The sequence below is a fragment of the Membranihabitans marinus genome (assembly GCF_021729155.1).
In the GTDB taxonomy this organism is placed as follows: Bacteria; Bacteroidota; Bacteroidia; order Chitinophagales; family Saprospiraceae; genus Membranihabitans; species Membranihabitans marinus.
Genome location: NZ_JAJQYA010000005.1, coordinates 1 through 57,671, shown reverse-complemented (window position 1 = coordinate 57,671; position 57,671 = coordinate 1). Strand labels below are relative to the sequence as shown.

Genomic DNA, 57,671 nt, shown 5'->3' with positions numbered 1-57,671 from the left:
TGGGCCCCATCGAAAAGTATGCAGCAAATGGTGTGTATCTCCTGTACCAAAACCAGACAACATCACCGTCTTTTCGTCCGCTTTACCATCGCCATCTATATCTTTTAAAAACAGTATTTCAGTTGAATTAGCGACATAGGCACCCCCATCTCCGGGCAATACAGCAGTTGGCACTTGCAACCCATCGGCAAATACGGTGGACTTATCCACTTGACCATCGCCATCACTATCCTCCAATACATAGACCTTGCCATCTGGTCGTTCTCCCGGTTTGGGTTGAGGGTATTGCTTGCTCCCCACTACCCACAATCGACCTTCTTCATCCCAATTCATCTGTATGGGTTTTTCAACCAAGGGTTCCGCTGCGTAAAGATTGACCTCAAATCCAGGTGCTGGTTTCAGTGTATTCATCTGAAAAGAGGGATCGGGATCGGGAATACTGAGCAATTGATCTTGACTGTACAAGGCACTACTACAGCATATGGACAAAACCACACATCCAATCTTCTTTAGAGTTTTACTGAAATAAAATGAATTTTTATCCGGATTGGCCATTGCTCCACATTTATGATCTACTTTAATATATTTATTGTTGCTGTCCATTTTTGTTCTAGTTATTTTACTTTTTCCAATTCATAGAGAACACCTTCCACTTGACGAAGATTGAACATATCATTCTCTAAGCGATTAATAAACAGACTATTCCAAGCCAGTTCATAGGAATTTTGCCCCTGTTCATGAGTCCTCATCCCCACGAGATAGGTCCGGTTGAGAGGGCGATATTCCCAGAAATACAAATCATTGATTTCCACAATAGAGGTTTCAAGGGAATTTATAAGATCTCTTGACATTCCCTCCACAATGGATACCCCTTGAGCCCATTGCTTGTGGTTGGCTACTGCTATCAAATTCCCGTTCATGGATAGAGAGTAAATCCCTCTCTTCAATCCTGTAAACTTAATTTTTGGCAACATCTCTTCATTCACTGAGTAATAATTCAGCCAGGGCAATCCAATGTTTTCACCATAAAAATGAGCCATTTCTTTATTCGACTTCAAATCTTTCACACGAACCCCACTGACTTCTGTCACCTTAGACTGTAAAACGTCAATGTCCATTCGCCATTCCTCCAGGGACAAATCCAACTCAGTAGCCAAGACTTTAGCCAAATGAGTATATCCTGCCTTATTTAAATGAATTCCATTGGTCTCGTACCAATCCCCATCGATATCTACAAAGCCTTGATATATATCCACATACCGAATCCCCCTTTGGTTGGCAACTGCTGCCATGGCATCATTGTACATTTCCAATTGCTTTTTGCGTTGGGTCAAATCCACCGACAACGTTGGAACTTCCTTTTGTGGCAATGTCGACCATAAAATAGGCTCAGCCCCCATATCCACAATATGATCTAATAATTGATTTAAATCCTGACTAAACGTTTCCAAGCCTTTCATGCCGGCATATGACTCAACTCCACCATAGGCTAAAAAAACTACACTGGGTTTGGTTTTCTCAATTTGCTGCAACAACAAATCATAGGGCTTTGGCGGTTTGGAAATATAACTTCTGGCCTTGCCTTCCACCGTGTCTCCCGACCAACCCAAATTTCGAAAAGTAATTTTTCGATCCGGCCAATAAGATAAAAACATGGTCTCTATTACGCCGTATTGCTGAGCTTTTTCCATCAGACCATTTCCTAGAAAGACAACTCTATCATTGGATTTCAATTCAAATGATGGCATTCCATCGTTCTGTCCCATGGCCAATATAGGTAATACCATCAACCCAATATAACACATTAGATTTCGTCCAAACTCTTTTATTTTCATCATACTATTTAGTATTATAAGCATTGACTGCAATATTTTCCAACTACGCCAAAAGTAATTGTCTTTAAATATGTAATAAAAATCTACACCAACCAATCATTCGCGGATTCAATTCTTCCTCAAATCAATAATAGGCCAATTCACAATGTAAAAAACTACAGCATTTCCCTTTTTAAATGATGATTTTAAAACATCGCATACCTATTTCAACTTAGGTCTACTAATACATTTGTTCTAATAAAATCATCTCTAAAAAATCACCATTTCTCTATTAATCTATTCCAAAAGATTCTATTAAAAGGAGACCTTACTCACTGTCTACGTCCCACCATTCGTTCATATCCCTCAACATCTGCTCTACCACATCGGGATTAGAGCCCGCTAGATTAGTGGTTTCATGGGGATCAGAGACAATATTGTACAATCTCACATCTTCCAACATTGAAATAAATGAACCACCTCCACTGCGATTGACCTCTTGCGAACTACCCTTTTCCTTGGGCACGATCAACTTCCAAGGACTTTGCATCATCATTCGATGTTCCAAACTTTTAAGAGCATCATTGACGTCCATAATATCATGGTGAAAGTCCTCACTAAACACCGCTTTTCTATCACTAACTTCAGCGGGATTTAAAATATCAATTCCCAACATTTCTTCGGTCGGCTCAATATCTAATATTTTAAGAATAGTAGGAACTAAGTCTATACTGCTAACAAAAGACGAAGTATCCATTTTCACAGGAATATGATTGGGCCATTTAAAAGAAATTGGAGAACGCATACCCATGTCGAATGGCGATTGTTTTGATGGCCATTTAAATCCCGATTGATTGGGTTCTTGCACCCAACCGTTATCATTGACATAGACAATAATGGTATTTTCTGTCAACCCTCTTTCATCTAAAGCGCCTAGCAATTGACCGACAGTTATATCAAACCACTCTACCATAGCCCAGTATTTGGCAATATATTCAGTGGGTGCTTTGTCTATATATTTAGCCAACAAACTATCCGGCGGTGTATGAGGAGTATGAGGTAAAAACGGTGCATACCAAACAAAAAATGGAGATTGTTCCCCAGTTGTCCGATCGATAAAATCATAAATTGGATCCATACCGTCCCGTCCTATTTCCAAACCTTTGTCCCCATGTCGACCTCCGTGCTCAGGATCGCCAAATGTCATTCCCTCGGTAAAACCTCCTTCTTTGTAACTTCCGCCCCACCATTTTCCCGACTGAAAGGACTTATATCCTTTTGTTGACAACAAGGTAGGAAGACTTGGATGTTTTACGAAATTTTCAATCACTACATCAAATAGGGTCTGTCTCTGTCGCAGCCATTCTTTTCGATCTCTAGGTTGAGGTCCGTCGTAAACAAAATGTGGATCATTGCCCGTCACTCCATGTTGATGGGGATACAATCCTGTAATAATAGATGCCAAAGATGGACTGCAAACAGGGGACGTTAGATAGCCTCGAGTATAAGTAGTCCCTTCAGCCAACAGTCGATCGATATTTTTGGTTTCAATAGTGGGATGGCCCATAAAACTATAATCCGTCCAAGACTGATCATCGGAAACAATAAACACAATGTTGGGAAAGGTTTCATCTTCAGCCTCTTGAGATGAAGAATTACTGCTGCAACTCATAGTAATGTACAAGGCTATTAACCCTAAATACAGTCTAACCATAATTATATATTTTTAAAAATCGAACATTCAACACTATTCTATCCAAAAAATTAGCGACTAAAGATATAATATTTTAATCCCCTACCCCTATTATATAGACTTCAATTTTCACAAAAAGCACACTTTCACTTGCCGATAAATTTGAATATATTTTCATGTATCTATGTCCGAGATCACTACTAATTATATTTAATTAAAACATATAAAGAATTACACATTTAAATTTATCACCAATAATATAGATGTATCAAAAGAGGGACATTCATGGAAATATAAAATTAAAACAGTTCATAAGTATTTTTTTATAAATATGAATTCAGGATTAAGAATTTTAAACAATTATGACATATAAAAAATTTCAAATATATTTGAATCCAACCATTAACAGTTAGTCATACTAGCTTTAAAAACCACCATTACGCTATGAAAATCCCATACAAAATCTACCTCACTTTTATCTTCATTCTTTTATTGCAGCCCATCTTAACGGCCAATATCACCCTGCCTTTGAGTGAGCCTTTGGGCATTTTTTTGACATGGCAACAAGACCCCACCACGACCATGACCATCGACTGGCATATTGAAGAAGGGCAAAGGTCTGATTCAATCGTCGAATACAGAATAAACAATACCGACGGACCTTGGATCAAAGATACCGCAGACCAACACCCATATCCTTTTTCTGATCGAATCATTCAACGTGTGGAGCTAACCGACCTTATACCGGGAAGCACTTATGAATTTAGACTGGGAAAATTTCAACGGATTTACAAATTCCGCACCATGCCCAAGACCAATTATCGACCGATACGATTTGTGTCAGGAGGAGATACTTCTACCGAAGAACGCTTCCAAAAAATGAATAAAATAGCCTTGAAATACGACCCCGATTTTATTATATGGGGAGGGGACCTCGCCTATGCCAACGCCAAAAAAGACAACTTACCCGCGTGGTACCGCTGGTTTGACGGCATCAAAAGAGACTTAATCACAGAAGACGGACGAGTCATACCCATCCTACTCACCATAGGGAACCACGATGTAACCAATCATCATTATCCGTATTCCGAAAGCACGATGATCAAAAAGGGAATGTGGTTCGATTTTATCGAGCAAGTTAAAAAAGGAGAATTCCCTGAGGCTACCGACGAATGGAGAAATACCAATGCTCCCTTTTACTACGGACTATTTGCATTTCCAGGTCACCCGGGCTACGGAGTATTGGACTTTGGAAACTATCTAAGTCTGATCGCATTGGATAGTTCACACAGCAACCTCATCAGTGGTCAACAAACAGACTGGTTGCAGAAGGTTCTTCAACAAAGATCAGGAAAGATAGCCCATATTGTCCCTTATTATCACAAACAGGCCTATCCCTCTAGTCGTGTTCAACCAGGAGGTATTAGAAATCAATTTTGGTCTCGACAAGTAGTAGGCAATTGGGTGCCTCTTTTTGAAAAGTATGGTGTTAAATTTGCTTTTGAGCACGACGACCACACCTATAAACGCACCTATCCCATATTAGAAGACAAAATCAATCCTTCCGGCATCGTATATATCGGTGATGGAGCTTGGGGAGTAGAACCCAAAACTCCCAAGACTCCTGAAGAAGTATGGTATTTAGAGCACTCAGCAGGACAAAATCACGCCATAGTGACCACTTTACAAGGTCCTTTTCAGCATTTCTTAGTAGTCAACAACGAAGGCGATATCATCGATGAATTTCCACAAAGTTCACATCCCTCCAAAATACGGGATTAATTATGGGAGAAATCTTCATTATTCCACTAGATATTTATATTATACCAATAATACGAATTACCCTGACCGATGGACAGATACAAGCATTCTGACTCCTAAAGTATCAACATTTTTAAAGCCAATACCATGAAAACATTTTACCCCCTATTCATTCTCTTATTTTTATTCAACCAAATCCCCTCATCATTTTGCCAAACCAAAACCAATGTCCAGTCCCCCAATTTTTATCAGGAGATCAAGGTAGATGTAGCATTACCAATGAAAGTAAAAGGAGATATTGTTAAATTACTCATCCATTCTTCAGATAGACTAGTGGTCACAAAGCGTGGCATATATTATTTTTCATCGGATACATGGACCCACTTTCCCGAACAAAATGACATTGTTACTGCCAGCTTAGATCCAAGTGAGAAAATCTATTTGGCCAGTCGACATCAAGTTTTTGATGAAAGGGGAAAGGTTATTATTAATGCCAGTGACATCCTCAGAGATGACAGTATTCAATCTATGCTTTGGTCCGATTCTAAGACCTTGTACTTGGGTACCAGTAAAGGACTACTCATATATAAAAATGGCTCATTGGATTGGCACGACGATATCATCAAAACAAAAGTCAACGATATAGTCTCAGGTCAGGAAGAGGAGATTTGGGTAGCGACAGACCAAGGTCTTTGGAGAATCCATAAAGACAAAGCTGTGAATTTGGATAAAGTCATTATGGCCGAAGGTCACTTTGAAAACTACCATAGCTTGGGGACATACAACAGTGGCAAGAACATCATCATGTCTTCTTCTTATGCCGTTGGATGTATTGCGGCTGATGGTCAGCATTGGATGTACACTGGACCTGATGGTCTGCCCTATGGTCCAGCAACCACTATCGCCACATTCAACGAAGATCTGTGGTTAGGCACAGACAAAGGAGCCATTAAAAAAGATTCCTCTTGGCATTACTATCAAGGAAAAAGATGGCTAAAAGATGATGAAGTAGTCGACATATTACCCATCAATGAAACATCCACCTGGATAGCTACGACTACGGGGATTAGCGAAATTCGAAAAATCAATACGTCCCTAGCAGACAAAGCCAAATACTACAACGGTATTTTGGAAGAGCGGCACAACCGCCATGGGATGATCAACCGATCATATCTTGCTATTCCTGGTGATATATCTACCAGCCAAGTACAAAACCAAGATAATGACGGCCTTTGGACAGCGACTTATCTCATTGCTGAATGCTATCGATATGCCTGTACTGGAGAGGAAGATGCCAAACAAAATGCCATAAGAACCTTTGAAGCCCTCGAACGACTGGAAACCGTCACCGGCATCTCAGGATATCCGGCCAGATCCTATGCTCCCATAGAAGACCAAGTGATTCAGTCTCGCTCTCCCCATCCAAAAAAATGGCATATTTCAAAAGATAAAAAATGGAGATGGCTTGACGATACCAGCTCAGATGAAATCACAGGTCATATGTATTCCATTTCATTATTCTGTGAACTCGTAGCTTCAGAGGATTTGAAAAAAAGAGCCATCGCCCTGATGACACGCATCGTAGATCATATAATTGATCAAGATTATCAACTAATCGATGCCGATGGCAAACCCACGCGTTGGGGTATTTGGAATCCCGATTCCCTCAACCATTCAGCCAATTGGGCCTATGAACGCGGCTTAAATTCACTTCAAATATTATCCTTCCTCAAGACCACATATCACTTTACAGGAGATCAAAAATACGAAGATGAATATCAATACTTAATTCAGGAACACGGATATGCAGAAAATGCTCTTAGAGCCAAGGTATATGGTCCCTTTGAAGTAAGTCATTCTGACGACATTCTAAACTTCTTCCCCTATTACGGTTTGCTTCACTACACAAAAAATGATCCGTATAAACATCTTTTCATCCGAAGTCTGGAGCGAACATGGCGTGCAGTGGCTTCCGATCATATGCCAGTATGGAATGTAATGGCCAGTGCATGGCTTTCCACTGACTGTGACTTGCACATAGCCAAAGAGGAATTGCAATTATACCCTATGGATCTAATCGACTGGTCGGTAAAAAATAGTCACCGTTGGGATTTAATCCATAGTCCAATGGTGGATCGTCAAAGAAAACCACAGGCTATTAGCGCCATTCCCGCTCCGGAAAATCAAATATTTCGATGGAATACCAATCCCAAACAATTGGACACCGGTGGAAATGGCCAGCGCGAAGTCAGCGGCACATATTATTTAGTCGCATATTGGATGGGTAGATATTATGGATTTTTTAAATGATCGAGTGAAGCTCAAAGAGCCAAAAGCCTTAAATAGGCATTTGATGAAGATGACCGAACAAAATGCACGACTGAATATAACTGAATGAAGTCACGTAGTGACCAAATACCCTCAATGGATGACCGAATGCAGTACATTATCGAACATAATACGTAGTATCATTGACCGTAAATCGGTCAATGGTGAGATAACCACAGCTACCATGCTGTGGGTGGGTGTGGAAAGCCCGTAAATCGACCTTTGATGAGGATGACTGAGCGAAGTTGCCTAAAAGGCAACCAAATGTCCTTAATGGACATTTGGCGAGGGAACCGAAGCCACCGTGCTTCGGATGGGTTGACCACTGTGTCGTGGGTGTGATCGAGCGAAATACAAAGTATCCAATGTCCTAAATGGACATTGGGCGAGAGAAGTCACGACCTCCGTGTCGTGACAACAATACATTAAAATTGACAAGGATTAAATTTCATTTTACATCAATAATATAATAGTATTGAGGGAACCGAAACCTCCGTGTTTCGGGTGGGTAAGCCACTGTGCTCCGGGTGGGTAGGCCAGGGCGAGTGAAGTGGCAGCCACTGCGCTGCGACAAGAATGTATAAAATTCGACAGCAAATTCTCACTGGCTCCGGCGTGGTATTAATAAAATTTCATGGTAATATTTACTGCACTGAGACAACACTGGATATAAATGGACAAGACTGGATTTAATCTTAATTTATTATGTCGTCCCTTCAGGACTTCTTAATTGGGTAAACTCTCTTTCATAGGGTTTCACCCTATGCTATTAGACTACGTCCTTTCAGGACTTTTTCAAGCTTGAATGGCTTGATCTAATTGTAAATCGTCAGCGAATTTTATGGAATCTCGTCATGCCACAGTGGGCATGACTTCTCTCATCGTAGACCGATTTACGGGCTCTGGTGCTTTTATCCACTCACTAGAGAGATGGCTCCCTCGGCTCTTTCATCATTGAACAGATCAATCATCAATACTGGCGCCAACCATCTGTCTAAACTTCCACTTGGTTTGGTCTCCCGATATATGCCGAGTTTGTTTGTATATAATTCCGATAAGATCTTCTTTGGGATCAGCAAAATACTGAGTATTGAATGCTCCGCCCCAATTAAAACTGCCTTTACTTCCTTTTCCACCCAGTTCAAATCCTTTTTCGCTCAATAATCCAAAGGCCAAACCGTAATGTTCACCAATTTGACCACGCAATTCCCCGATTTGATTTGTCATCATAAATTCTATCGTCGTCCTGCTCAACAACCGATACCCATTGTATTCACCGCCGTTTAGATACATTTGAAGAAAGCAAGCATAATCCTTGGCCGTACTCGATAATCCTGCACCTCCCGAGAAAAAAGTCTTGGCTCCTTTTACCGGAAAATCTACATCAAATACACCTTCGCCCTCATATGCCACCCAAGTATCGTCTTTCTTGGTTTGAATGGCAACCAATCGTTGAGCCGCCGAATTAGGATAATAAAACCTGGTATCCACCATTCCCAAGGGTTGAAATATCCGCTGCTCAAAAAACTGATCTAAAGGCATTCCAGAAACGATCTCAATAAAATATCCCAACACATCCATCCCCTCGCTATATACATAAGCATCACCAGGATTGTGATGTAGGGGAAGTTTGGCTAATTTTTTAATATTTTCACCAATCTTATAATCATCGGTCGTAAAAGCATCCACAATTCCCGCTTTTTGATAGATTTTTTTCATCCTATCATCGTTATCGATCACTCCATAGCCTATGCCGGAAGTATGTGTCAATAAATGTCGAATCGTTATGGCATTTTCGGCAGAACGCGTAGTATAACTACTGTCTTTTTCTGAGAAAGTATCTAATATCCTAGCATTTTTAAACTCTGGAATCCATTTGTGAATGGGATCATCCAATTGAAACTTCCCCTCTTCCCACAACATCATTACCGCCGTAGAGGTAACCGCTTTGGTCTGGGATGCTATTCTAAAAAGATCATCCCTCTTTAATTTCTTTTTCTTTGCGACATCACTATATCCATACCCTTTATGCCATACGATTTTGCCTTTTCGAGCCACTAGAACAACAGCTCCTGGAATTTGATTTTCTTCAATAGATTGTTGAATCATATTTTCGATTCGCAACAATCTTTCCTTAGACATTCCGACACTTTCGGCACTGGCTTCAACTAATGGTGGAGTATTCTGTACAGACTGGGTTTGCCCTATGACGGAACAAACCATAAAAATAAATAGAAATGAGGTTAGAATTTTCATAGAATTACGGGGTTATTTATGCTAAATAAAAAAAATATATTAAATGAATATACATTCTCGACGGATTAATATACTACCTCTATGATTGTCAATGCTTACCACCAAGGATAACTACCTCATTTTCCAATATAATCAAAGTCATAATTCAATTCATCCCCCCATTAGTGTGACTTAATGAGACTCTATCATCTACACCCCTTTCATCAACAAACTCATTATCAAATAATTTTATAAAAACATCCAATCAACGAATGACATTACTCCATTTCATGGATTTATTATAAAAAACCATCTACTTCACCTTCTCCTTCCAGTCCTTGTATTTTTGTTGCATCACGGCCAATCTATCAGCTTGACTGGGATCTTTAGCCAAATTGACTTTCTCCGAAGGATCAGTGGTCAAATCAAACATCTCTTCATATCCGTGTTCTGTGTACACCATATATTTAGATTCCTTAGACACCACACCTTCTACCATGGGTATTTTGGGACTTCCGTAAAAAGTATGTTCATAGAAAAACTCATCCCGATTTACATCCTTACCGGCAATTAGATCGTAAAGATTGATCCCTTGTGTACCCGATGGTGGAGCAATATTGGCCAATGACAAAATAGTCGGCGCAATATCAATATTGAGGGCAATGGCTTGATTTTGTTGTCCTTTCTGGTCTTTGGGCAATCGAGGATCATATACGATCAAGGGTACCCTTATCGACTCTTCATGGCCATACCACTTTCCGGCCAACCCGTATTCTCCGAGATAAAATCCATTGTCTCCCATAAACATAATGACGGTGTTTTTGTCCAAATCCATTTCCTTTAGTCTAGCTACCAGATTACCTACAACGTCATCGACCCCGGTGATTAGTCGATAATAATTCTTTACACTGCGTTGAAATAATTCATCTCCATCGTATCGCATTTTCCATCGCTCTCGAGCTATATTTTCATCCGTTCGAAAAAAGTCGGGGAAAGCTTCCCAATACTTTGGATCAGTTTTGTCCGATGGAACAACCACATCGTCTACATATCGATCGTCGTAACGTGGATTGGGAATAAACTGGCGAGGATCACGGTCTTCTACATGGGGAGCTTTAAAACTGACAGACAAGCAAAATGGCTGGTCTTTCCCACCAAATTTCGTCAAAAACTCTTGAATATTTTGATCTACCTTATCTGTGTGATGGAGGTAGTTTCCCTCTTCATCCTCCATTTCATAAACTGGCTGACTGGTCTTTGAACAATTCCAGTAATCATACATATTTGCCGGCTGGTCTGCGTTTTTACCTACACCGTATTTACCTATAAACCCAGTGGTATAACCATTCTTTTTCAAAAGCATAGGATAGGTATTACTCAATTCGTCAGGCCCAAAACTCGTAGCAAAATCATCGATTCCATGTCTTGACATATACTGGCCACTCAATATACTGGCCCTACTTACACAACAGATTGAAGTGGTAACGTAGGCGTTTTTAAACCATACTCCATCACGAGCCAATGCATCTAAATGCGGTGTCTTTAGAATGGGATGACCGGCTATACTCAAGGCGTCGGCACGTTGATCGTCGGTAAGCAAAAATATAATATTGGGCGGTGATTCAGGTTCGGACGTCGACTGCTCTTGTTGACAGGCCATTGTCATCAATAACAAAGTCAGGGATAAGACCATCATTAATGGATTAGATTTATTCATTTTTTATTATTTTTCTTGTAAACTGTTTTGTTTAATATTTATGAAAAATTTCTTGATTATACATTATACGAATTACATTTTATGATGACGGAAAAGATTTTGAGTGACCGAATGTAGTTGCCCTTTAGGGCAACCAAAGGTCGTAAATCGACCTTTGATGAAGGAACCGAGGCCACTGTGCCGAGGCGTGATTGCCCTGTAAATCCTGGTTAAGATACTACTACCAGTAAAACATCACGTCTCTATTCAAAATATTTTAGATGCAATGCATTGCATCTCTACAATAAATCGAAAGATTACCGTCAATTATAAATGTAATTCGTATTAATTCTATTTACGTCGAGGCATTTCAGCCTTCATTTCCATCCGCCATTGATTTAATTTATGCAGCAGTTCTTCTTTCTTATCTGGGAATACATCGGCTAAATTATTTTGCTCACCCAGATCATCCTTTAAATTATATAATTCTATGGTATTGTCCTCAAAAAATTGAATTAATTTCCACTCATCGGCTACTATGGATCCCACCGGGGTAGTTCGCCAACTCCCTTCCTGTCTAGACTGCAAATAACCTGGAAAATGCCAATACAGTGCTTCTCTATCCAACTCAGCTTGGGGTTGAATCATCAGGGGAAGGATATTGTACCCATCCAAAATATGACCAGCTTCCACCTGCCCTCCTGCTAATTCTACTAACGTAGGATAAAAATCAATGCTTATCACAGCCTCATCACAAACACTGCCTGGAGCTATAACATCTGGCCATCTCATAATCAGTGGCACTCTTACTCCTCCTTCATACAATTGCCCTTTCCCACCGCGTAGAGGAGCATTATGAGTTATTTCAACTGTTCCTCCAAAGCCGTCATCTATTGGATCCAATTTTGGCAATCCTTCCATACCTTGATCGATATAACCACCCAAACCACCATTGTCACTATAAAATATTACCAAAGTATTGTCACTCAATCCCAATCTATCCAATTTATCCATTAAACGCCCCACACTGTTGTCCAACGATTCGACCATAGCGGCATAAGTCGCATGATAATGCCCCATTACTGGACGTTTATTAAGATACTTTTGAACCAATGAATCCGGTGCCTGAAAAGGAGAATGCACCAAATAATGAGATAAATACAAAAAAAACGGCTCATCTTGGTGATCTTCTATAAAAGCCAAGGCCCGTCGATTGAGCTCATCTGCTATATATTGTCCCTCTCCTCCGAGCTTTTTGTTTTGATATAACTTTTCACCATTCACCGTAACATCGACCACGCTTTCCGAAGAAAATCCCTGTTCTTCTGGACTGGCCTTGCCCAAATGCCATTTTCCAAAATGACCAGTGGCGTATCCAGCATCTCTTAAGGCCTCAGCCATAATATAGGATGAAGATGGGATACCATGACCATTAGTTACAGGTATCAATTTTCGATGAACTTCTTCCCCTCTATCGCTATTACCCACGGTAAACACGGGTTGACGAGGATAGTATTGTCCACTCATGAGTGCCGCTCTCGTGGGTGCACAATTAGGGCCATTGGTATAGGCTGAAGTAAATTTCATTCCCTGAGCTGCCAATCGATCTATATTTGGGGTCTCATAATAATCCGCACTTCCCAATCCATTGAAACAATTGACATCGCTATATCCCAAATCATCGGCGAGGATAAACACAATATTGGGCTTGTCCTCACGAATATTATTTCGCTGTACATCTTGACTCAAAACCGATAGTCCGATTGCGATAAAAAACAAAGTAAATTCTATCTTCCTATTCATACGATTCAATATTACAAAGTTTTTTGAATTTACCAACCTGGATTTTGTGTAAGATTGGGATTTAAGGTAATTTCCCTCTGTGGTATAGGATATAAAAATTTATATTCTTCAATCACATAGGCCGGATCTAAAAAGTGGGTTTGTCTTCCTCTATAGAGATTGGCGTGGTTATTCATAACTTCCATAGCCTTGCCCTTCCGCAAAATATTAAACCAACGATGATTTTCAAAGGCCAATTCCACTTGCATTTCGTGTAACACGGCTTCAGCAAACATGTCCGATGACAGTCCATCCGCCAAATTCTCCAAACCGGCTCTCCCCCTTACTTGATTCACAAATCCATAGGCCTCTGCAGTTGGTCCTTCCAATTCATTAATACACTCGGCCAACATCAGCAATACATGAGCGTAGCGATAAATTGGTACATTTTCTCCACTTCGACCTTGCACTGGGTGGGCATGTGCATATTTCTTAATATAGAGAATAGTATCACCCATAGCTATTCCTTGACCAATGTTCGATGGATCTACAAAAAACCCTATTGACTCATTTTTTCTTAAATCCCCTTCTTCATAGGCTGCCAAAATTTCGATGGAAGGGATATTCAATCCTTGTGTACTCGTATTGTAGCCAGTGATCTTCGACCCTGAATTCCATGGAGCAAAATTGTAGATCAAAGTATTCCCCAACCCAGTATTGCTTTCTAAACTAGCGTAATTTACATCAAAAATGGCCTCACTATGATTTTTATTGTCGGGATTAAAAATTTCTCCATAGTCAGCCAACAATTCATATCCCATACTAATTACCTCATTCAATGCCGTTTTTGCCTTCGCAAAATCCCCTAAGGTCATATTCACATCGGCCATTAATGTAAGCGCTCCAGCTTTATTCACACGACCTCGATCTTCATTCGTATTGGTACTAGGTAATAAATCAACGGCTAACTCCACATCAGTTTGGATCTGATTATAAACTTCATTTACCGAAGCTTTGCCATCGATAGTCTGAAACGACTCAGCTGGAGACACCACTTGATTGAGAACTAGAGGAACCTCACCAAACAAGCGAACCAAATGAAAATAAAACAAACTGCGAAGAAAATGAGCTTCGCCTTCTAACTGATTTTTAACTTCGGGCTCAAAAAAGTCCACATTATCTATATTTTCAATTACGGTATTGGCTCGTTGAATCCCGGTGTACAATGCATTCCAATATGGCCCAATATTTTGATTGCTGGCGTCCATGGTAAATTCCTCCATTAACCAAATAGGGTGTGGTCCTCGATTGGCAGCCCAATATTGTACCGTAGTATTATCCGATCGTTGCTCTGTAAATTTCCAATGATTGTCGTATACATCTTGCAAACTGGCATAAATGGAAAACACTCCTTGTTCAACCTGCTGAACATTATCAAAGAATACCGAGGAAGCAATAACATTGACAGGATCTTTGGTCAAAAATTTTTCGCAGCTTGTAGTTGTGATCGCCATTAAAATCAAGACGATAAAAATATTCTTATGATGGTATATTGATATATTTTTCATAGTCATTATTATAAGTTTAGATTCAATCCTATAGTATAAACCTTAGATATTGGATAATTTAAATTTCTTGTGGATCCAGGCTGTAGCGGATCATTAACATTGTATGCTTCTTCTGGATTTTGAAAATTCGTATTGGATATCCAGGGATTTTGAATATTGACATAAACTCTTAATCGATTGTCATCTTTTAATATCCCCTTACCAGTATTGACAAAACTATAACCCAAACTAATATTGCGAATCCATATATGGGATGCGTCTTCCACCCACTTACTATAATTATATCTATGGATCACAGTTGAAATCGGCCTAGGAACAATACCAGCCCCTGGATCTTCTGGGGACTTCCATGCATTCAATGCATCCGTATGGACATTAAAAACCCCATCAAAATTATGAAAATCTTGATACCCATTCTGAATCTTTTGTCCACCCTGAGACCCCGTTATAGAAATATTTAAATCAAGGTTCTTATAATTAAAAGCATTGGACATCCCCCATGTAAAATCTGGATATGGATCTCCTATTCTAGTAAAATCGAGGACGGGATCGATCTTCCCATCATTGTTTACATCTGTAAATCGGTATGAACCTGGGATAGCACTGGGGTGAACTGGTGCATTATCTATCTCTTCTTGGCTGTTAAAAAATCCAATCACTTCATAACCGTAAAACTGCCCAATAGGATAGCCTTCTTCAGTAATATGCTGAGCTGTTGCAGCGGGAGCAAAAATTGGACTTTCCAATTCTGTAACAATGTTGCTATTGTGACTGATATTAAAATTGACATTCCAGTTAAAATCTTCATTTTTAATTACACTACCGCTAAAAGCCAATTCTACCCCATCATTTTGCACTTCACCTCGATTAACCTGAGCGTTAGAAAATCCCGAGGTAAATGGTGTCTCTATACTCAACAGCATATTGCCCGTCACCTTTTTATAGTATTCCAATGAGAAATTAAATCGATCCTCATATATCCCTACATCGACACCGACATTGACTTGATCGACTTCTTCCCAGCCCAGATCTGGATTCCCTAAATTATTGATGGCCCTTCCTGCTACTTGTTGGTTATTCAATGTATAGCTAGCATCTCCAACCCTGCCTAAATGGGTATAATTTCCTATATTAAAATTACCAGTTCGTCCATACCCAGCTCTGAGTAATATATTGCTAATCACAGCATTGTCCTTCATAAAATTTTCACCAGACACTCTCCACCCCAAGGATAAGGACGGAAAAGCACCCCAACGATTATCGGTTCCAAACTTAGAAGAACCGTCCATTCTCATAGCCGCCGTCATCAAATATTTGTCTTGATAATCGTATATAAATCGAGCAAATCCCGACACTAAGCTATACTCTGACACATTGGTACTGCCCGTAATATTAGGAGCGGCGTTAAAGGTTCTTATTTCGTCATCGGGAAAGTCTCGTGCTCCAAAACTTCCTATTTCTACTGATTCATCCTGTAGAGAGAATCCCAATAAAGCATTGATATTGTGGCTTCCACCCAATTGAGTATTGTAATTCAATGTATTTTCATTAACCCAATTTAATGACTCCACTGTATTTAAAGACGCTACAGCAACATCTGGAGGATATATATTAAAAGCTTGACCTACTGTCGTTGGCTCGTATTGCTCACGTTTAAAGGACCTCCAATCTACATTAAAGGTAGATTTAAACTGTAAATTTTCTGCGATTTCATATCCAATAAAGGTATTGAATAGCACCCGTCCAGTCTTAGCAGTATGATCAACTTCCTTCAGTTTCAAAACTGGATTGACATAAGCCAATAATCCAGGTCCACCAACCATAGAGGTCAAACTTCCATCTGGGTTTCTAAGTGGAGCTATAGGATTAACTAAAAATGCGCTTGCTTGTGGTCCAGCCCGCCCCTCATCGCCATCAGTGGCGGCTAATTTTTGATGCTCAAGCGATGGTGCCAAGTTAAAGCCCATAGTCATTTTATCTGTTAAATTGGCATTGACATTAACTCTAAAATTATACCGATTATAATTGGTCTCTAGTAATGTTCCTTCTTGGTCTAGAAAACCAAAAGAGACCATGGTTCTTATTTTTTCGTTGCCTCCACTGATATTAATATTGTGATCTTGCATTAAAGCTGGCTGATATATTTCATCTACCCAATTCGTGCCTTCTCCGTATTGATCCGGATTCCGATACATCTCTGGAATATCGTCAGTCGTTGGCTCCCTATTCTGATAATATCGAATATTGTCTGATATTCTATCGTTCATAAACTGAGCAAACTGATTGGCATTTAACACTGGTATCATTCCTCGCTCTCTGACATTTTGCAATCCCAAAGAAGTATTGAATTCCACATTCAGCCCCATACTACCCTTCTTTGTAGTGATTAATACAACCCCATTTGCTCCCCTCGATCCATAAATAGCAGTTGCTGATGCATCTTTAAGGATCTCAATGGATACTATCTGGCTAGGAGGTATACTATTGAGAGGATTAGTTCGCTGATCTGGAGAATTGGAAATCGGAAAACCATCGATGACGTAGAGGGGATCACTTCCCGCACCGATGGAGCTCACTCCTCTAATGCGTATGGAAGGTCCACCACCAGGTGTACCGGTAACGGTATTCACCTGCACACCGGCAATCTTGCCATTAATGGCCTGATCTAATCCCACGACTGGACTACTCTTGATTTCGTCCATAGGCACGGAAGCTACAGATCCAGTCACACTCCTCCGCCTTTGTGTACCATATCCCACCACAACTACTTCATCCAGAAGTTCAGAATCGGATATCATCACAATAGACAACTCTTGATTTAGTTCGGTTATAGTAATTTCTATATCAGTATATCCAATATAGGAAAACAACAACACGTCACCTACGTTAACTCCATCTAAGGTAAAACGTCCGTCGAAATCAGAGGAAGTTCCCATACTTGTTCCCTTCTTTTGGACGTTTACTCCAATTAAGGTATTTCCTTCCTCATCTTTAATCACCCCGACGATAGGATTTTCTGGCAGCCATTTCGAAACAGGATTTACTTCCTTTTTATGCAATCCATCTAGGGCAGATTCTTTAATTTTACGCCTTAAAATCACGGCCTCTTCTTCGATGATATAGACAAATGATTGATCTTTAAAACACATATCCAAAGCCGTTTTAAGTGGTTTATTTTTAACCTTAACTGTGATTGGAGACGCTTCTTCTAAGAGTGATACAGGATATATAAAATCGACCCCAGACTGGGTTTGCAACTTGTCAATTACAGTTTTTAGATCACCATTTTTAACCGTAAGTGTTATATTTTGACTCCAACTCGATGCGACCAACTTTACCATTCCAAAAACCAAAATCAAAACAGTCATTCTCCAACGGGAAGATTGAAAATCACCTTTCAGGCAATATCTTGTACTAATAGTTTTGACTTCCCGTATGAGACTTTCGATGATATCCATAGGGAAGCCCTTAAAATGTATTCCTCTCATCATTTTTATATTTTATATTGAATTAAAATTTTTACTTTATTCAGAAGGTTAGTCGACCCTCTTCTTTTCACATATCTTTACTTACTGTAAACCTTTATCGTATCATTTTCTAAATTCAGCCCAACAACATTGGCCAAATTCAACAGCCTTAACAACTCTGGCAATTCTTTATTTTTGGAAATATTCCCCCCAAAACCATCGGATGAAATTTCGCCTTCATAGACGACTTCCACATCATACCACTTCGAAATCTCCCCCATACTCTCGTGAATCGATTTGCCGTTGAAGGAAAAATTTTCCTGTCGCCATGAAATACTTTCATCAATATTTAAATTTGACATTTCCTCTAAATTTCCCTCGCGATCTACCACTACTTGCTGTCCTGGTTTCATAATCGCATCAGACTTTGGAGTAATCACATGTACAGTCCCCTCAATCAATGTAGTCTCTATCTTATCTGAAGAAGGATATGCGGAAATATTGAACTGCGTACCTAAGACAACAACTTTTTGATTCTTGGCATATACGACAAAAGGTTTCGATCTATTTTCATTATCCTTTTGTTTCGCAACATCAAAAAATACTTCCCCAGATATCATTACCGCCCTATTCTCCTCATCAAATACTAAGGGAAAAGTAATGGAAGAAGATGCATTCAATCTCACTTTTGTCTTATCTGGCAAAACCAAGTCTACTATCTTTCCAATTGGCGTGTGTATGGTATGCGAAATACTTGATTTATGATTTTCTCTGGTTTTTATTCCAGTATATTCAATGCCTATTGAATCAGTTATTCTCAATTCAGCCCCGTCGACTATATGCCATTGAGCTCTAGGTAAGCTATCTATATTGATGATCTTCCCATTGGTCGATGAAATACTTGTCGTAGCCTTATCCTCCATTTCAGTATTTACCAATGAGATCTTGTCCTGTGATTCAAATCTTTCCTTGCTGTGATAGTATGATTGAATAAATATTATAAATACGACGAGAATACTAATAGTTGCAGCAATTTGCAATCCGAGATACCTTGATTTTTTCCTCGATTTTTCATAGTTGTAAATCCGATTTTTAATCAAGTCATTTAATTGAACATTGTCTTTTTTAAATGCATTTGATGATATCAATTTTCTTTGATATTCATCCATTACCACTTTCAACTCTTCCTCCGACATTTCCACAATCATCTCAGTGAGGATGGATTTATCCATAGAACTTGCCTTATCTTCAGCCAACAGTCCTAACAATTCATCCATCTTACTTCTATTCATCATCCATCATTTATTAAGTAGACGACATTAAATACAAAAGAAACACCTCTAATTTCATTTTTATTTAAAATATTTCTATTTCTTCATAGGATTTAAACCTATAATGGAGAAATATCTATATAATAGGGTATTTCAATTTCACCTATCATCAAGCCTTTAGAATAACAAGTGGGAAAAAGTTGAAAATTTTATATTAACACTGAAATAAGCAAATAGATCAGAATCATATCTTGTTCCTTTTTCAAACAAGACTTTACAAAATCTTTGGCCTCATAGAGTTGCTTTTTCACACCAGATTTTGATATTTTAAGTTGTTTGGCTATTTCATCCAAGTTTAAACCCTCCTTTGTTCTCATTTCAAAAATGCGCTTTCTCTGAGGACTGAGTTGATCAATAATAGACTGAGCGGACGCATAATACTCTTGATAAAGTAACTCCTGATAACTTGAATGATAGGTAGATTTTATTTTTTCGTGATCTTTCGCTAGGGCTAATATTTCGGCTTTTCGATTTTTGTGAATATCATAAATATGATTTTTTGCCATTTGAAACAAATAGGATTGAAAATTCTTTACAGAAGCCAAGTAGCTTCTTTTAATCCACACCTTTAAAAATATTTCCTGTACTACTTCTTCGGCATCTGAATCATTGAAGCCCACAAATGGCAATGAAAATCGTCGCAACAATTCGGAATACTGACCATACAATATCCCAAAACTATGTTGATCGCCATTAGACACCTTTACTAAGATCTTATTCCAATTCGATTCTTCGATTTCTTTCATTGTTTTTGTGTGTAATGACCAGTAAAAACAGAATTAACTTGAATATCAAATTCAACACAATATCTGCTTTAATATTTCAACACAACAAAACATGTTAAAATATTATTCCAACAAATATAAACAATGAAAAATCACATAGATACCTATTCTTTCCTACTCAAGACAAAGCAGATATGATTTTTTCCACATTAACAATTGGAATAAACCAATAATCCGCCCCATTGGATTCGACTAAGCCAACAAATCGTGAACCACCTTACCATGTCCATCGGGAGTGGTATAAAAAGGACGCTTCTCAATCTCATAATTGGTCTCGGGAGGTATGCCCAAAGCATGGTAAATGGTTTGATGAATACTATCGATTTTTATTGGATTTTCAATCGTCTTACACGGTCTCTCATCTGAAGTCTTGCCGTAGACATGACCTCGCTTAATCCCGCCGCCAAACATCAATATTGAGCATCCATCAGTAAAATGTCTATGCATTCCATAATTTTTGATATCCTCGATGACATCGGGCTGATTGACCTGCTCTTTCACCTTTTTATCTGGTCTACCTTCTACCATCATATCTCGACTAAATTCGCTGGCCAATATGACTAAGGTCTTATCCAAATGTCCCGATTCATCTAAATCTGCAATCAATTGGGACACGGGGTTATCTATCATTTTCTTCATATCCACCAGACGTGTATGCCCATTGTCATGAGTATCCCATCCTAGAAAAGGCACATATTCTGTAGACACACTAATAAATCGCGCTCCTTGTTCCACCAGTCGCTTGGCCATTAAACATCCCAAACCAAATTTTCCCGTATTGTATTTATCGTATTTTTCTCTGTCCTCCTTTGACAAGTCAAAAGCTTCTGCCTCAGGAGACTTCAGCAGCCTATAGGCTTGCTCCATTGATGCTTTTAAGGATTCTTTTTGATAATCACTGCCGTATTCCCCCATCTTGCTCGCACTGATTAGATCGTTGTACAGTTGATGTCTTTTTTCAAAGCGGGTATTCGACATCCCAACTGGTGGCCGAACACTATCCAAGCCAGAAGTGGGATCAGGGATAGAAAAAGGTCCGTATTCACTTCCCAAGAAACCCGCACTGTGATAAGCCTTTAACTCTTCTCCTTCTCCAACATCGAAACGCTGACCAATATCTATAAAGGCGGGAATAACGGGATTTTTAGGCCCCAATTCTTTAGCAATCCAAGAACCGATATGAGGAACCGAAACAGATTGCGGGGGCTCATAACAAGTATGCCAGTGATACTGATGTCGAGTATGTAAAATATGCCCAAGATCTGCAGCCACATAGGATCGAATCAAGGTCCCCTTATCCATGATTTGACCGATAGACTCCAAGCCCTCTGAAAAAGAAATACCGTCGAGAACAGTAGGTCGAGATTCAAAAGTACTCAAAACATCATTCGCTTGCATTCCTTTACTGAAAGGCGTGTATCGTTTTGGGTCGAAGGTTTCTGTATGGGCCATGCCCCCTGCCATATAAAGCAGAATTACCGAATCGGCAGTACTCGGTATATCTATTGTTCGCTTACACGAAGTCAATAAACTACTCACTGGTGCTCCCAATGCCATACCTGCGATTGCAGCTTGACTCATCTGCTTTAAAAACTTTCGTCTTGCGTTGTCTTCCGTTGTCTTCATCTCTCCTAAAATATTAATTGAAATTCTGGATGCAATAACATCGCCCAAAAGAAATCCTGTACCGGTCCAGTCTCTGGATTTTGCCCCAGAGCGTTTCCAGCAATAGACAGCTCTTCGTTATTGGGCTGACGCCCCAATAATTTTTGATAACAATTCTGAATAATTTCATTTCCACTATCGTATTCATCAATCCATTTTTCAGCCCCTAATTGCAAGCCTTGATTAAGTCGATTGCCATTCATCAATTCCAAAGCTTCCAATAAACTGGCCTGGCTTTCTCTACTCGTTGCCACCACTTCTCTATTGGGCCGACCCAATGCTGTCAAAAACTCATTGTTGGCTACCAGAGAAGATCTTACAAAGAAAGGGGGCAAGGTGTCGGTTTTATTTTCGGGATAGGGATTGAATTTAATGTCTCTATAACCGTATAACGGATTAAATACCTGACTCACAGCATCTGAAAACTGCTCTGCAGACAACCTCCTTCTCACCATTCCGCGAAATACATAATCTTCTGATTTGAGCTCAGACACCTCAGCGGTTTCCACACTGGGACTTCGATAAATCTTGGAAGTCGCTATTTTATATATCAAAGCTTTGATATCGTAACCTCCCTCTACAAATTCAACAGCCAAGCCATCTAGTAAATCCTGACTCCATGGCAAATTATCCATTTCATCTACAGGCTCTACAATGCCGCGGCCCATCATCTGAGCCCAAATCCGATTCACTATAGTTCTGTACAATCGCCCATTCGCTGGCTGAACCAACTTTTCCGACAAACTGGCCAATTTTTCTTCTCTTGTACCAGTACTATCTATTTCACCCAATTCACTCCACAATATTCTAGTACCGGCATATTTCCCGATTGGTTTCTCACAACGATTGATTTCCAAAGTGGTATCCGCAAAAATATTGGCAAAAGCATAGGCCTCTTCCAACTTCCAGTCACTTATAAAACTATCGTGACAGGATGCACATTTCAAGTTCAACCCCAACATTACCTGGGCTACATTTTGAGCAGCCTGCATTTCTGTACGTTGACTGGCATTGACCGTACCCCGCCATTTAATCCCACTTATAAACCCCTTCGATTTGTCATCTGGATTCAACAACTCCTTCACCATTTCATCATATGGTTTATTGTCTTTGATCGATGTATACAACCAATCCGTAATACCAAATCGCCCCCTGGTTATATACCCTGTACCTGTATAATCGTTTCGCAATATATCGTTCCAAAAACTCAGCCAATGCAGGGAATATTCCTCCTGCCTAGACAAGAGTTCTAGTACTTTCTTACTGTCTTTATCGACATCGGTATCAGCAGAAAATTGAGCCACCTCCTCTGGACTCGGCAACAAGCCTAAGATGTCGAGATATATCCTCCTTAAATAAATTCCATCATCGACAGTAGCCTTCCAATCAATATTGTTTTGCTGAAAATAGTCATCTACCCATATGTCGATAGTATTCACAAAATCAGACTTCAAGCTAGGCAAAGGCGGCTTGCGAGGTGCTAATTCCGCCTCTCTAAAAATTGAAATATCCTCCGCCCCTTCCGGCCAAACAGCTCCTTTCTCCACCCAAAGACTCAACAGTGAAATTTCTTCAGAAGTCAACAATTTCCCCTTCGAAGGCATGACATCATCGTGGTCTTTTGGCAATTTAATTCTTCTAATCAACTCACTTTCTTCGGGATTTTCGGGAATTATAATCTCTCCATTTTCACCACCGGCAAAGACAAATTTCTTTTCATCTAATCGCAATTCTCCTTCTTGCTTATCCGAACTATGGCACTTATAGCATTTATGAGCAAAAACCCCTCTCACTTGCATCAGCAATTTAAGTTTACCTTCCATCGAAATTTCTCCATCTTCGGTTTCAAATTCGCTTGCGTTAAATGCTATTGGCAATTCAGCTTGACTGCTCATTGGAGTCACTGAGGTTAAATAATCCGATCCATGAGTCAGGGAACCGCCCATATGACCAGCCAATATGACTCCAATACCACTGGCAAACAAAAACCCTCTAAACAATGCAATATTTAACTTATTGGGATTGGACTGTCGACGAGTCATATAAATAATAGCAACAATACTCAATATTGCTGTAGCTATTCCCAGATACTGATGCTGATTCAACAACTCTCCTGAGACCTCATCAAATCTCATCAACAACCAGCCCATAACTGCCGACAACACAGCAAAAACACCTCCTATCCAAACCATTAATTTGACAGAGGTTGTTAGGGCTTGATGCTTTTGTCGAATATAGTATAGTTCCAAAATCCCCCCTAACAACAAAAAACTTATAGGAAAGTGTACTACCATAGGATGTAATCGCCCCAAGAAGTGAAAAAACCAGAAGTCTGTTATCGTAGAATCAACAGTATTGGCATATAAACCATTTAATCCCAGAAAGAATACAGGGAGAAGCAGGCCAATAAATTTATAATTTAATAAAATTCGCATCATATCACTTTATCTCCACATTGTGGTTTATTCAATTAGCAATCAAAATTGCTGTCTTTCCATATCTCGTCAGATCCGTTGTTATCAGGCACGATTATTTTTTATCCAGCGAATGTTTAATGACTAGATGACTCTTCAGAGAAATAATTGAACACCGATTTTGCCTAACCAATTTAATCTTTAAAATTCTATTACACACTATATTTTGATTAAACATGAACAAAAACGACAATATCTAATCAAAACACTATTTTATTACACCTTAAAAGAATATTATTTCACTAAATATAAAAAATATAAAATACGACAGCTACCTATCCCTTCCTACCCGAGATGTAGACAAAAACCCTCTCCCAATACATTTAGTTGGATAATACGAATTACATTTTATAATGACGGAAAAGATTTCGAGAGTATTTGAAGTTTGACAAGGCTAAAAACACAGGCATAGCCGTAGCTACGGCGAGTATTTTAAACGAAGTAAAACTTCTAATAAATCGAAAGATTACCGTTAATTATAAATGTAATTCGTATAACTCCCCAATTCAAAAAATTTAAGAAGTCCTTATACCAAATGCTGAAATAACACCAAACCACAAAAAAAGCCACCTAAAAATACATAGTTAATTAGGTGGCTTAGAATATATACTAATTGTGGATTATTCCATCGGATGCTCCTTTAGCAAGTCGGAAGGATTGTAAAATCCTTTTTTATCCGCTACGCTTGCCCGTACTTCTTTCACTTTTTCAGCTGAAACCACACTGGCTTTGTTTCCAAAAGCATTTCTCACATAGGTCAATACCGCAGCCACCTCGTCGTCGTTTAATAAACCCTCGTATGGCGTCATGGGTACTTGACCTGGATATTTTTTGCCCTCTACCTCAATTGGTCCCAACAGCCCTTTCAACACCAACTTAATCAATCGTTCTTCATTGCCCAAGGCCCATTTGGTTCCTTTTAAAGGAGGAAAACCCGAAGCAGATAATCCCTTACCATCAGCCTGATGACAAGTCTCACAATAACCTTCCTTAGAATATATTTCTTTCCCAAGCTTATATTTTTCGAAATCATCACCCTTTAAATGGGAAACCATAGCGATTTCCTTTTTCTCCGCGACTGTCACATTGTGTAAATGTGCATCTGCCGTTTCCAATGCATGCTCAATCCATTTGTCAATAGGTTGATTTTTGGCTATCTCAATAACGGATAATCCAGCATCTGCTTCCAACCACGAAGCCGCTGTAATTGCCTCCAACCTCACTCTGCCATGAGGATCCGCGGCAGCTTGTCTCAACAGATCAACTTGATCAGGCAATTGATGTCCCATATACCGAATGACCCTCACCACTGCCGATCTCACTCTGTAATCTTCAGATTTCAGCAATTGATGCAATAGATCTTGATCGACTTTATTCAAGCCCCAAGACACCCACAATCCTTCCAATAAGTAATGCTCATATCTCGGATCTGATTGATCTAAAGACTGCATCCATGTCTGCATTTTACTCAATACTTCATCGGCATCTCGTCCTCTCAACTCACGCCGAGTTCGATAACGCGATCTAAATTCAGGCAATGTTAAATTATCTAACAATACTTCTATTGATTCTCCGTCTATTTTCGCAGGTTCTACCAATGGCCGCCCTGGATAGGTCACTCTATACACTCTACCGTGAACGTGATCTCTATATGGATCCCTTGCATTATGCTGCATATGACCAATTAAAATATTGTGCCAATCAATAAAATACAATGATCCGTCAGGCGCAAACTCCATATCTACCGGTCTAAAGTTTTTGTCATCTCCATAGATTAAGTCCTGGCGATGACGACTCTTATATCCAGTACCATCGTCCTCCATTACATGCTGCTTCATCCCCAAAAACCCAATGGTATTGTTGATCAACAAATCTCCTTGTACTTCATCTGGGAAATGCCGACTGGATACAAACTCCAATCCCGAAGTTGGCCTTACTCTATGAGCATCTTCTATCAAATTGTGTGACTTATGTGTTCCCACTCCATATCTCGGTTTTACAGAACCTGGCATCATCCATCTCACATCGGGCCCAGAAGTTTCTGCAAAGAAATTTTGTCCCCATTCATCAAAAGCAATACCCCATGGGTTTGGTATTGGCAATTGAGCCGTTCTTTCCAAGTGATGTCGTACTGGATTATATCTATAAAATCCTCCATTCGTTCCACGTACAGGCCCATAAGGTGTCTCTACACTGGTATGCAAAAACACCCCTTCTCCCATATATATAGCCCCAGATGGATCTGCAGCATAGGCACTATGAGCGTGATGTGTATCGTGATCATCAAAACCACTCAACAATATAATTTCTTCATCGACATGATCATCACCATCGTTGTCCTTTAACAACTTAAGATTGGTTCCCTGAGACAAATAAACGCCTTCTTCAGCCAATTCAAAACCTATTGGCAGGTGTAATTGGTCAGCGAAAACGGTCTGCTTATCGGCCTTACCATCGTTGTCCGTATCCTCTAAAATAAGTAATTTGTCGTTGGGCTTGGCATCTCCAGGTTTGTAATGGGGATAACTAGGCATGACAGCTACCCAAAGTCGGCCTTTGTTGTCAAATGACATTTGAACGGGATTGGCCAAATCTGGAAACTCTACTTCAGATGCAAACAATTCCACTTTATACCCAGGTGCAGTATGAATCTTCTCGACTGCATCTTCACCATATAAATATTCTTCATTTCCATTCTTCACACTGGGCTTGTAATTGGATTTCACTTCCGGTAGTGATCGAGTTTCTTTATCGGCTGCCGCCACATCCATTTCTTCCCCCTTAGTCGCAGCCATCCAAATCGCTTGATCCCGAATGTCCGTCATTTGGCGAATCTTTTCAATCTCAGCAGGATAATTATCTGGACCAAATGGATTATATCTTCTTCCATAGGCATGTACTCCATTGGGAATTTTGTAATCGTTGAGCCACATCCAGTTTTTTTCCATCACTGCAGCACGGACAAGGTCTCTATGACTATCCGCTTTGGCCTGAATATTTCCAAAAATAGAATTGGTCAAATACAATGATAGTTTTTGATATCCGGCATCATTCAATTGAAATCCATCGATGGTCAAATCCTCATCACTACTCGCATACCAAGATTTGGACGGTTCAAAAACATCGACAAAAGACACGCCCTTTTCTGCAGCTACTTCCGCCATACCTTGGGCATATAATCCCAAATTAACATTTTCAGCCTCACCATTGGGCACATCCATTTTAGCCGACAAATTCTCATAGGCAATAGGAGATACCAATACCAACCTCGGCGCTGTTTCCCCATTGTATTTTTGTGCTAAAGTGTGATCGACAAAGGCCCTTAATTCATCCTTCCACATGTCTAAGCCCTCCGGGCCACGGAATGATGAATTATAGCCAAAAAAGGCAATGATTAAATCTGCCTTCAAATGCTCTAACCATTCATCAGGACTTGCAAAATGCCCTATACTTCCCGAATTTTGAGCCAATTCTGTTTGAAATTTTTCAGCTCCCTCAAATGCCCATGGACTATTTCTACTGGCATGAGGCCTAAACCCTGGGGTATTCCCACCATCACACATATTCCTAATAACCAAACTGCTATCGGGATATCTAACTTGCAATTCAGTCTCAAAATAACCAAAATTAGTCATCCTCGATCCAAGATTGTCACCTATTAAGACTATATGATCTGTGTTTTTAACTTTCTCCATCCCCTCAGGAGAGCTACAACTGTACATACTGACGACAAGGCCTATCAATACCCACATTTTTAATTTTATTCTCATTTATACTAATTTTAGCTTTTGCTATTTATATTAAAATTTTATCGGCACAATTAATGACACCACTTGGAACCATTTCCTTATTCACAATGAATACTTAACTTTATAAAACATCATTTTATAATCCAATACAACCAACTATTGAAACTTAAAATAACCTGAATTAATGAAATAAAAAATAAACCAACCACTTGATAAGCCATGGTCATAACTCAGCCTATTCTTATTCTCTTTTATAGATTCGTCAGATTCTTTCATCACTCCTAAACGCGAAACATTATGCATTCCGACCATTTTGTATACAACCATCTCTTTTTGCGTCCGCATCTTAAAAATATTCATTCTATTTGGAGACCATTCATCCTTTAACTTATGAGTTGATTTCACACATTTTCGATTTACCTCGACATCGCAAACCGATTTAATCTCCCATTCCCTATAAGGAAAACCAATGAACATATGCTGCCTGAATTTCAGGGTTTTAAAACCGTCATAAAGCAAATTCTGAGTCATTCGATACACATAAGTCTCCAAACAAGTTATTCCGGTTATCTGTGAGCTATATGTCCAAATTTTATAAAATACTTTCTGTAACACTTTATGAGAATCCTCCTTATGATGATATCCAAATCGCAATGCAAACTTTAACAAAAAAACCATATACCAGTTATAAATAGTTGTACAAGTGCCCCCTTCGCCCTCAGCGATCACAGATAAGGTATTCCTAGGATCATCTATATGAATTTTACCATTCATCTATTATTCCATAAAGATTTTTATATTTTCCTAAGCCATATGATTCAATAGCCAAATTACTTCAAACACTTTTTATGCAATAAAACTTTACATCAAAATAATATTTGTCATTACACATGACAATCATTCAAAACTAGCGACATAACCTGAAAACACCTTCCTATGGTTACCTAATCACAAAAGGAGAAATTATCTGACTGTTGGCCAAAATTTGAAAACTCAAAGTTGTTAAACGAATAATACAAAAACTGCATATCAATCACAGTATCTCATTTACCTATAAACCATAGAAAAAGTCCTATTGCTGTAAAAAAACATTTACTCCTTTCTTGTTACTGGTAACAACATCCAATTTGTGATCGCCATTGATATCGCGGACCACAAAATTTAAGCCGGCCCCAGAATCATTATCTATCTGATGGCGAGTCCAACGAGGTGTTGGACCAGGATGGTATTCATACCAATACAATACAGCGGCTTCATGTCCACCAGGATCCTTTCCATTGTGTGCAAAATATCTCTTCCCCGTAATTAGATCTTGATGACCATCTCTATTAATATCGGCCAACATCAAGGAATGTGATTGTGAAAATGAAGTATCGATATTGTGCCGAATCCATGACCTTTCCCCTGATTCATTAACCGATTGTTCCAACCACCATACTCCGTAATCGTGGGCAGAAGAACAAAGAATATCCACCAACCCATCGCCATTGAGGTCTTGGATATACATTTGAGCACACTTATCAGATATGGATTCTCTGTGAAAAGTCCAGTTGACTTGCGATGGATTGCCAGGATTCTGCCACCACCCCTCAGCTATGACTACATCCTTGTGACCATCTCCATCGACATCTCCATAACCCAAACCGTGAGTATATTGATGCACTCCTGGTATGCCTTCTTCCTCCGATATCACCGTCTTCTGCCACTGAGCTGTGGGATTGTCTTTATCGAGTTTTAACCATATAATTTGCTTTAGGCTGGGATCATTCCCCAACAAATCCAAGACCCCGTCCCCATCTATGTCGACATAAAGGGGATTTTCATTGCCAAAATGAGGATAAATATATGACTCTGTCCACAAGCCCGTTTGATTTTTTGAATTACTATACCAAACCACTTCCTTCCCAGGCCAACCCACTCTTATGACATCTTCCCAACCATCTCCATCTATGTCGTCAGAAAAACTTAAAAAAGCATTGCTGTATCCCTCTCCCGCAACAAATCGTTCTGCATTAGCCAATCGATGCTGCTTCCAATCTGGAGCTTCAAACCAAAATGCTCCAGTCAATACATCCAATTGCCCATCTTTGTTTACATCGGCTACAGCCGCACCTTCCCCTACAAATTCATCGGTCAACTGTTGCTTAACAAAGCCGACTTCCTCACCTTTTACCGACTTCGGTTTATTCCCCGCACAAGAAAATAGAGCAAAACACATGGACAATCCAATAACAAGGGAGGTGTAGTTCTGTATCATAATGGAGTTTATTTTACACTTAATAAATAATTAATTAAAGCATTGAAATCACTAGGACTAATGGTATTCGAAAATTGATCGGGCATCAAGGTGTTGGCCATATGGGTTTGAGACTCAATATCAGTTTTCGCTAGGGCAAATTCTTCCCCTGCCATATCCGCAAATATCAATTCTTGCCCCTCGGTTCGACGCAATAACCCTGTCATTTTTTTACCATCTTTTAAGGTAATATAATAAGTTCTAAATGATGGAGATATATTTCGATTGGGATCTAATATTTTCTCAATAAGAGCCTTTGGCCCCCAGTTTCCTATGCCGTCCAATTGTGGTCCAATGGTCTTGCCTTCACCATCTACTTGATGGCAAATACCACAGTTCGACTTAAACACATTCAGTCCATTGTTGATTTCATCTTTATCTTCAACAAATGCCGACCTCCGTTCTTTTATCAGCGCTTCCTTTTGTTTAAACACATCGCCGTATTTATCCTCTAAACCAGACCATATTTCCTTTTGCTTTGCAGTCATTTCACTTTTTAGGACTTGATCTAACTGTTTTTGTTGCAAAACATCAAATCTCAGTTTTTCTTCAGCAACAGTTGAGAGTAAAATATCAATTCCACTACCACTTTGTGTCAATTGTTGTGCCACGGCCAATTGTAAATTTCTTCCACTGGTCGACAAAACAGATTGAAATAAAGATTCTGCACCAGTTATTTTGTGAATACCAATCAATTCCACCAAGCCTACTTTGACCTCTTCATTTACTTCATTATCTTTCACCAAATCCATCAATAAAGTCCCATTAGAATCATCTTCGCTGGTCAATAGGGCTTCTGCTGCAGCAATACGTATCATTGCAGGATGATGACTACTCCTCAAAACACTTTGAAGGTTAGCGGTTATCGAAGGATCCTGCTCTCCTCTTACCTTCTTAATCGCCCATTCATAAGATTTGAGTACGTCATCATCTATGTTATCAAAATCTTTTACAGTCTGAAGCTCTGCAAATAAAGACTGAGTCAACTGCCCAGTCCATGAGTTTATAAAATTCCCCCCTTTTTTTCCTCCTCTGCTTAATCCATCTTCTAAGGCTTTTAACAATAAATATTGATGAAAAAGACTCAGTGAGGTATAAGCAGGATTCTCTTGTAGAAAAGAATTCACCCATGAGGAATTTCCATTGGCTGCAATATAGGTCAAAATGGGCTGAAGCTCAGCGACAGTATAGCTCAATCGACCCGCATTTCGCATTACCAATTCAGCTCCATCTTGAGACGGAATATCCAATATCGCTTTGATCAGCACCTTGTATTCATTATCCAACCAAGCCCCCTTATGCAAATCCTTTAAGATAGCCGGATTCCTCAAATTCAATTGCACTCCCAATAGACAGGTATAGGCCAAGTGAGTATCATATTCAGCTGTGCTCAAATATTTTTCCACCAAAGCACCGACATGACTGGCATCTGTAAAATGCCCTAAAGCTTCTGCACTCACTCTGTTCACATGAACATTGTCTCCATTGATCAAAGCAGTCTTTAGATATCGTTGACGCTGAAGCGACAATGTAGGCTGTTCGCGAACAATTCTAATCCCGTGAACTTGCACTCGAGGATCGTCGTGGCTCAAAGCCCTATTGAGAATATTATCCGGCAATTGACCCAGACGATGCAAAATCCACATTGCGTGTATAAAAGTATTGCTCGAAACGTTTCTATCTAGCAATGCAGTGCGCAAATCTCCCACACATTCCACTCCGTAATGATCTACTAAAATATCAGCACAGAGCATTCTAGTTTGCAACACCGGACTATTGAGACCTTGAATCAAGTCAGTCATCGAGGAATTCGCTGTATAATTCTTTCCAACATCACCAGTCACACCATCCTCTCCTTCATAGGTGATTTTCCAAATGCGGCCACTGGTCCGATCTCTGCCTTCGTGATCTAAGGATACTTCATAATGACCGATAATTTTATTATAAAAGTCCGCCACATAAACAGCCCCATCTGGTCCCACTTTGACATCTACTGGCCGAAACCATGGATCTTTGCTGACCAATAGAGGTTCACGTTTTTCCGCCTTAGGCGTACTACCTTCAAAATCAAAAGCCATGCGATCTACTCGACAAGTCACTACATCACCAGCATAAAAGCAATTCTGATATTCTTCTGGAAATTGATGATGTCCGTATAATGCCAATCCAGCAATGGCCGTTGACCCCAAATTAAAATCCATCATTTCCGGACCAAATCCCAAGCTCGGTGGTTTCTTGCCAAAATGAGGATAGTCGCCCTGAGGAACTATTTGATATAGTGGTTTGGAATGACAATCCGCAGAATAGAGGTAGCCCCATTCGTCAAAAGCATATCCAAAAGGATTCACACGACCATAAGTGGTTTGCTCTAATCGTTGCCCCTGGGCATCGAAACGAAATGTATTGCCCGACACCATAGTGATGGAATCTCCATCCGCCGCAGCTACGGTCGAAGTATTTGAAAATCCGTGACAACCGTATATCCAACCGTCGTATCCACGAGCAAAGTTATTGATCATGCCATGGGTATCATCGTGACCAAAAGGCCCCAACAAAGTATCAACCCCATCCAATACATCATCTTGATTGAGATCTTTAAAATAGTATACATTGGGGATGCTATAGGCTATTACCCCATCGTGCATAGGCATAACTCCTATGGGTATATTGAGATCATTGACGAAATCAGTTATTTTATCGGCCTTTCCATCGCCATCGGTATCTTCTAGGATTGATATTTTATCCCGACCTTGACTTTCTCCTGCCGCTATGGGATACTCCGAAGATTGGGTCACCCACAACCTACCTTTTTGATCAAAAGCCATATTAATAGGCTTGGTGATATCGGGTTCAGAAGCAAATAAGGTAGCCTTAAATCCAGGGGGTAAGATAAAGGACTGCCTCTCCTCTTCAGGACTTTGAAAGTCAGTCGACCGCACATGCTCAGCATAAATATCGATGTCATCACCAGTATCAGTATTTTGATCAGATTGACAATTTATATTTAAACAGACCATTCCTATAAATAAAAAGGATTGATATAAAAAGCGATGTGTAGTCTTAAGAACCATTACGAAAATATTTTATTTAAGGTAAATATCCCCTTAAATAACGTGAAATGCTAACAATATTTTAGCGAGATAATCCTAAATGATGCCCTAAAATAGAGTATTCTTAAATAAAAAAGAGATTTGATAGTATTAAACTACCAAACCTCCTTTTTCCTATCTGTCTTTCGACATTCCTATTCCTAATAATGTATTAAAAATTCATTTGGTATTAAACCTTTACCCAACTTCGAGTTTTGGCTGATTCCAAAACAGCTCTACACACTTTTTCAGTTTCCAAGGCATCTTTAAAAGTAGGCGGACAATCACTGCCCTTATCCAAGCTAATGAAAAAGTCAGCAGCTTGATGTATAAATGAATGTTCATATCCGATAGAGGTACCTGGAATCCACCATCGATCCATATAGGGTTGTTCGCCCTCGGTAATCTGAACTCTTCGCCAGCCTCTTATTGCAGGTTCGTCACTATAGTCAAAAACCTCCAACCAGTTCATATCGTGTAAATCCCATCGCAAAGAAGCATTTTCACCATTTATCTCAAATGTATACAGAGCTTTATGACCTCTCGCATACCTAGTAGCTTCAAAAAGTCCCAAAGAACCATTTTTGAAATTACAGTGAAATATACTGGCATCGTCGATACCTACCTTTTGTACTTGTCCGCTATCTTGATGAACGCGTTCCTTGATAAAAGTCTTGGTCAATGCTGATACATCTTCTATGCCACCATTGATCCATATCGCAGTATCAACACAATGGGCCAATAAGTCACCAGTTACTCCAGAACCAGCGGCATCGACATCTAAACGCCACAATGCATCTCCACCTTGAGGCAATTCTGGATTAATCGTCCAATCTTGTAAAAAGTTGGCTCTGTAATGAAATATCTTACCCAATTTTCCAGAATCTACTATTTGCTTGGCCAGTGTAACCGCAGGCATTCTTCTATAGTTATACCAAATGGTATTGGGAACTCCAGCTTCTTCTATGGCCGCAACCATGGCTTTGGCTTCCTCAAAATCGCTGGACAAAGGTTTTTCACAAAGCACCATTTTACCCGCTTTTGCAGCTGCAATAGCTATTTTGGCATGCATATGATTAGGGGTACAGATATCAATGGCATCGATATCATCTCGCTCTACCATCTTTTTCCAATCGGTCTCGTAGGATTTAAAGCCCCATTGACTGGCAAAGGCTTTTACTTTTTCTTCATTTCTTGAACACACAGCCTGAAGAACAGGCACATGCTCTACCTCAGGGAAAAAATTGGCAATTCGACTATAGGCATTGGCGTGCATTTTTCCCATCAATCCTCGCCCTATTAATCCAATTCTAATTTCCTTTTTTTTCATTTTTCTTTTTTTTAAAAATTTCAACTATTCGGCTTCATACCATCCATGCTGATCTCGGACCTTGATCATAGCTGCTAAAATATTGTTCCAAGTTGATTGCTCCGTCATTACAGAATTGTCAAACATACAACCGTCCCAACAAATGTGTCGGAAGGCCTTGGTCAAGTTGCCATCTTCGTTTCTCAACCAATATCCTGCATCGTGAGCGATATTCAATTTCCCATTGGGATCGTTAGCCAAACAATGTCTCCCTGTCTTATCGTGAGATCCTGTACCATGTACCGTACCATCGTTTTGGGCAACGTGAAAATCGATGGTCCAAGGTCGCAATGCATTGGTCAAAGTTTGCAAGGCTTCCTCTAATGCCGCTCTGTCACTCCAATCGAAATCGGCCGCCAAGATTCTATCTTCAGGTTTGTTGACCCCTAAAAGATAGAGTAAGGTATGAGCCATATCGGCCTGAAACCCAATGTTGGGTCTATCTACTTCCGCCAAGGTATCAACCATGGCCTTCCACGATTGCATTCCTCCCCAGCACACTTCTCCTTCCGCAGCTAAGTCTTCTCCGTAATCGGCGGCTATATCACAAGCTTCTCTAAAAGTTTGAGCAATAAGCTTGGTATTGGCCACAGGATCCTTAGACCAAGTAGCTGGATCCGTAGCAGAGTCAATACGAATCACTCCGTCCGGACGCACGCCGTACTCTCTCAATTTCTGGGCAAAATTAGCTGCCTTTCGAACTTGCTCTACAAAACGATTGCGATCCTCTCTCGACCCCATAGCTGATCCACCGGTAGGTGGCCATATAGGAGCGACTACCGAACCTACATTGAGGTCGAGACTAGCCATTCTTTCGGCGATTTTCTTAATGCCATCATCAGAACTATCTATATCAAAATGAGGATCAAAAAGACCAATATCTATTCCGTCAAATTTCACACCATCTACCTCGGCATTCACCGTCAATTCCAACATAGTATCTAGGGAAATAGGCGGTTGAGAATCAGGACCTTTCCCCACTACTCCAGGCCAGGTCGCATTATGTAATTTTGGATAATTATTTTTTTGCATGAGAATATATTTTATATATTAAAAAAATACTCGGCATCAGTAAGTTATACTCGCTAATTCGCCGATGGTTCTACAATACCATATCAGGGTTTTGTGGTCCGAAATGCTTCAACATTACAATGGGATCGGTAGGGGATAGATTGACAATTTTCACCCCTTCTTTAGCCGCAGCTTCGGTTACGAAATACTCATCATGAGTCAATTGTCCATATCTTATCATAGTTGGAGTTTCAATAGGCCAATCTCCCATTGTTCCATGACCTTGCATCATGATCATACCATATGCAGCACTGTCTTTGATCACTACAGAAGCACCTGGTAAAACGGTCAATTCTTTGGCACCAAATGCATCTGATTTATAACATATCCAGTTTTCCACATATCCTTCTGCCTGCATTTCTTCAAGAGGACGTACTGGTACAGGAGCCATAAATCGATTCTCTCTCACATTGGGATCTACATTTAATTCCCAATCGATGACTTCCAGCAATTGTTCGTAATCACCCATTCTATCCTGTGGAGTTCCATTCCACAACAAGGCCTCGGGAATAACAGCTTCGTTTACCAAAGACTGATACATCGCAAAAACATCGGACGCCTTCTGAGGCTCGTAAGTACACATACTTCCCGGGGCATGTAACATACCGGGAGGCACATCCCATCCCGTTCCTGGATCCAATGGAAAGGCTTGAGAATAACTGGTAATCTTATTGTCACCTTTGGTGAAATTTTTAAGACATTCGAGTATTTGATCTTTAGTCGTACCCGGCGCTATCCCAAAAAATGTATATGGAAAATCTCCACCGTGGTTGTTGACTTGTGGAGGGAAATAATAAGCTTCTGGCTTGCCCTTCTGCCCGATAAGCGCGGCGTGTTCATCATTGTGATGAATGTGATGAGGCAATGGTCCCATATTGTCAAAAAACTTGGAATACATAGGCCAACTCTTGTATTCATTCCAGAGTCTATCACCAATAATTGCACCTTTTAATTCATCGATGGCATCTCGCAAAAGAATTTTTTCTTCCTTGCCTCCATCGTTAAACACGATAAAACTCAGGCCTTCATGATCACCTGTCAAAGGTCCATTTTCAGCTGCAGTAGTAGACGAAAACCATCTTTCATCAATACCACCTCTTTCTCCACCCAAGATATAATAATCGTCTGGATGTAATTTTATTCTACGGCCTGGCACACAAAAAGACCTGGGGACCCAATTGGGCGCTAACCTCAAAATTCCTTTTCCCTGTTCCAAAGCTCTAGCTGCAATATTGGCTATACTCATATTATTGAATTTTATATATTAATTAAATTAATCGATTTTAATTCTTATCCCCACTTTGTAATTCCTACGCTGTCCGGGTTCCAAAAACAACAAACTACCCTCTTCTCTAGCCTTTTGTTGACCAATGGGATAATTGGTTCCAGGCTCCAACCCAACCACATATTCCCGCTTGCCCCAATGCTGCCAGTTGGTCAAAGCAGGCATTTGAGCTTTGGAAGTAGTGAGTATGGCAGACAAATTGAGTTTGGGATTTTTTATACCAAAGTGATACAGGCCTTGATCGTCAGCTTGTGGGTCAATAAAACCAGCCGCTTCTCCAAAACCCGAATGTTCTGCCAGTACAGCCTGCCCTCGGGTATAATCGTGATCAGAAGCAAAGATGGCATCATCTAAAGCACTACCTCCTCTAGATTTTGTTTTTCCATCCCACAACAATTCAACACCTTCGTCAATTAGGGGATATCCAAAATTGAAATGATACAACAACATATGAGGTATGGTAGTATTCCCCACATTGGTCACTTCATCTTCAATGGTCAATTCCGAGGAAAACAAGTCCGCAGACAATGTCCTTCTCAATTCGACATGAGAAGCAAAGACTGAGGTTTCAAGAATTCGCCCTGTAATGGACATCTTGTATTGCTGTCGAGACAAATCTGGCTGCACGATAGACACCACTTCAGTGGGGATATTGGACACTTCGCCGTGTAAGCCACGTTGACCAAAATCATCAGATTCAGGTCCACCCACATGGGTCAATCCACAAGTAGTCAATAGACCACCTCCGAAATTCCTCAACCAATCTATACCGCTATTCACCCATGGCTGTGGCCTTCCAAATCCCTGGTGACTTATCCAAGCCAATCCGTATTGATTATAAAAAGCCTCACCAATATCCATGGCTCGATCAATATTTACCTTAAATCGCAATCCACCCCCTGTATTAAACCAAGCAATTCGATTGCCACGACCGATACCATTGTCCAATATTGAGGTCTCAATGCCACCGATTTGGGATATATTTGAAACTTTATCTCTGTATGAGATTACATCCTTTTCCTGCTGCCCATCCATTATTTAAGAAACTATTTTATAGATCTAGTTACAATTTTTTATACTGAATATTGCGATACTCTACTCGCATTGCAGGTCCTTTATGTACCTGAAAACCGAGGTGACCTTTCATCTTTCTGTTTTGAGCATCATTATCGGTGACATCGCTCATCATTACACCGTTGATATAGTGCTGCAAGCGATTGCCCTTAACGACCAATTTAATGGTATTCCAATCACCCTTATGGATCTTGGTCTTCAATTCATCTCCATCTCCCAACGATCCCACAATTGAAGGTTTCTCACCATTTTCCAACACAGAAATCTCACCTCTTTTAGCCAAAAATGCTCGACCTCGTTCTTCGTAATTTTGACCGGTATAAGTATTCTTGCCGTCGATATCGGCTTGATATCCCTTAAGCGCCAATTTTATATCGCTCAATTCCTCGCTTCGATACTGAATACCAGAATTACCAGACTCGGTAATCTTAAACTCAGCTATCAATTCAAAATCCGCGGGTTCTTCCTTTCTCCAGATTAGAAAAGTATTGTTTTCCAATGGCTTCTCCTCGGTTACCGTACCCACGATATTACCATTTTCAACCGTCCAATAGTCTGGATCACCTTCCCATCCATCTAGATTTTTACCGTTAAATATCGATACATATCCATCTTCAGAAGCCTTATCACTACTTTTACAAGCAGAAACCAGGGCAATACAAGTCAACAGTAACCACATCAGATTATTTAATCTCTTCATTGCTATCTTCATTTTATTGTACAGCTTCTTGGGTAAACAATTCATTATTCTTATTGCCTCCAGACATTAAGAAGGCCATTAGATCTCTCAATTCATCGGGATTCAAGCTATTGATCAATCGCGGTGGCATCATAGACACTGCGGATTTTTTTACCTTCGCAACCTCAGATTTAGCAATCGTTCTCAACTCAGTGGGTGCATATGGATTCTGGGACACATAATAATTATCGTCATCCTCTCTACTAATCCGAGCAACAACTGAACTTCCATTTTTCAATTCAAATACCGATGATGCGTATTGATCGGAAATCGCACTATTGGGTTCAATAATCTTTTCGAGAATATCTTTTTGTGAAAATCTTGTACCCAATTGTGTTAGATCAGGTCCTACATTACTCCCTTCTCCAGCCATAGTGTGGCAGGTTATACAAAGCGCTGCAGAAAACATATTCTTCCCATTTTCAAAATCTCTTTTATCCGTACTTGCCGCTATGGAATCTAAGGCTTGGTCAACCTTCCAATTTTTTCCTGGACCTTTGGCGTGAACACCAGCGACCAAACCTAAGCCTTTGTCATTAACTAAGGAATCTCCCGATATTTCATTGAAATGGTCTCTCTTGCTACTAGGCACATATTCCAGAGCAGCTTTTCTAGCCTTATTGACAAAACCTACATAGCTATTACCTCCTTTGAAACTAAAGGCATTTTGAAACCAAGAAAAATATTCAGTTCTTTCCTCATCCGTCCATCCACTTGATTTTTTACTCAACATCATGGCATAATAAGTCTGCTGTGCTGGTGGTAGTTTATTCAACATTTCTCCTATGTCCAATCCATATTGAGGATTTCGCAAAATTAATTCAGAGGAATTTTGATAATCAGTGGATTTGCTGTTTTTGGCATCATCCAACAAAGCCAATGTTTTTCCTACTGCCGATGGTGCTTGGAAATGAATCATCAATTTACTCAACTGTCGATCCAATCTCTCTTCATTCGCCGGAAATTCAGCATCAATATAACTAATCAACTGTGATTTAACGCCTGACAAAGGCTCTCCTAAACGAAAAGTTGTCAATTCTACTGCTCTTGTCCAATCAATCTTTTGGTCTATGGTTAGACTAGAAAAATCAATGGTCAATAATTTGCTAAAAATTTTATTTCGTATTGATTTGCTACCCTGTCTCGACAGTGCAACTGCCCCTAAGATAGCTGCTTCTGGAGATTCTTCAGACCATACTCTATCCTGCCACAAAGCCACCGGTTGGTGTTCAATAGCCAGTCGAGCTGCAAAACGAACAAATCGATCGTCATGTGTCAAATAAGGCCAAGCAAAATCTACAGCTTCTGCTCCCACTTCCGTATGATAAGTCTCCAATTTGGTTTTTATCGCGTGAGCCTCTGGTTCTGGTGATTCAAGTGGTAAAGCCTCAGTACTAAATGAAGCGTGATCTTTATGGTAAACCCGATACAAATCCGATTCCAACCTTCTTCCTCCAGTCATAAAATACAAGGCACCATCTGGTCCGATTACTCCATCGGTTAATGGCAAGGGCAGACCGGAAATAAATTCTTCGGCTTGCGCAGTATAACTCGCACCATTGGGTGTCATATGCATGGCATAAATTATACCAAAACTCCAGTCAAAGGCATACAAAGCTCTTTTATATTTATCTGGAAATTTAGCATTTTTTCCGTGGAATACTCCAGTGGGAGAACCCTGTCCCAAATTGATAATACCGGGCAAATTATCTGGATACTCTGGACGCCATTTCCCCGTACCTGTTCTCCAACCATACTCACCACCTGACACCACTTGACAAATCCTTGTCGGACGATACCAAGGGGTACCAAGATCCCATTCCATATCAGAATCATAGGTAAACATATCTCCCCTTTCATTGAAAGCTATATCGAATGGATTTCTAAATCCTACACAGTACAATTCCCAGTGTTTACCTTCTGGATCAACATTGGCTACCCAGCCCCCTGGTGCTTTTCTATCGGCGGCATGACCTCTCGGATCTTTAATATCGGGGAATAAATTATCTTCTCCCCAAATCGGAGGTACTCGATAGCTATCCATTTCAGGAATATCGGTATGATTCCCTGCAATTACAAACAGCGACTTACCATCTGGTGCTAATCTGACACTATGAGGACCGTGCTCTCCCCAACCTACCATTTCTTTGAGTTGGGTTATTTTATCAAAACTATCATCACCGTTGGTATCTTGCAATCTATAGAAACCACTGGTTTGTTTTATTTCTTCTTCGTCGTCATCTTCATCGACTTTATTATTAACCATAACATATAAACTGTTAAATGCCCAAAGCAAACCTTGTGCACAGCCCATATTGACATCTAATTTTTCGACTTGAGGAGTTACATCTTCCGATCCTATAGCGGGGATGGTCAATCTAAATAGACCTCCGTACTGATCGGAGGCAATCAGCCTTCCTTTGTCGTCAAAGGTCATTGACACCCATGAACCATTCACACTATCAATCGGAGCAAAAATATGCTCGGCTACAAACCCTTCTGGGATACTTAATTTTTCAATTTTCGGATCCATTATTGCTTCGGAAACGGTAGATTCCTCACAAGACAGTAATATGGCTGCAAGAAACAAGGAAAGCATCGACCATTGAGCAACGTTGTGGATTAATTTTAACTTCATTTTCAATTATTAAGACATTAAATTAAGATACATAAGTAGAATTCACATTTATAAAACAAATGAGCTACCCAGTTGTCTTTAAGGCAATTATTATTTTATAAATATAAATTGATCAAAATAAATTACTTTCCTATGCTTTCCTAATTTTTTTATCAATATTTATCCAAATTTCCCTTCCACCAATAATATTTTGCATAATTGGATATTTTCTACATCCTCATACTTAATATTTTTTCTAGTGAAAAATTATGGACAAATATTTCAAATCGCAGCCATCGTTAAATCTGCAAAATTTAGCGATCACTGTAAATTAAAACTGAAAATCTCCTTGCATACAAGGTTTGATTTCCACAATGAAGATTTAGGTAAACATTTTAAAAAACATGGACACAAAGCCGATTTATCCGCAGGTAATATAGGATACACGGAGATTGGTAAAAGTGTGACTTTGTGGAAGATTGGCCTTGCGATAAAAATAATCCGTCAACTGATCTTTAATGCGCTGCCCTTAAGCTGACATAACTTCAACAACCCGATCTATGCGCACCAAATCAAGGTTTGTTATAATACCAAATGAATTAATGGAACCCGCTAATAATGACCATTAATTATACAAAAAGCCTCACTCCTTAAATGAATAAAGCCCTCTGCTTTCATTTCCGAAAATTGCGAAGAAAATAGTAATTTTAGCTCGTGTCTACTTCGGTCGAAATATGAAGTTTGGTCTACCTTTTACTTCAAGATCTACTTTAAATATACCCCCGGCATGAGGAAATTCCTCCAGTTCATCCGCCGTCATATCTTTACGTGCAGTGGTGATCAACAAGGTTTTCATCTCCGGTCCACCAAAGGTACAGGCCGACACATGAGGTGCTGGCACATTGACCTTATCTATAATTTCTCCAGTTTCAGGATCGACACAGATTACGGCGAAACCATCCCAAAGTGCAATCCACAGATGACCATTCTCGTCGATGGACATGCCGTCTGGGTGTCCGACACTGGGATCGATCTCAAAAACTACCTTATCCAAGGCCCAAGTGCGATTATTATGATTGTAGTTAAATCTTCTAACTTGATGGGTAGGTGTGTCAATATAGTATATTTCATTCCCGTCGGGAGTACAGCGAATACCATTGGAGATACTGGTATGAGGCAACATAAGATGCCATTGTTTATCGACATCCAACATCCATAAATCCCCCAAACCTTCTTCCTCAGTAAGCGCCATAGTTCCAATCCACGCATTGCCGTAGGGATCACAAAATCCATCATTGGTACGCAACGAAGGATCTACTTTATTGAACAAAGCATAAACATTTAATTCCCCTGTCCACACATCCAAAAGATATAGTCCATCGGCAAGGGCGACCAACAATTGGTTATCATTTTGAGATTCATATATATTGGAAACATATGTAGGCATATTAAAGACTTTCTCCTCTTGTCCCAGATGATTACAGGAATGAATTTTATGGGCCAAAATATCTACATAAAACAGCCTACCTTGTTTGGTAATCCAAATAGGTCCTTCTCCAAGTTTACATTTCTGATCAACCAATAATTCTGCCGTCCTCATATTGTATTATTCTTATATATTTATCAATGATGGACTAATATACAAGTTCAATTTTAAAAATAAAGGAATAAAAACCAAGCTTATTTTCAAATTTCAAAAAGTTGAGCAAATCTCAAAAAATGATTTTTTAGACCTTGCCAATCTTTTTGGCGAATTAAATCTTTATCAAACAACTCACTCCCCATCCCAAATCCTTGAACGCCAACAGATCTGTAAGAGTCAATATTATGGATATGAATCCCTCCGGTAGCCAAGATCTTGATATTATTCAACGGGCCCTTAATATTTTTGATATAATTTGGCCCGAGGGTATCAGCGGGAAATACCTTAACCATATCGGCCCCCAAAGTCCAAGCCTGATATATTTCCGTGGGGCTAAAGGCTCCTGGAAATATTGGAATATTAGCTTTCACACAAGCTTTCACTACCTCTGGGTTGAGTATCGGTGTTACTATAAACTGAGCACCGACATCTAGCGCCCTGTCGAGTTCTTCCATAGAACACACTGTCCCAGCACCAATATTCAATTCATGGCCATATTCTGTAATAAGAGTTGCTATTTGCTCCTCTACATTGGGAGAATTAAAAGTGACTTCTAAGGTAGATAGACCTGCTGCCAAATATTGGGCTGCGATAGGTTGGATATCCTCACTTGAAATATTGCGCATAATGCCTACTATGGGGCTTCGGTTAAATAATGACCAATTAAATTGCATAGAATTATACATATTAATAAAGGATGGTTTTAAAATGTAATGCAGCTATTTTCAATTGTCCTTTCACCGTCAACCCATCCATATCCTCCGCAGGAATACATTTTACCGGTTGATGAAGAGAAAGTACTTCGAATGCCGACTCATAAAGAGGTAGTAATTTTGGACCACAACTCACCAAAATATAGTTATATTCTACATCCTCCCTCAAATACTTCAATTCTGCACCTAGAAGAAGTCCACTTAAAAAAGCAGTATTCTCTTGCTTTGTTTTTTTATTGAACAATTGATTGATACGCACTTCGAACAACGCAGAAGTGATTTCTTTATGAAAAGATGCCAGAACCCCTTCTTTAAAAGAAGTTTGATCAACAGACAAATCCACAGAGGTTGAAGTGTCCACTGAATCCTTTAACAAACTGTGATGAGACAATACGTCAAACAATTCTCCGGTGAGAAAAGTCGAAAATTCGACTACTTTACCTCGTTCTATAACCACGTGCTTGGAGTGGGTACCGGGCAATAGAACTAAACCCTTACCGCGACTAATGGTCTGACTAATATCCGCTTCCATTCCCAACAATTGCACTTCCTCTCCTCTCATAACATCGGCAGTACATCGCAAGCCAGAAATTAACAACACCTTTCTTCGATCTGAAGGAATCCACTCTGTAACCAATTGATTGCCCGATAGTAAAAATGGAGTATTTGCATAATCTAAATCCTTCATCCCAATAGAAGAAGAAGCCATACCTGACAACAACAATGGGATACCATCATCCACTTCTCCACTTTGCTCAAAAAGCTGAACCATCATAGACTCTAGAAAGTCCAAATAATACGTCAACCTATTGGCCTGATTAGACTCAGTTTTCCATTCATCATATATAGATGCTACCCCCTTAGGACTTTCAATTTCACACAGGATAGTAGCTGTTGCGTTATCCACCAATCTCATCCGAAAAGAGGTTGTGCCCCAATCACAACAAACCATGAAATTTTTCAATGATATCTTATTTGATTTAATTTAAAATAAGGACTACAGCAATTCAATTAATGCTATAAACCCATTGTAAGCGATAAAACATGAAAAAATAAAAGAAGAAAACAAGCCAATATTAAGCAAGATTCCCGCTTTATGTTTTCCCATTATTTTTTTATTATTAATTAAAATGATAATCAAGATGATGACCAACGGCAGAATAAAAACATTGGCTACTTGAGTGGCTATTTGAGCTGCTATCGGATTAGCACCCAAAATAGGTACCACTAGCCCAACCATGGCTGCAAAAGCGGTCAAAACTTTAAATTGCTTGGAAGAAGTGTCCAATTCTCCGCGATGATAATCGGCGATCAATAGAGGCGCCACCATAATGATAGGAAAAATGGATGAAAGTCCAGCACTAAGAATTCCAACTACAAACAAGACCAAGGCAAATTTTCCAGCCACTGGCTCTAATGTATATATCATATCCAAAACCTTGTCTACGACTTTGCCATCGTAATACAATGCACCGGTTGCCGTAATCATAATCGATGCACTTATGACAAACATTAGAATAGCTGATATTAAAGCATCTCGAGATTGTGATTTAACATCATCTTTCCCCCATCCTTTTCCTTTTAACAACAGCGGTCTAACTACAAAAGTAGGGGCAGCCATTGTTGTCCCTACAAACGCTGCAACCATTAATTTCCCCCCTTCTTTATTGGGGATTGATGGAATAAAACCAGCCAATATATCTTTCTGTTCCGGCATAACGACAAACATGGATACCAAAAAACAGAGTCCCATTAAAGTAACAAATACCACTAGGATTTTTTCAAAAAAACTATACTTCCCTATCAAAAGTAAACCGTACAAAATCACCAGTATAAAGATGGATATACCTAGGACTGCCCAATAATTCTCTGGGGCGGTAGCTGGGAAAAAGACATGAATCAACTCATAAATAGCATTGGCCGAAAGACCTACGATACCAGATAGGGAATTGAGCTGCCCTATGACAACACCCAAAATTACGGCAATAGCGATTGCAGGCCCATATTTGAATCTCTTTCTAAAACTATGTATTGCCGTATCCCCAGCAATAATTGAATACCGACCATATGCTTCCATTAGGACTCCAGCAAATACAACGCTAAGCACCAATACCCAAAGCAATTGCATACCGTATTCACTCCCTGACTTGACCATAGCAGTCACACTTCCCGTACCTATCGTATAACCAATACAAAATATACCGGGCCCCACAGAAAGCATTATGAGCCACAATCGACTCAGTAAGGACATTTTACTTTTACTTTTCATTTTTCTATTCTTCTATTTTGAAAACCTAACATTATTATTTTATATCGTATTAATTACCACCATCACTGATTAGCTTCCTATTTCTAAATACTTTATAAATATTCGCATCATAATTTTCCGACAACACATCCTCTTCTGTAAATGAAGTCATTACAATATGTTGTTCTTTGCTTCTACTGTAATCATAAGTGATATATATGGTGCCATCCTCAGCTTGTTGACCATCGGGATAAGTAACACCTTCTCGCTCATCCAACATCAGACCATTGGACCAAGTATTACCATCATCTTGGGAAATAAATGCCATTAAGTGAGAGCGTTTTGTACGTTCATCCAATGGACCGTGTTTAACCAACAATAGATTTCCGGAATTTAATCGACGAATAAAAAACCGAGATGTCGTATGCTTTATACTTGAAGGTTGTAACTCACTCCAAGTTCCCCCACCATCTTTGGAAAAACTCTCTCCAATACCGTAGGTAGTGCGTATCCACATCGATAGTGAACCATCATTCTTTTCGAAAATCATATTTTCATCCCAATCCAAAGATTCTTCAGGTATACGAACAGCGCCTTTAATCTTCCATTTCCTTCCTTTATTACTAGAGACCACCATCATAGAACTAGCCTCTGGTTTATGCCAAAAAGACACAGGAAGAGCCCAATCTCCATTGCTCAACACTGTCGGTTTACACATCATTACTCCATCCACAAGACGACGCGACTCGGACCATCTAGGATTGGCAGTTCCTCCATCATCTGTGGTAATGGCCCATACTCCAGATGTCGTAGCCCGATAAGGTTTTACCTGCTGTGCCCAAAACACCCAAAGTTTACCGTCTGGATCAAACCAAACCTCTGGATCAAAGGCTCTTACAGGACCTACTTCATCTGGATCTATAACTAACACTTCCTCCCAAGTATCCCCATTATCACCACTAGTAGATACCACTATATAGCTGTAAGGACAGTCCTCTACTTTTTTACCATCGGTAATCCCCACATACCACACCGCCCAAAGACGACCTTCTTTGCTAACGGCCATACTAGGGATCCCACAACTCCTCCTTTTATCCACTTTATAATGCTCGATTGCGGCTGGATTCTCTATGATTTTAGGAGGCTTAAGAAAAGTTGTATTCTCTTTAGTTAATGAACAACTCAAGAATAAAAGCGAAAAAATCACCATTATCAGTCCTTTATATAACACATTCATAATATATACACATTTGATTCTAAAAAAATAGTATCGCCATTTGACCACTCTTCCTCTCAATAATTAATAATGGATTTACTCGAAGTTGATTCACTGCTAATAGTCGACAAAACAAAACGTTAATTCCATTCACCAATTCATATCGAAGCATTTCGCAATTCAAAGACTAGAATTGGAGTAAATTCGATCCATTTTCAACTAAATCCAATATTAATTTCCTCCATCACTGATTAGCTTCCTATTCTTATACACTTTATACATATTCGCATCGTAGTTTTCAGATAAGACATCCTCCTCTGTAAATGACGACATTAGAATATGTTGCTCAGAACTCCTACTGTAATCATAAGTGATATATATAGTTCCATCTTCTGCCTGATCGCCATCTGGATATGAAACACCTAATCGTTCATCCAACAACAAGCCATTGGACCAGGTATTACCATCATCTTGGGAAATAAAAGCCATTAAGTGAGAGCGTTTTGTCCGTTCATCCAATGGACCGTGTTTAACCAATAATAGGTTTCCGGAATTTAATCGACGAATAAAAAATCGCGATGTAGCATGCTTTATATTGGAAGGTTTCAAAGTGCTCCAATTTCTGCCTCCGTCTTTAGAATAACTTTCTCCTATTCCATATTTTGTCCTAATCCACATCGAAAGCGAACCATCTTTCTTTTCAAAAATCATGTTTTCATCAGCACTTAAAAATTCCTCAGGTATACTCACATAGCCTTTTTCCTTCCAAGTCTTACCACTGTCGTTTGATGTGACAATCTTAGAACTTTTGTCTATCTCATGCCAAAATGAAACGGGAAGTGCCCATTCCCCACTACTCAACACGACAGGTTTACACATCATTACTCCATCTACTAATCGACGAGGTTCTGACCATTTAGGGTTGGCTCTATCGCCTTGATCTGTGGTTATGGCCCACACTCCAGAAGTAGTTGATCGCGTAGGTCTAATTTGTTGTGCCCAAAACACCCAAAGCTTACCATCTGGATCAAACCACACTTCGGGATCAAAGGCTCTTACAGGACCTGCTTTATCAGGATCTATAACGAGTACTTCTTCCCAAGTTTCCCCGTTATCTCCACTAGTAGATACCGCGATATAACTGAAAAGACAGTCCTCTACAATTTTACCAGAGGTAATCCCTACATACCAGACAGCCCAAAGACGACCTTCTTTGCTAACGGCCATACTAGGAATACCACAACTCGCCCTATTCTCCACCTTATAATGCTCTATTGATGACGGGTTTTCTATGATTTTAGGTGGATTAAGAAAAGTAGTATTCTCTTGAGCCATTGAAGAACTAAAAAATAATAGTGATAAAGAAAACACTATCAACCCCTTATAAAATACCATCATAATTAATATGTTTTTAATTTAAAATTACACGATCATCAATTTGCTCCTCGTCCGCCCAAAAATTAATATTAGTTAAATCCAAAGTAGATTCATTGTTAATAGTCACCCAGTCTCTATTCACTAATTTTTATCAAAGCATATCCCAATTTAAGAACTAGAGTTAGAGAAAATTCAAAACATTTTCATCTTTATATCAACAATTATTCCTAGGTTGATTATTTAAAAACAGACTTTTACATCTGTTTAAAAATTCAATATTAATTTCCTCCATCACTGATTAGCTTCCTATTCTTATACACTTTATACATATTCGCATCGTAATTTTTGGATAAGATATCCTCTTCAGTAAATGAAGTCATTAGAATATGTTGTTCATGGCTTCTACTGAAATCATAAGTGATATATATGGTTCCATCTTCTGCCTGATCGCCATCTGGATAAGAAATACCTTCCCGCTCATCCAACAACAAACCATTGGACCAAGTACTCCCATCATCTTGAGATATAAATGCCATTAAATGAGATCGTTTTGTTCGTTCTGACAATGGACCATGCTTAACCATTAAAAGATTTCCGGAAGTCAATCGACGAACGAAAAAACGAGATGAAGTATGTGCTATTTTTGAAGGTTTCAAAGTGCTCCAATTTCGACCTCCGTCTTTAGAATAACTTTCACCTATTCCATATTTTGTTCGCACCCACATCGAAAGTGAACCGTCATTCTTTTCAAAAATCATATTTTCATCCCAATTTAAAAATTCCTCAGGCACGCTCACATAGCCTTTCTCTTTCCAACTCTTTCCTCTGTTTGTTGAAGTCACGATCTTTGAACTTTTGTCTTCCTCATGCCAAAATGAAACTGGAAGCGCCCATTCCCCACTACTCAACACAGTTGGCTTGCACATCATTACTCCATCAATTAATCGACGAGGTTTTGACCATTTAGGTTTTGCGCTGTCTCCATCTTCAGTTGTAATGGCCCAAACACCAGACCTGGTTTTCCTCGCTGGACTTAATTGTTGTGCCCAAAACACCCAAAGTTTACCATCGGGATCAAACCACACTTCGGGATCAAATCCCCTTACAGGTCCAGCTTCATCGGGATCGATGGCCAGTACTTCCTCCCAAGTCTCTCCTTGATCTCCACTCGTAACCACTGCTATATAGCTAGAAGGACAAGCTTCTACTATTTTTCCTTGAGTAATCCCCACATACCACACAGCCCACAAACGTCCTTTTGGACTAATGGCCAAACTGGGGATACCTGAGCTCGCCCTGTTTTTGACATTATAATGAGTCGTTGAAGATGGATTATCTATCAACATAGGAGGTTGAAGATAGGCTTCTTCCTTTTGCCCACTAGAAGTCGATAAGTTTGAAAACCAAAATGCGATAAAGACTAAAGCCCTCAGAGTAATATTCATAGTTTGTATTTATTTATTAAAATCATATTTAATTTAAAATGAAAAATTCTCTATCACCTTATTGTCTCTTTCAATATTCATCTCCATTATTAGAAATATAGAATGCAATGTTTCTATTATTGTATTCAAGCACCTCGGAATTGATTGCCACATTACGCCATTTACCTCCCTGCATCACTGATCACCTTTCTATTTTTAAACACTTTATACACACTCTCGTCAAAATCATCAGACAGAACATCTGTTTCAGTGAAGCTCGTCATGTATACTTTCTGTTCTCCCCTACGATCATAATCATAAGTTATATAAATAGTCCCATCTGATGTTTGCTGCCCATCGGGATAAGACACTGATGGTCGTTCATCAATCAGCATACCTTTCGACCAAGAATTGCCATCGTCTTTAGAAATAAAAGCCATTAAATGCGATCGTCCTGTTCGTGTAGAGATGGGCCCATGTTTCACCAATAATAGATTTCCTGAAGCCAATCGACGAATAAAAAATCGAGCACTCGGATGTTTAATATTTGAGGGTTCTAATTCACTCCATGTTTTGCCACGATCTTTAGAAAAGCTCTGTCCAATCCCGTAGTTAGTTCTCGCCAACATCCAAAGGGATCCGTCAAGTCTTTCTACTATCATATGCTCATCAAAACTTCTATCTTCCTTGGGTACATGACATGCCCCTCTTTCACTCCAAGTCGATCCATTATCTGTAGATACAATAACTTTGGCACTTTTATCAGTTTGTCGCCATGTAGAAGCTGGCAAAATCCATTCTCCACTTGACAACACCGTAGGCTTACACATCATGACACCATCAGTTAATCTTTTGGGATTTGACCACTTTGGAAATTTAGTGGTCAAATCTTTGGTGCGAGTAGCCCATACACCAGCTACACTTCCATTATGACCTATTGCCTGAGCCCAAAATACCCAAACTTCACCATTCGGGTCAATCCACACTTCTGGATCATAGGCTCTCACAGGACCACCTCCATCTGGATCAATGGCTAAGATTTCCTCCCAGTTTTCACCATTATCCTCACTAGTAGCAACCACTACATAGTTATTATTATCTTCATTCGGTGTAACTCCTGCATACCACACTGCCCACATTCTACCGTTTTTAGACACGGCCATACTTGAAATACCTGTAAATTCTCTGCTATCTGGGGAATATTTATAATACAGCCCGGGATCCTCAATTAATTGAGGAGGATTTAGAAATGAATTATTACTCTGCTGTGATTGAGCTAGATTATAACTCAATAAAATCACCAGCACAACTTTTACAACTAATATATTTTTCATGTTTTATTAATTTTACAAACAAATAGATTACTGCTAATTACGATAGCTCATAATTATATCATTAATACTTTGATAAGTACGTAAATTCACCACAACTATAATTATAATGTTTTATAAACCACCCATAAATAATTCAAATTCATTCATCCTCATCATGTAAATTATACATCTCAAACAATTTTCAAAATAATCTAACACCAGATTTTAACATACCCATTTATAAGTTTATAAAAGTCGAAACTTTTGACATGAATTTTTAATCATATATTCACCATTACTAACACAATATTATCAACACCTTGGTTTTTTACGATAAAATTAAACTACATATTAATGAAGCCCATATTAATGAAACATGGTGAAACTCCCCATGAGTCCTTTAAAGCTTGGAGAAATGGAGATCCTTATCGGCATATCCCATGGCATTATCATCCAGAATACGAACTTACCTATATTCATCGAGGCTATGGTGAATTGTTTGTTGGGGATAAATTGGTTGATTATGATCACGAAGAAATCGTATTATTCGGCCCCAACTTACCCCATGAGTGGCGAAGTAAAAAGAAGGATGACCCGGACTATTATTCAGAAAGTGTATCTATCCATTTTGGACACAACTTTGTAGGAGAATCCTTTTATAATTTATCCGAATCTAAGTCTTTAATCAATCTATTAGAAATTGCTAAAAGGGGAATAAGAGTTACCCATAAAAAAACCAAAAGATATGTCAAAGAAAAGCTATTTACCCTTCCAGAAACTACTGGACTCAATAGGATTATTACCTTACTGCAAATTTTAGAAAAAATATCTGAATCTTCTGAGCTAGAATTAATGTCTAGTTCAAGTTTTACTCAATCCACAGAATCTATTCAAGATTTCAAAGTCAATAAAATATATGAATTTGTATTAAAAAACTTCATGCATTCTATTTCAGTTACAGAGGCTGCAAATATTGTAAACATGACAAAAACATCGTTTTGTCGATTCTTTAAAGAAAGAACCAATAAATCGTTTATACAATACGTCAATGAAATACGGATTGGCTATGCTTGCAAACTGCTATTGGAAGGAGAATTGAGTATTTCCCAGGTGGCATTTGACAGTGGGTTCGAAAATATATCCTATTTCAATAGACAGTTCAAACAGCTAAAAGACTATACTCCAACAGAGTACAGAGAAATGTTTTTTACCAAAGACGAATAATTCCCACAAATAACACATGGACCATGCAATGAATTAAGCCTTATTGACAAAAAAGAGGATTCAATACAAGCTATCTCATAAACTCTTCCGCCTTGTCAACCATGTTCTTGCTGCCACAAAAGAAGGGCACCCTCTGATGCAAACTTTCCGGCTGGATATCCAAGATGGGCTTCCTACCGTCACTGGCCTTGCCATCAGCTTGTTCAGCAAGAAATGCCATGGGATTGCATTCGTACAACAAACGCAATTTCCCCGTCTTTGCCTTGCTGTATTCTGGATATATATAAATTCCGCCCTTAATCATATTGCGATGAAAATCGGCGACCAAAGACCCAATATACCGACTGGTATACGGCCGATCCTCAAACTCCGCTTGACAGTATTTTATATAATCCTTTACCCCCTGAGGAAAATGAATATAATTGCCCTCATTTATCGAATATATATGGCCATCCTCAGGAAACTTCATATTGGGATGAGACAAATAATACGTTCCAATGGCTGGATTCAAAGTAAATCCATTGACCCCGTGGCCTGTAGTATAAACCATCATGGTAGAAGTTCCATAAATAATATATCCAGCAGCCACTTGATTGCGACCAGGTTGAAGAAAATCTTCCAAAACCACAGGACTGCCTACTGGTGATTTTCTACGATATATAGAAAAAATGGTACCGACAGATACATTTACATCTATGTTACTCGATCCATCCAATGGGTCAATTAATACAATGTATTTATTTTGATGGTTTTTATCATTACTATTAATGACAATAAAATCATCTTCCTCCTCAGAAGCAATCCCGCATACAATCTCTCTGTTGGACAAGGCCTGGATAAACTTATTGTGTGCAAAAATATCGAGCTTTTGCTGATCCTCACCCTGTATATTCGTCTCTCCAGAACTGCCAAATATGTCGACCAAGCCCGCTTTTTTCACTTCGTGATTAACCACTTTCCCAGCCAATCGAATGGCGTTAATCAATTTGGAAAGCTCACCGGATGAGTATTTAAATTCCTTTTGTTTTTCAATAATAAACTCCCCTAAGGTCTGTTTGTGATTATGCATTTTTTTAAATTATCTGTTTTTAATTCACTTCAAAGACATCTTCTCAATGTTGAATAAAACGAATAATCTTCATCTTTGTAATCGATAAAAACGAAAAATTCCAAAATTCTTCCGCTAAATACCCGAATTCAACGATAGGATGCCCACCAATTTTAATTTAATTACATAAAATCATATATAAAATATCTTCAAATTCAATATTTGATTAATTTTATTGCGATAGAAATAGCGTCAACCGATCTTACCAAGTGTTTTCCACTAAGGCAATGCAGTATTTGGGGACCTTTTTTTATAATTTTACTTTGAGTTCAGAACACTCAACTTCTTTATTACCAAAACTTTAAAACAAAACATGAACTACCTACATCTTAAATTTATCTTTTTATTGATTTTGACCCAATCATTCTTTTCAGCACAGGCCCAAGAATCCATGGTTTACTACGATGCTGCCAAAACAGAAGCCATTCAATTTCAATCTCAAGGTTGGTCACACGATGTATTGGCTTCGCCTTATCATAGAATGCCAGCGGAAGCCAAAGGTAAAGTAAGAGATGCCGTATGGGGATTATCTACAAGATCCGCAGGTATTACGCTAACTTTTGCCACCGATGCACCGATGATCCAAGTTAAATACCAAGTTTCCGGCCAGATTGCCATGAACCATATGCCAGCAACTGGAGTCAGTGGATTAGATCTATATGTAGAACGTCAAGGTCATGACCAATCCTTATGGTGTAGAGGTCGATACGATTTCAAAGATACCATTACATACACATACAAAAACCTGCAAACATACGAGGCTGCTAATGGCATGCATCACTATAGCCTATACCTCCCCCTTTACAATGAAGTAAAATGGTTGGAAATAGGCATTCCCGCTGATGCCCAATTAATAAGCACAGACATTTTATCCCAAAAACCCATCGTGGTATACGGTACCTCTATTGCACAGGGAGGCTGTGCCTCGAGACCGGGCATGGGCTGGACCAATATCCTACAGCGTAAACTCAATACACCGGTGGTCAACCTAGCCTACTCTGGCAATGGTAGACTCGAAGCAGAAGTTGTAGATTTTATAGCTGAAATAGATGCAGCAGCCTTCGTTTTGGATTGTTTACCCAATTTGGGCAGCTCAGAAAAATATCCAGACAACGAACTCAAAGCTCGAATTAGAAAAAGTGTCAATCAATTGAGAGACAAACACCCCAATACTCCGATCCTAATGGTTCAACACGCGGGATATTCAGACGATTATGTAACCAAGGGCAACTATAGCTCAGTGTTTAGAATCAATAATATTCTCGAAGAAATGTATGATACTATGCAACGAGAAGGCGTAAGAGAACTGTATATTTTGCGAAAAAATGAAATTAATATGTGTATGGATTGTACAGTAGACGGTACCCATCAAACCGACTTAGGTATGGAATACTACGGTAAAGCTTATGCTAAAAAATTTAAAACCATCTTGAAATAATACAAAATACTGAAAGGCTGTGCAAAATGATATGGCATCCCTACCACATCATTTTGCATGGCTTGGCAGTCAATAAGTCTTGTTCTATATTCTAGTGTGATTTTCTAAATGTCCTTAATGCTTACCTGTCTATTGACTCATCATGGATATCAACTTCACCACGGTCTTCCAATTTCGCGTAGTAGCAGAAACTTTTAATTTTTTCTCAATCCATTGATTCGTCAATTTAGTCTGACTGTATTTGCCCTCGCATTGCAGGAAAACATTATTCCCCACAATATGAATCTCATCTTGGTTTAACGGCCAAGTATCCATTTGATCTATATATTCCTCGTTGGGGATTTCATTTAAAATAGTCCAATGCAATCGACCGATATCATAATTCGGATCCTTAATAAAGGGATTGGCATCAGCATCTTTAATGAAGGATGTAGCACTACGCACAATGACGGGCACATCATAACCGTATTTTTTCGTTATGCCTTCTGCTATTTCTCCAGCCAATTGAGATTCCGACTTATCCTGACTTACACCAAAGATGACATTTCCACTCTGAATATAGGTTTGAATATCAGTATACCCCAAATCGGAAAACAAATCTTTGAGATCGGCCATTAGTATTTTTCGATGTCCGCCAACATTAATCCCGCGAAGAATAGCCAAATATTTTTTCATCATAAATGAAAGGTAAGTAATTCAGTACAAATGACCATCGATTTAATACTGGTAATATCCTAAAAAAATTCTAATCATCACTATATTACCATTGAGTATTTAATCTACAATCATACATTTAGTTTATAATGAAAACCAAAGTTCAATTCTTTCTTGCCTTTGCCCTAGCTTTTGCAATAGCCATTGGAATGTATTACATATTAACCAAGCCCAGCGCTTTAATCACCCTAGGTCAGCTCCCATCGTCCATTCATGAATCTTCAGGCATAGAAATAAATAGCAAAAAGCAAGTTTGGACATTGAACGATAGCGGAGGTGAATCCGAGATCTATCTATGCGATACCACAGGTCAATTGATAAGAACATTGGTCATCACCAATGCTTGGAATAGAGATTGGGAAGATATGACTCAAGATTCAAAGGGGAATCTATACATCTCCAATTTGGGAAACAACAATAATAAAAACAAAGATCTCACCATCTTTAAAATTCCCAATCCGGACTACCTTGAAAAAGATAGTGTAGAAGCAGAAATCATCACCATAGCCTATGAAGATCAAAAAGAATTTCCTCCAGCAGATAATGAGATGAACTTCGATTGTGAAGCCCTGTTTTGGAACAATAATCAACTATATTTAAGCAGCAAACACCGCAGCTTGCCCATGGCCACCAACCTTTATAAAATACCGGACTCTCCAGGCCATCACATCGCACGAAAAATCGATCATTTCACGCCCAACAAACCCCAAAAAGGAGAAGATAAGATAAACGATTATTGGATCACTGCAGGCGACATTAGTGAAGATGGTTCAAGAGTCTGTCTTTTAAGTGGCAACAAAATGTGGGTCTTCTATAATTTCCCTGAAGATCAATTCTTCAGTGGACAACATAAAGTGATCCCATTAGGGACGAGTACCCAAAAAGAATCCATCGTTTTTGTCGATAACGCTACCGTATATATCACCGATGAATACTGGAAAAACCGAAATATGGGAGGGAAAATATATAAAGTGAATATTGATTTGAAACATTAGGAATTTATACCCAATGCCTAGGTTAATAACTTTGGATTTGTTACACTTTTTACCCAAATCAATACTAGGTAGATAAGAACCTTTTACGACAAAGAAGTATACAATGCCTTCTGAGCACAGAGACTCCGGTTATTTAGCCAAAGGTCGATTTACGACCTTTAATACGCATTACAGTTAAATTGCTTAAAAAAGCAATTTCCCTCCTTTATCCACGGCTATTGTGATTTCACTCCGCTATAGCTTTGTATTTTTTAGAAAACCATCACCGTTTAATCCAGATTGGCAAGACTAGCAGATACTGTCCAAAAAAGTGTGTAAAGTTCAAATATTTAAGATTTTAGTGATTCGAAACAAAAAATTAAAAGATGAAC

The 57,671-nt window shown here is 39.2% G+C and carries 38 protein-coding genes (1 of these 38 running past the window's edge); 6 read left to right on the top strand and 32 right to left on the bottom strand.

Going from position 1 to position 57,671, the window contains the following annotated elements; all coding sequences use genetic code 11:
• The 3 genes from LVD51_RS04925 to LVD51_RS04915 form a co-directional block, all read right to left on the bottom strand.
• On the bottom strand, window positions 1-603 hold the 5' portion of the coding sequence (locus tag LVD51_RS04925; RefSeq protein ID WP_236970083.1) for a PVC-type heme-binding CxxCH protein. It extends 2,913 nt beyond the left edge of the window; the window shows 603 of its 3,516 coding nt (coding positions 1-603); it begins with the start codon at window positions 601-603; its stop codon lies beyond the left edge, outside the window.
• Window positions 604-614: 11 nt separating this feature from the next.
• A complete protein-coding gene (locus LVD51_RS04920; RefSeq protein WP_236970082.1) occupies window positions 615-1,838 on the bottom strand; it encodes a GDSL-type esterase/lipase family protein in 1,224 nt (407 codons plus the stop codon).
• A 304-nt stretch (window positions 1,839-2,142) separates the two neighbouring features.
• Window positions 2,143-3,528 (bottom strand): sulfatase-like hydrolase/transferase, encoded by a 1,386-nt coding sequence (locus tag LVD51_RS04915; RefSeq protein ID WP_236970081.1) that lies wholly within the window; start codon window positions 3,526-3,528, stop codon window positions 2,143-2,145.
• 423 nt (window positions 3,529-3,951) lie between these two features.
• Here LVD51_RS04915 and LVD51_RS04910 point away from each other — a divergent pair, with 423 nt between their 5' ends.
• Together LVD51_RS04910 and LVD51_RS04905 are read left to right on the top strand one after the other, a co-directional pair.
• Window positions 3,952-5,289, top strand: coding sequence for a purple acid phosphatase family protein (locus LVD51_RS04910; protein WP_236970080.1), 1,338 nt, complete (start codon window positions 3,952-3,954; stop codon window positions 5,287-5,289).
• A gap of 126 nt (window positions 5,290-5,415) precedes the next feature.
• A complete protein-coding gene (locus LVD51_RS04905) occupies window positions 5,416-7,578 on the top strand; it encodes a ligand-binding sensor domain-containing protein (protein WP_236970079.1) in 2,163 nt (720 codons plus the stop codon).
• 981 nt (window positions 7,579-8,559) lie between these two features.
• Here LVD51_RS04905 and LVD51_RS04900 read toward each other — a convergent pair.
• The 19 genes from LVD51_RS04900 to LVD51_RS04810 all read right to left on the bottom strand — a co-directional run bounded on the left by LVD51_RS04900 (window position 8,560) and on the right by LVD51_RS04810 (window position 41,909).
• A complete protein-coding gene (locus LVD51_RS04900; protein WP_236970078.1) occupies window positions 8,560-9,852 on the bottom strand; it encodes a serine hydrolase domain-containing protein in 1,293 nt (430 codons plus the stop codon).
• 292 nt (window positions 9,853-10,144) lie between these two features.
• Window positions 10,145-11,548 (bottom strand): sulfatase family protein, encoded by a 1,404-nt coding sequence (locus tag LVD51_RS04895; RefSeq protein ID WP_236970077.1) that lies wholly within the window; start codon window positions 11,546-11,548, stop codon window positions 10,145-10,147.
• Between the two features lie 330 nt (window positions 11,549-11,878).
• On the bottom strand, window positions 11,879-13,330 hold the full coding sequence (locus LVD51_RS04890) for a sulfatase (RefSeq protein WP_236970076.1): 1,452 nt from the start codon (window positions 13,328-13,330) through the stop codon (window positions 11,879-11,881).
• A gap of 29 nt (window positions 13,331-13,359) precedes the next feature.
• Window positions 13,360-14,877, bottom strand: coding sequence for a RagB/SusD family nutrient uptake outer membrane protein (locus LVD51_RS04885; protein WP_236970075.1), 1,518 nt, complete (start codon window positions 14,875-14,877; stop codon window positions 13,360-13,362).
• Between the two features lie 8 nt (window positions 14,878-14,885).
• Window positions 14,886-18,368 carry a TonB-dependent receptor gene (locus LVD51_RS04880; protein ID WP_236970074.1) on the bottom strand — a complete coding sequence of 1,161 codons (3,483 nt, stop codon included), beginning with the start codon at window positions 18,366-18,368 and terminating at the stop codon, window positions 14,886-14,888.
• A gap of 74 nt (window positions 18,369-18,442) precedes the next feature.
• Window positions 18,443-19,639 (bottom strand): FecR family protein, encoded by a 1,197-nt coding sequence (locus LVD51_RS04875; protein ID WP_236970073.1) that lies wholly within the window; start codon window positions 19,637-19,639, stop codon window positions 18,443-18,445.
• A 185-nt stretch (window positions 19,640-19,824) separates the two neighbouring features.
• Window positions 19,825-20,421 (bottom strand): RNA polymerase sigma factor, encoded by a 597-nt coding sequence (locus LVD51_RS04870; RefSeq protein ID WP_236970072.1) that lies wholly within the window; start codon window positions 20,419-20,421, stop codon window positions 19,825-19,827.
• A 231-nt stretch (window positions 20,422-20,652) separates the two neighbouring features.
• The gene (locus tag LVD51_RS04865; protein ID WP_236970071.1) at window positions 20,653-22,086 is read right to left on the bottom strand and encodes a DUF1501 domain-containing protein; all 1,434 of its coding nucleotides are present in this window, start codon (window positions 22,084-22,086) and stop codon (window positions 20,653-20,655) included.
• Between the two features lie 5 nt (window positions 22,087-22,091).
• Window positions 22,092-24,563 carry a DUF1549 domain-containing protein gene (locus LVD51_RS04860; protein ID WP_236970070.1) on the bottom strand — a complete coding sequence of 824 codons (2,472 nt, stop codon included), beginning with the start codon at window positions 24,561-24,563 and terminating at the stop codon, window positions 22,092-22,094.
• 656 nt (window positions 24,564-25,219) lie between these two features.
• Window positions 25,220-28,369 carry a PVC-type heme-binding CxxCH protein gene (locus LVD51_RS04855; protein WP_236970069.1) on the bottom strand — a complete coding sequence of 1,050 codons (3,150 nt, stop codon included), beginning with the start codon at window positions 28,367-28,369 and terminating at the stop codon, window positions 25,220-25,222.
• Window positions 28,370-28,504: 135 nt separating this feature from the next.
• Window positions 28,505-29,122, bottom strand: coding sequence for an RNA polymerase sigma factor (locus LVD51_RS04850; RefSeq protein ID WP_236970068.1), 618 nt, complete (start codon window positions 29,120-29,122; stop codon window positions 28,505-28,507).
• A gap of 298 nt (window positions 29,123-29,420) precedes the next feature.
• Complete coding sequence (locus LVD51_RS04845; RefSeq protein WP_236970067.1) at window positions 29,421-30,605, bottom strand: FG-GAP repeat domain-containing protein; 1,185 nt, start codon at window positions 30,603-30,605, stop codon at window positions 29,421-29,423.
• Window positions 30,606-30,613: 8 nt separating this feature from the next.
• Complete coding sequence (locus tag LVD51_RS04840) at window positions 30,614-33,715, bottom strand: PVC-type heme-binding CxxCH protein (protein WP_236970066.1); 3,102 nt, start codon at window positions 33,713-33,715, stop codon at window positions 30,614-30,616.
• 208 nt (window positions 33,716-33,923) lie between these two features.
• Window positions 33,924-35,063 (bottom strand): Gfo/Idh/MocA family protein, encoded by a 1,140-nt coding sequence (locus tag LVD51_RS04835; protein WP_236970065.1) that lies wholly within the window; start codon window positions 35,061-35,063, stop codon window positions 33,924-33,926.
• 24 nt (window positions 35,064-35,087) lie between these two features.
• Window positions 35,088-36,134 (bottom strand): sugar phosphate isomerase/epimerase family protein, encoded by a 1,047-nt coding sequence (locus LVD51_RS04830; protein WP_236970064.1) that lies wholly within the window; start codon window positions 36,132-36,134, stop codon window positions 35,088-35,090.
• A gap of 70 nt (window positions 36,135-36,204) precedes the next feature.
• A complete protein-coding gene (locus tag LVD51_RS04825) occupies window positions 36,205-37,419 on the bottom strand; it encodes a class I mannose-6-phosphate isomerase (protein WP_236970063.1) in 1,215 nt (404 codons plus the stop codon).
• A gap of 27 nt (window positions 37,420-37,446) precedes the next feature.
• A complete protein-coding gene (locus LVD51_RS04820) occupies window positions 37,447-38,493 on the bottom strand; it encodes an aldose 1-epimerase family protein (protein WP_236970062.1) in 1,047 nt (348 codons plus the stop codon).
• Between the two features lie 28 nt (window positions 38,494-38,521).
• The gene (locus tag LVD51_RS04815) at window positions 38,522-39,232 is read right to left on the bottom strand and encodes a 3-keto-disaccharide hydrolase (RefSeq protein WP_236970061.1); all 711 of its coding nucleotides are present in this window, start codon (window positions 39,230-39,232) and stop codon (window positions 38,522-38,524) included.
• Between the two features lie 13 nt (window positions 39,233-39,245).
• Entirely contained in the window at window positions 39,246-41,909 is a 2,664-nt protein-coding gene (locus LVD51_RS04810; RefSeq protein WP_236970060.1) for a c-type cytochrome, read from the bottom strand.
• Window positions 41,910-42,147: 238 nt separating this feature from the next.
• On the opposite strand from LVD51_RS04810, the gene LVD51_RS04805 reads away from it, so the two are divergent.
• Window positions 42,148-42,426, top strand: a complete 279-nt coding sequence (locus LVD51_RS04805) for a hypothetical protein (RefSeq protein ID WP_236970059.1) — start codon at window positions 42,148-42,150, stop codon at window positions 42,424-42,426.
• A gap of 180 nt (window positions 42,427-42,606) precedes the next feature.
• Here the strand turns inward: LVD51_RS04805 and LVD51_RS04800 are convergent, their stop codons facing one another.
• From LVD51_RS04800 to LVD51_RS04765, 8 genes are all read right to left on the bottom strand, one after another.
• Window positions 42,607-43,488, bottom strand: coding sequence for an SMP-30/gluconolactonase/LRE family protein (locus LVD51_RS04800; RefSeq protein ID WP_236970058.1), 882 nt, complete (start codon window positions 43,486-43,488; stop codon window positions 42,607-42,609).
• A gap of 86 nt (window positions 43,489-43,574) precedes the next feature.
• A complete protein-coding gene (locus LVD51_RS04795) occupies window positions 43,575-44,204 on the bottom strand; it encodes a bifunctional 4-hydroxy-2-oxoglutarate aldolase/2-dehydro-3-deoxy-phosphogluconate aldolase (RefSeq protein WP_236970057.1) in 630 nt (209 codons plus the stop codon).
• Between the two features lie 13 nt (window positions 44,205-44,217).
• Window positions 44,218-45,207, bottom strand: a complete 990-nt coding sequence (locus LVD51_RS04790) for a 2-dehydro-3-deoxygalactonokinase (protein WP_236970056.1) — start codon at window positions 45,205-45,207, stop codon at window positions 44,218-44,220.
• A 33-nt stretch (window positions 45,208-45,240) separates the two neighbouring features.
• Entirely contained in the window at window positions 45,241-46,512 is a 1,272-nt protein-coding gene (locus tag LVD51_RS04785; protein WP_236970055.1) for an Nramp family divalent metal transporter, read from the bottom strand.
• 49 nt (window positions 46,513-46,561) lie between these two features.
• Entirely contained in the window at window positions 46,562-47,728 is a 1,167-nt protein-coding gene (locus LVD51_RS04780; RefSeq protein WP_236970054.1) for a sialidase family protein, read from the bottom strand.
• 210 nt (window positions 47,729-47,938) lie between these two features.
• Window positions 47,939-49,105, bottom strand: coding sequence for a sialidase family protein (locus LVD51_RS04775; protein WP_236970053.1), 1,167 nt, complete (start codon window positions 49,103-49,105; stop codon window positions 47,939-47,941).
• 257 nt (window positions 49,106-49,362) lie between these two features.
• On the bottom strand, window positions 49,363-50,529 hold the full coding sequence (locus LVD51_RS04770) for a sialidase family protein (protein ID WP_236970052.1): 1,167 nt from the start codon (window positions 50,527-50,529) through the stop codon (window positions 49,363-49,365).
• A 161-nt stretch (window positions 50,530-50,690) separates the two neighbouring features.
• On the bottom strand, window positions 50,691-51,842 hold the full coding sequence (locus LVD51_RS04765; RefSeq protein WP_236970051.1) for a sialidase family protein: 1,152 nt from the start codon (window positions 51,840-51,842) through the stop codon (window positions 50,691-50,693).
• 333 nt (window positions 51,843-52,175) lie between these two features.
• Here LVD51_RS04765 and LVD51_RS04760 point away from each other — a divergent pair, with 333 nt between their 5' ends.
• Window positions 52,176-53,045 carry an AraC family transcriptional regulator gene (locus LVD51_RS04760; protein WP_236970050.1) on the top strand — a complete coding sequence of 290 codons (870 nt, stop codon included), beginning with the start codon at window positions 52,176-52,178 and terminating at the stop codon, window positions 53,043-53,045.
• A gap of 70 nt (window positions 53,046-53,115) precedes the next feature.
• Here LVD51_RS04760 and fbp read toward each other — a convergent pair whose 3' ends face one another.
• Entirely contained in the window at window positions 53,116-54,114 is a 999-nt protein-coding gene (gene fbp / locus LVD51_RS04755; RefSeq protein WP_236970049.1) for a class 1 fructose-bisphosphatase, read from the bottom strand.
• Window positions 54,115-54,466: 352 nt separating this feature from the next.
• Here fbp and LVD51_RS04750 point away from each other — a divergent pair, with 352 nt between their 5' ends.
• Complete coding sequence (locus LVD51_RS04750) at window positions 54,467-55,591, top strand: SGNH/GDSL hydrolase family protein (RefSeq protein WP_236970048.1); 1,125 nt, start codon at window positions 54,467-54,469, stop codon at window positions 55,589-55,591.
• 129 nt (window positions 55,592-55,720) lie between these two features.
• Here LVD51_RS04750 and LVD51_RS04745 read toward each other — a convergent pair whose 3' ends face one another.
• Complete coding sequence (locus LVD51_RS04745) at window positions 55,721-56,269, bottom strand: DUF1697 domain-containing protein (protein ID WP_236970047.1); 549 nt, start codon at window positions 56,267-56,269, stop codon at window positions 55,721-55,723.
• A gap of 125 nt (window positions 56,270-56,394) precedes the next feature.
• On the opposite strand from LVD51_RS04745, the gene LVD51_RS04740 reads away from it, so the two are divergent.
• Entirely contained in the window at window positions 56,395-57,300 is a 906-nt protein-coding gene (locus LVD51_RS04740) for a hypothetical protein (protein ID WP_236970046.1), read from the top strand.
• Window positions 57,301-57,671 lie beyond the last annotated feature (371 nt).

Coding starts and splice junctions, on each gene's coding strand:
- LVD51_RS04920 (WP_236970082.1), bottom strand. CDS start 1,838: ATGATGAAAATAAAAGAGTTTGGACGAAATCTAATGTGTTATATTGGG.
- LVD51_RS04915 (WP_236970081.1), bottom strand. CDS start 3,528: ATGGTTAGACTGTATTTAGGGTTAATAGCCTTGTACATTACTATGAGT.
- LVD51_RS04910 (WP_236970080.1), top strand. CDS start 3,952: ATGAAAATCCCATACAAAATCTACCTCACTTTTATCTTCATTCTTTTA.
- LVD51_RS04905 (WP_236970079.1), top strand. CDS start 5,416: ATGAAAACATTTTACCCCCTATTCATTCTCTTATTTTTATTCAACCAA.
- LVD51_RS04900 (WP_236970078.1), bottom strand. CDS start 9,852: ATGAAAATTCTAACCTCATTTCTATTTATTTTTATGGTTTGTTCCGTC.
- LVD51_RS04895 (WP_236970077.1), bottom strand. CDS start 11,548: ATGAATAAATCTAATCCATTAATGATGGTCTTATCCCTGACTTTGTTA.
- LVD51_RS04890 (WP_236970076.1), bottom strand. CDS start 13,330: ATGAATAGGAAGATAGAATTTACTTTGTTTTTTATCGCAATCGGACTA.
- LVD51_RS04885 (WP_236970075.1), bottom strand. CDS start 14,877: ATGAAAAATATATCAATATACCATCATAAGAATATTTTTATCGTCTTG.
- LVD51_RS04880 (WP_236970074.1), bottom strand. CDS start 18,368: ATGATGAGAGGAATACATTTTAAGGGCTTCCCTATGGATATCATCGAA.
- LVD51_RS04875 (WP_236970073.1), bottom strand. CDS start 19,639: ATGATGAATAGAAGTAAGATGGATGAATTGTTAGGACTGTTGGCTGAA.
- LVD51_RS04870 (WP_236970072.1), bottom strand. CDS start 20,421: ATGAAAGAAATCGAAGAATCGAATTGGAATAAGATCTTAGTAAAGGTG.
- LVD51_RS04865 (WP_236970071.1), bottom strand. CDS start 22,086: ATGAAGACAACGGAAGACAACGCAAGACGAAAGTTTTTAAAGCAGATG.
- LVD51_RS04860 (WP_236970070.1), bottom strand. CDS start 24,563: ATGATGCGAATTTTATTAAATTATAAATTTATTGGCCTGCTTCTCCCT.
- LVD51_RS04855 (WP_236970069.1), bottom strand. CDS start 28,369: ATGAGAATAAAATTAAAAATGTGGGTATTGATAGGCCTTGTCGTCAGT.
- LVD51_RS04850 (WP_236970068.1), bottom strand. CDS start 29,122: ATGAATGGTAAAATTCATATAGATGATCCTAGGAATACCTTATCTGTG.
- LVD51_RS04845 (WP_236970067.1), bottom strand. CDS start 30,605: ATGATACAGAACTACACCTCCCTTGTTATTGGATTGTCCATGTGTTTT.
- LVD51_RS04840 (WP_236970066.1), bottom strand. CDS start 33,715: ATGGTTCTTAAGACTACACATCGCTTTTTATATCAATCCTTTTTATTT.
- LVD51_RS04835 (WP_236970065.1), bottom strand. CDS start 35,063: ATGAAAAAAAAGGAAATTAGAATTGGATTAATAGGGCGAGGATTGATG.
- LVD51_RS04830 (WP_236970064.1), bottom strand. CDS start 36,134: ATGCAAAAAAATAATTATCCAAAATTACATAATGCGACCTGGCCTGGA.
- LVD51_RS04825 (WP_236970063.1), bottom strand. CDS start 37,419: ATGAGTATAGCCAATATTGCAGCTAGAGCTTTGGAACAGGGAAAAGGA.
- LVD51_RS04820 (WP_236970062.1), bottom strand. CDS start 38,493: ATGGATGGGCAGCAGGAAAAGGATGTAATCTCATACAGAGATAAAGTT.
- LVD51_RS04815 (WP_236970061.1), bottom strand. CDS start 39,232: ATGAAGAGATTAAATAATCTGATGTGGTTACTGTTGACTTGTATTGCC.
- LVD51_RS04810 (WP_236970060.1), bottom strand. CDS start 41,909: ATGAAGTTAAAATTAATCCACAACGTTGCTCAATGGTCGATGCTTTCC.
- LVD51_RS04800 (WP_236970058.1), bottom strand. CDS start 43,488: ATGAGGACGGCAGAATTATTGGTTGATCAGAAATGTAAACTTGGAGAA.
- LVD51_RS04795 (WP_236970057.1), bottom strand. CDS start 44,204: ATGCAATTTAATTGGTCATTATTTAACCGAAGCCCCATAGTAGGCATT.
- LVD51_RS04785 (WP_236970055.1), bottom strand. CDS start 46,512: ATGAAAAGTAAAAGTAAAATGTCCTTACTGAGTCGATTGTGGCTCATA.
- LVD51_RS04780 (WP_236970054.1), bottom strand. CDS start 47,728: ATGAATGTGTTATATAAAGGACTGATAATGGTGATTTTTTCGCTTTTA.
- LVD51_RS04775 (WP_236970053.1), bottom strand. CDS start 49,105: ATGATGGTATTTTATAAGGGGTTGATAGTGTTTTCTTTATCACTATTA.
- LVD51_RS04770 (WP_236970052.1), bottom strand. CDS start 50,529: ATGAATATTACTCTGAGGGCTTTAGTCTTTATCGCATTTTGGTTTTCA.
- LVD51_RS04765 (WP_236970051.1), bottom strand. CDS start 51,842: ATGAAAAATATATTAGTTGTAAAAGTTGTGCTGGTGATTTTATTGAGT.
- LVD51_RS04760 (WP_236970050.1), top strand. CDS start 52,176: ATGAAGCCCATATTAATGAAACATGGTGAAACTCCCCATGAGTCCTTT.
- fbp (WP_236970049.1), bottom strand. CDS start 54,114: ATGCATAATCACAAACAGACCTTAGGGGAGTTTATTATTGAAAAACAA.
- LVD51_RS04750 (WP_236970048.1), top strand. CDS start 54,467: ATGAACTACCTACATCTTAAATTTATCTTTTTATTGATTTTGACCCAA.
- LVD51_RS04745 (WP_236970047.1), bottom strand. CDS start 56,269: ATGATGAAAAAATATTTGGCTATTCTTCGCGGGATTAATGTTGGCGGA.
- LVD51_RS04740 (WP_236970046.1), top strand. CDS start 56,395: ATGAAAACCAAAGTTCAATTCTTTCTTGCCTTTGCCCTAGCTTTTGCA.